The organism is Rhodococcus baikonurensis, assembly GCF_040489275.1.
In the GTDB taxonomy this organism is placed as follows: domain Bacteria; phylum Actinomycetota; class Actinomycetes; order Mycobacteriales; family Mycobacteriaceae; genus Rhodococcus_F; species Rhodococcus_F baikonurensis.
This window is the reverse complement of the sequence record NZ_JBEUOQ010000026.1, coordinates 1-42,314: the sequence shown is the minus strand read 5'-3', so window position 1 is coordinate 42,314 and position 42,314 is coordinate 1. Positions and strand designations below refer to the sequence as shown.

Sequence of the window (42,314 nt, the reverse complement as noted above, 5' to 3'; positions counted from 1 at the left end):
GGGCGCCAGCGCCGCCCGCCTGGGTCCGCTCCGCCACGTGCTGCGTCCAACCCCACCGAAAACTCGACACCTCAGAACCCGGCACCTGATCAGTAATAGCTATTCGAACGTCCCCCGCCAACTCGTCGGTTAGCTTTGTCCACATGGATTCCGTTGCGCTCGTCCTCGGCTCACCGCGTGGTCGTCGGTTCTGCGCGAACGTCGGGCATGCGTGCCATGCCGATGCACGCTCGTCCGGTAGTCACTGGCCACAATCGACGGAACACGCCCTCGAAGTTCTCGACGCTGTTGATGTCCGCGCGATCGCAGAAATGTCGGAACTCGAGATATTGCACTGTCTCGCATATGCCGTGGATTTCGCGCGCTACTGGGAGCCACCCGACGAGGAAGACCTGATCTTCGTCCGTCCTGAGGTGATCGCGGCATTGCGCCCGATCACCCGAGCCGTTCTCGACTCGCCGCACACTGCCTGGTGGACCGAACCGGTTGACCTCCTGAACCAGCACCTGGTTGAGAAGCGAAACCCCATCTACGGCTGGTCGGACCTGCCCTTACGGATTTACCGTACCGAAGACGGCCTCGAACAGTGGCGCGCCGAGGCCCTCGACTACGAACGTCAGTTTCTGGAGTATCAGATCGAAGATCCGGACCGTCATATCGGAGGCGAATGGTGGTCCACCCCTTTTGCCAACGGCACCACCGAAACAACCAGAGCCCGCGACGGTATCGGGGCTCTCGGGGTATTTCTCGAAGAAGACAGCTCCTCGAACGAAGCTCGGGTGCAGCCGGTAAGGACCTACGGCGCGCCCCGCATCTACGAGATTACGGGTCCACGGGACTGGGCGAACCTGGTCGATACCTATCCCCTGCCAGTGCCGGCATCACGTCGCTCCGTTTGGTACGACACGACCGGTGAATACCGTGACTGGTTCATTCCGGACTGGGTTTCGATGGCCGCAGATTACGACGCAGTCCACCTGACAATGATGGCGTACCTGACCACGCCGGGCATCGCGATCCCGTTGTCGCGCAACGCGGGTGCCACCGTACTCGCCGGGTGGAATCCGGACGCCACAGTCTGGCTACGAAGCAACAACATCACCGTTGACGGCGACCCGACGGGCTGACGTTCGGCTACACCGAATTCAGCAGGTGCGGCCGCACGGCCAGCCACCGTGCGGTGTCCTCGATCCCCTGTTCCAGGGTGAACGTCGGCACCCACCCGAGTAGTCGCAACGCACGATCGTTCGACGCGTAGGCGCCGGCAGTGTCACCGGTGCGTCGGCCTGCAACGACCACGTCGATGTTTTTGCCGAGCACGTTCTCGAAGGTGCGAATGAGTTCCCATACCGTGGTTCCCCGCCCACTGCCCACATTGACCACAGTCAGGCGTGATGAATCAGCGGTGATCCGGTCGAAGCTTTCCAATGCGCGAACATGAGCGTCCGCAAGGTCCCACACGTGAACGTAGTCGCGCACGCCGGACCCGTCGCGCGTCGGCCAATCTGTCCCCGCGACTCTGAAAGGTGTTCGTGTCGAATATGATTCGAACAGCTTTCCGAGTGCGTGTGTGGGGCGTGCCGATGCTGTTCCGCTTCGCAGTTCGGGATCTGCCCCCACAGGGTTGAAGTATCGGAGAGACATCGCCGACAAACCTGTGGCCGCCACGATGTCGTCGAGCATCGTTTCGAACTGCGCTTTGCTGTGCGCGTAGGGACTCTGCGGTTCGATCCGCCAATGTTCGTCGACACATCCACCGTCGCTCGGCGCGTACACCGCCGCAGAGGAACTGAATACGAAACGCTTGCACCCGTTCCGAAGGACACTCAAGACCAGCGTCAGTGACTTGGAGACATTGTTCTCGTAGTACCGCGCCGGGCTGCTCACGGAATCTCCGACCACGATCAGAGCCGCACAGTGAACTGTGGCATCGATATCGGGATGATCCGCGAATATCCTGTCGAGCAATTTCTCGTCCGCGATGTCACCGCAGTAGAACGGGAATCGGTGTGCAAACTCGGCACGGCCGGTCAGCAGGCTGTCGAGGACAATGACATCCATCCCGGCGTCGACGCACTTCGACGCCACGGTGCTTCCGATGAATCCCGCTCCGCCGGTGATGAGGACTTTCATGCTGCTCCCCCGGCATCCTCGACGGCAGTCCTCGCACGACGGAGGAAGTGAGACACGCGTGCGCGCGCCAAGTCCCATCCGCGTAGGTCGCGCCCGTCCCGGATGGAGAGCCGATCACGGTCGAGAAAGAGCGGCACCATAACCAGATCGCGGTACAGCGAGTGCAGCCGCGGGCGATCCGCCAACCACAGCGTCCATTGCCACCACCAACGCGCCGAGATGGTCGTCACTCCGGTACTGACGCCGAAGATCGATTCCACCGCCGCCCAGTGGACGTTCACCGCCCGGCGGACATCGCGTGGCAACTGGCGTCTGGAGAGCGTCACAGCGAGTCCCGGTTCGGAGGCGAGCAGGTACCCCACGTCGAAGACGCTGTTCAACGACAAATCGGCGCGAATCAAGGCCCGATCGGCGAGTCGCGCGTGAGCGATGACATGCAGCGTGACATCGGCAATCTCGAGTCTGGATCCTTCGGTCCCCGCGCTGATTCCTCGTATCGCAGATTCTCGGGTCAACGCATGACGAGCGAACCGCGGAAGCAAGTGCGAATGAATTTCGACGGAGCCGTGACGGTCGTCGCGCAGGAGCGCAGGTTCCTGGTGATCGTCGCGATCGATGGAATCCCCCACCACCTCGTCCGGGCGGACCATTCGATAGCCGAAGTCGAGGATCGCGTCGTTGGCCGGAACGGCGTGTGCGGGATCGACGACCAAGAGGTCGATGTCCGTCATCCGTCGCGCTGCCGGATTCGGCCAGATTCTTCGCTCGAGAAGGGCAGCACCTTTCAGTGCGACCGTTGGAAATCCGCTGCTGTGTAACAACTCTTGCACTTCTACGCGCTGCGCGTCGAGGTCCGCGATACGACGCGCGTTTCGGTGATGGACAAGGCTCAGCGTCAATTCCGGACTCGACGCGGTAGCTCCGGACTCCGACAGCATTTCCGCGAAACTCGCAGGCAGGACCGAGGCGAAGCCGGCGTCGACTGCGCGGGCGGCCAGCAGCGGCAACACCTTGTGCCTGGCAGCGGTGTCGATGACTCTCGGCCAATCCTGCGGCGAACACGAACGGATGAGGTCGGCCCCGTGCTCGGAGTCCAGCATGGAAATCAGGTACCGGGTGTCACGCATGACGCCACCAGTTTCTCCACGGCGTCGGCGCCGGTATCGCCGTGATGCCGAATCATTCTGTAGCACGGGGCATTCGAGAGTAGAGCAGCGGTATTTCTCAGAGTCAATCCGTGATTGTCGGACCACAGGGCTGATTGCTCGGCCAGTGACTGTATCGCCTGGGCTGCAGGCATCGGTGCGATGCGTGTCGTCCCCTCGTCCCAACCGTCGAGAATCAGCACCAGATCGATTCCGCGAACCGCCGAGTCAGCGTCTGGCGGTATCGACAGAGTTGACGGGTCCAGCGCCCACACCGGCGGGGCATACGGGAGATACAGCGAATCGTGTGCCTTGACCTCGGGGAGAACATCGAACGTACCCGCTTTGAGGTGAACTCGACGCGGTAAGCCCACCGATTCGGTGCCACGAATGAAGACGCCTTCGTCAGCGCGCAATTGTGCGCCCCGTAAAGCGAGGGCGAGAGCCAAGGTGGTCTTGCCGGCGCCGGAGTGTCCGGCGATTGCCACTCGCACACCGTCGCAGTCGACCAGAGCAGCGTGCAGGCGAGTCCACTTTTCGCCATGGGCGGCTTTCATGACATCCCGGTGCACGCTGCGGTACACGTTCTCTGCGAGGTGGAGGGCGTCGAGACCGGTCAGCGTGTCACTGCTGCCGTCGATGGTCGATTCGATGGTGGCGTCCCAGAGCCCGAACGTCGATCGGTTTCGCTCGATCCTGACCCCGACGTCGTATCCCGCAGGCCAGGGGCTCGCAATTCGATGCTCGACGACACCGAGTTCAGGGATGGCGGGGCCGCGCACAATCGCATCAACCCACAGGTAGTGCGCCCGGAATTGCGGTACGTGGTTGCCTGTCACTGGATTCTCACACCAGCAGACGCGAGGCGCTCAGCTGTCCATAGGTCTCGTTCACTACCGACTCCGCATCATGGACGGGGATCTCGAGTACCTCAACGACCGCCTGGACGATGTCACTGACGGTCCGGCCGTCACACAGTTCCCACACCAAAGTTGCGACGGGATTGAGATGATGGGCAACTTCGCTGGAGCTGTCGTACAGCACGACACCGTCGGTGAGATCGTTGCTCTCCACCGCCTGTGAGCGTTGGGGCCTCGCGTCTTCGAGTAGTTCGGTCAAGATAGCTCCTTGTTGCGGCGAATCCGATGTTCGTGTCGGTGGTGAGGTCAGAGCGAGAAGCGTCGTGAGTATTCGGATTCGATTGCGCCCGAACGAAGCAGGCTGCGGGTGGAGGCGATGCCGGGGGCGAGTGTCAGACAGGTGAGCATTCCCCCGGCATTCGCCTCCACCAGGTAGTCACCCAGAGTTCGGTGGTGACCCGCCCACTTTCCGAATGCTTCGGGATCTGCCTCCGGATCCGCAATCGCGTCGAGAATTCGCTCGAAGGCGCGCGAGTGAACGAGAACAGCGTGAACTCCACGGTTCTCGGGACTGGTGCGTAGCATCGCCGAACCGTCGAGCAGCGCTCCGTCCCTCGATTTCGCGTCGTGTCCGAGTTGGACGACATCCCAGGGGCGGAGGTCGAGCTCTCGACGTGCATGCTCCAGAATCGACGCCGATGCGTCCAGCACATTCACGTCGTCGGCAGTGATGAGGACCGAATCCCAGCCCTTCTCGGTAGCGCGAGCAACCGCACGACGCCACGAGACGGCAAAGGCGGCATCCTGATTCGTGGCGTCCTCGAAAGCCGCCACTCTTTCCACCGCTGCCACGCGCGGTAAGCGAATGAATCGATGCCAGGACGCCTTCCACCTGTCGATGTCGAGATCGAGATTCACGACGACAACACCGAGGTCCGGCTTCGAATCCTCGATAACCGGGTCGGGCTCTCCCAGTACTCGGACCGGCGACAGAGAGCGATCGAGCACGACGTCGACTGCGCCCCGCTCGAGCAGATAGGTTGCCAGTGATAAATCTGATGGCAGGGATCCGCTGATGCTTCGTGAGAGTTCGTCTCGCAAAGTTCGGTATGCCGCCGCACGAACAACCAGTGCAGCCCCGACCGGGTCTTCGCCGTGCGCGTGGACGACAGCCGAATCGGCCTCAGCGGGGAGGTCGTCGGCAATGTTTCGCAGTTTGTACGCAAGGGCGGGTTCGATCACGCGCGCCTCGTCCAGAAAAACCACAGACTTCCAGCCCAGCAGAATTGCCTTGTCGAGTCCGGCGACGAACGCAGACGCCGTCCTCCACCCGTCCAGACCGTCGTCCTGCGACGGAATGGCACGGTGAACGGTCAGTTCGATCGACTCGGCCTCCGCCAGGCATGAACGCCAGGGAGCGACTCGGCGGTCGTCGCTGAGAACGATCACCCCACCCAAGGCCAACTCGGGTCGCTGGACGCTCAACTCGGCACGGCGACGAATCTCGGGATATGAATCACCGAGGTATTTGGAGAACTGACGATGGAGCGAATCGATGTCCCAACCGACCTCGTTCCACCCGAGCAGGTAATTGTGAACGCGGTCTTCCCAATTTATGCGGTACGGAACACCCGCGGGACGCTCGAATCGATGGTGCCAACCGAATTCCGGAAGGCAGACGACCTTGCCGCCGTTGATCCGGAACTTCTCGTGGATGTATCCCTCTTCACCGCCGAATCCGGTGAAGTGCGAGTTCAATCCCGGCCAAGCCTCACGCCTGCAGGCGAAAGCGCCGAGGCCTTGCATGACAATCTCGAAAGGCATGTCGGGGTGCTGCTTCGCGCGCGGATCGACTCCCCACGAGCCGAACATTCCGTTGCGCCACTTGGGGTCCATGTGGGTAGCCGCGATGTGTGAGGAATCCTGGGAGAGCATCGGTCCCTGGATCAAATCGGCGGTTTCCGGATTTGCGTCGAAATACGCCAGCAGCGCCGACAACGATCCCGGTGCCAGGATCACATGCGAGTCGAGGACCAGGACATACTTTCCGGTTGCCTTGCGGAACAGCACGTCCCGCACCGCAGTCGATCGAACGTCGGTGAACGGAATGTAGCGGAACCGATCGATGTACTCCGCAAACGATTCGAGCATCGGCGCCGGCAATCCCTCGGGATTGTTGTCCAGCAAGACGAACTCGACTCTGTCCAGAATCTCGCGATGATGGACCAAGATCGAGTGGATCGTGAAGTATGCGCCGTCGAAATCGTCGTAGGTCGCGATTGCAATGGTGAGATCGGCCGGTTTTCCGTGCGGCGGAGTCTCCTTCACCTGGACTGAACCCGCGCTCTGAAGGTTCTTCAGAGCGCGGTGCAAGGCGACGTCGAACTCGGTCATCGGTGTGCTCCCTGGGAACCGGTGGCGTCGTATCGGTTATGCAGGCTCCGTGGGTTCTGTCGGCTGGGTCGGGACAGTCGGAAAGGTCGGCTCGGTGCGCGTGGTCGGCACCGTGGGCACAGTGGGGACAGTCGGCTCCGTCGGCGCAGTGGGGCCGGTTGGCTTGGCTGTAGTAGTTCCACCCGAACCTGTGGAACTTCCCGACGATCCCGAACTCCCGGAACTACCCGAACTACCCGACGACCCTGAACTTCCCGACGACCCTGAACTTCCCGACGACCCTGGATTGCCCGGCTCGTTCCCTCCGGGAGTATTGCCACCGGGCTGCTCACCGCCTGGTTGACTCGGATTCTGCTGGCCACGACCAGGCGCTCCGGAAAGATTGGGCGTGTCACCGGCTGCGAAGGCCGGTGCCGCACCACCGAGGCTGATGGACGTCACGACGGGCACAGTTACCGCCGAGGCCGCCAGAACTGTCTTGACGAACTTGCGTCGATCAACCGGAACATTCTGAAAAGCGTCGCCGCCCATAGCGTTTCTCCCCTGCCTGCGAGACGAGGTCATCCTCACTCGATGTCGGAGCAAACGCTAGCATCCATCTGGCAACTTTACAGACTGAACGCGCCGATATTTGACGGTTATGCGAATTTGAGACCGGACTGGACCGACAGTTCGGGCAGGAGTACGGCGAACTCTTCCCGGCCGTACTGCGCGTTTGTCCTGGTCGACAACCGTCAACCGACCGGCATCTCCCACGGTGCCACGGGAAGAGTGTTTCCGGTCTCGAGGTAAGACTTCAGGTTCGACAACACGGCAGACCATCCGCCGGCAACCTCCATCCGGGCCGATTCGTCGGCGAGATCGGTGTGTTTGACGGTCAGGCGCACTATCGCGTCGAATGCTTCGATGTCGAAGCTCACCCGCGAGATGTCGACGCCCGGTTCACCGTTCGGGTCGGCCCAGGTGGTGACCAACCTCGACGGGGGGTTGCTCTCGACTACGGTGCCGACCACATCGGCGATGTTCGAACCGTCGATTCGGCGGTGCTCCCACGTCGATCCGGGCTGCCAGTCGGAGACGTTGCTGTGTCCCCAGTATTCCGCTGTGGCCTGGGCGTCCGTCAGTGCTTTCCACACGTTTTCGGGCGTGCTGGCGATGTAGGTGACGTACACGAAACTGGGCTTGTCGGCCATGGCTTCCTCCGCGAGTCTTTTGACGGCACTGAGCGCGTTCAGGCGCGGTACCTCGAATTTGTTGATCCACCGCTCTCGAATTTCTTCGAGCGCAACGGGATTGAGATAGTGGAGCTTGGATCTCCCCTGCCTGACCGTGCTGATCAGATTTGCATCCTCCAGCGCGTCAAGGTGCTGGGTGACTGCCTGCCGACTCATGTCGAGGCTGTCGCACAACTCGCCGAGTGACTGTCCGTTGACTACGAACAAGCGGTCCAGAAGAAGCCTCCGTGTCGGATCGGCAAGCGCTTTGAACACTGCATTCATCCGGTCGTCCACCACTTCACAATATGCAAGCATTTACTTGCATGTCAATGGTTGGGCGTGCCGGGTTTCGGAAGTAGGGGTCGATGAGGTGTGATGACACCAGGCAAATGTGATCTGACCCCCAGATTGCAATACACGAGAGGTTGAGCACATGGACTGGGCAGCAATTGGAGTGGGTGTCGGGTATGCGTCGGTGGCACTGTCGATCCTGGTTTTCGTCGGCGGGTGCATCGCGCTGTTCATTTTGTCGGTCCGCCAGTAGCCGCACCTCGACGAAGGTGGTGATCACCCCCGGTTCGGCGAAGCGGATCGCATCGGGAGTGATCACACTCGAGGCTGCTTGATCGATTCGGACACGGCTGCGCTTGCCGGGGTGCTCACAGAGAAGCTCGCGCGCGGTGGGACTACCGTAGGACTGTCGCCTAGAACTCGAGGAGTACGGAATGAGCATCCAGTCGGTTGAACCGCACCGCCACCGCGTAGTGGTGATCGGTTCCGGCTTCGGAGGACTGTTCGGCACTCAGGCTCTCAAAAAAGCCGATGCCGACATCACGATGATCGCGCGTACAACCCACCATCTGTTTCAGCCGCTCCTCTATCAGGTTGCCACCGGCATCCTCTCGGTCGGCGACATCGCTCCCGCCACGAGACTGGTGCTGCGCAAGCAGAAGAACGCCCAGGTCCTGCTCGGCGAGGTCGAGACCATCGATCTCGAGAACCAGACGGTGACCTCGCGTCTTCTCGAACGCGTCACCGTGACGCCGTTCGACAGCCTGATCGTGGCAGCAGGTGCCGGTCAGTCGTACTTCGGCAACGATCAGTTCGCAGAGTTCGCACCCGGCATGAAAACGATCGACGACGCCCTCGAACTGCGCGGACGAATCCTCGGCGCGTTCGAACAGGCCGAGCTGTCGGACGATCCTGCGGAGCGCGCGCGTTTGCTCACCTTCGTCGTGGTCGGTGCCGGCCCCACCGGGGTGGAGTTGGCCGGACAGATCGCCGAGCTTTCCCGTCGCACGCTCGACGGCGCTTTCCGGAAGATCGATCCACGTGAAGCCCGCGTCGTGCTCCTGGACGGTGCCCCTGCAGTGTTGCCCGTGTACGGCGGGAAGCTCAGCCGCAAGGCGGCCGAGACGCTCGAGAAGCTCGGCGTCGAGATCCAGCTCGACGCGATGGTCACCGACGTCGACAACGACGGTCTGATCATCAAGGAGAAGGACGGCACGCTGCGCCGTATCGAGTCACAGTGCAAGGTGTGGTCCGCCGGAGTTCAGGCGAGCCCGCTCGGCAAGCAACTCGCAGAGCAGAGCGGCGGGGAAACCGACCGTGCCGGCCGCGTCATGGTCAATCCTGACCTGTCGCTTCCAGGACACCCCAACGTCTTCGTCATCGGCGACATGATGTCGCTCGACAAGCTCCCCGGATTGGCGCAGGTCGCCATGCAAGGCGGCAAGTATGCGGCCAAGCAGATCAAAGCCTCACTGGACGGTAAGTCCCCGTCGGAACGAGTTCCGTTCAAGTACTTCGACAAGGGCAGCATGGCAACCATCTCGCGCTTCAGTGCGGTGGCGAAAGTCGGCAAGCTCGAGATCAGCGGCTTCATCGGGTGGGTCGCCTGGCTGGCAATTCACCTCCTGTACCTCGTCGGATTCCGTTCACGCGCCTCGACGCTCTTGTCGTGGGCAGTGACGTTCTTCGGGCGTGGCCGTGCTCAGATGGCGTCCACCGAGCAGCAGGTCTTCGCGCGAAACGCAATGGGCGAGTTGGAGAAGAAGAACAAGGAAGCGACGGGGTCCGGCGGCGCTTCCAACGGCGAAACCAAGAAGACGGCAGGCAAGCAACAGAAGGCTGCCGGCTGATCGATCAGTATCTGAGCGAATGACGAAGGGCGGCAGCGGAGTTGAACTCCACTGCCGCCCTTCGTCATTTGATCGACTGTCGTGTCGTCAGTTGCCGATCTTCGCCACCTCGGTGATGTTGGCGAGGCGAACCTGCCCCTTGGAAACGAGTCGGTCGTTCTCGTCGGTGATGCGAACCTCCCAGAGTTGCTGGGTACGTCCGCGATGAATCGGTGTGGCTTCTGCGGTGAGAGTCCCTTCCCGCGTTGCGCGCAGGAAGTCGGTGTTGTTGTTGACTCCGACCACGTGGCCTCGCTCGCCCAGCCACACGGTGCCGCCGACGCTGGCGAGAGACTCCACCACCGAGCAGTACACGCCGCCGTGCTGGATCCCTGCCGGCTGATGCAGCGTGGGCTTGACGGTCCACTGTGCCCGCACACGGTCCGGGCTCAGTTCGGTGTATTCCAGGCCGATGGTGGCGTCGAAGCCCGTTCCGAGGCGTTTCATCATCTCTGCGGTCTCAGCAGTGTCGACCATGCCATCTCCATCTGTGATTCTCTGGCGCCGGTGTGGCTGCCACTCCCTACCTGATTACACGAGAGGTAACTCGAGCTTGGAATCAGGTAGGGATAAAGAACCGGCGGGTTTCACATCATTCGATGTGAAACCCGCCGTGGGAAGGACCGGGAGTCTCTGCAGCCCTCAGGACTCCGGCGCGGTCCGGCAGTTTCGTCACTCTCGCAGTGTGCAACTCTCCGCGAGGTGTTCCACAATCATAGGCAAGGCTGACCTAATTTAGCAAGCCCTTCATCGAATTGGTTCCAACGAGGACGCAGCGAGACCTTGCGGCGCGCGCGGACCGGCAACCCGGCTGCGACAAAGGCGTCGAGAAGACCCTGCCCCCGGCGCTGTGCTGCGGATTCGCCTTCACCGGCCAGGATGGGAACATAAGCGGCTGCGCCCAGGATCGACTCCCCCACCAGGCCCCAGAATCGGAACTGGTCGACGGGTGCGCATCGGGAGACGGCGTCGTAGATGGCACGCAGCGATGTCAGGCAGCGGTGCGCAGTCCAAATAAGGAGAGCCTCTTCACAGGGCATGTCGACGACGCCGTCGCTTCCGGCCTCTCGCCCGTTCGGAGCCACCCGCAGCGTCTCGTCGACCACGCCGGCCCAGTCGATTCCACCGTCGCTGTCCATGTGTATGAACAGGTTCTCCAGCCCCGGGTCCCATGCGGACCCTTCGGAGACGATCGACGCGGCCACCCTGCCGACCACGGCATGAATGAGTGACGTCGCGACCTGGATCGCGGCAGCTTCAGCACTGTCGAGGTCTTGAAGTGAACGGGCGAACATCTGATGCACCCGATCCCCGCGCAGACCCTCACTCAGTTGCCACCAGCGCCGTTTGCCCTCTCCTGCCATGGCAGCAACCGCATAGACGCGTGGATAGTCGGGGTTGAGTGCTCGTAGGCGAACGCTGGTGCGGCTCAATGCGTTCGACCGGAGTTCGAATTCACGAACATCCGCATGCTGGGTGGTCAAGGTGACGGTCACCGTGCACTCCAATCGGCCGAAGTTGTCTTGTGGTTCCTAATGTAGGTTAGCCTCACCATAATTCAAGAGTAAAGAACTGTGACGCTGGGCACCGCATATTCACAGGAACTTGCCCCGCGGGGAGCGCACCCACATAGGGTTCCGTAACCTAAGATGCGAATTCCCTGCGCACAAAGACCAGGAGCTCGAACCGCCAGTGACCATGACCAAACCACTCGGGAACGGACATCCCCGAGGACCCAGCGAGACGTACGGACGGCGCATCGTGCCGCGCGGCCCGGCTCCTGTCCGAATGCGTGTCCTAGCTGGGTTTTTCGACGCGGGAGTGTTCCTGCTTCCGTTGCTCGTCGGCTGGTACATCGTTCAGTCGCTCCGTGACGACAACGGTGGCGGCGAGGCTGACCGCGCCGTGTTCGGTGGGACGGCGATAGCCATCGCCGTCGGTCTCCTCGTCTGGAACCTCGGATTCCGTGAAGGTGCCACGGGTCGGACATCGGGAAAGGGATGGGTCGGACTGGTCACGCGTGACGCGAAGACCAAACAGCCCATCGGTGTTCGCCGGGCTCTACGCAGACCCTTCGATCGAAGCGGAATCGAGGTGGTCCGTGAGAGCACGGCACGCGACGAAGGTTTCGAGGAACTCGCGCGCGACAACAGCGTCGGGGCAACTCGTCGGCGCCGCCTGATCGGTCTCGCGGTCCTGACGGTTCTTCTCGCACTCGTCATGCTCGCGAGCATCGCGGTGGGCGCTCGGCCGTTGACGTTTGCCGAAATCTTCCATGCCATCTTCAGTTCTGACGGCACCCAGACCGACATCATCGTGCGGACCCTGCGCGCTCCGCGAACAATCCTGGGTCTCGTTGTCGGCATCGCACTCGGTATCGCCGGCGCGCTGATTCAGGGACACACGCGTAACCCGTTGGCGGATGCCGGTCTACTCGGCCTCAACGCAGGCGCAGCGTTCTTCGTCGTCATGGCGATCTACCTCTTCGGCTTCACCGCACCGAGTCAGTACCTCTGGTTCGCGTTCGCAGGATCTTTCGTGGCCAGCATCGTCGTCTTCGGCTTGTCCTCGATCGGAAACGGCGGCGCAAGTCCTCTGAGTCTGGCTCTGGCGGGCGCGGCCGTCGCGTTCTTCCTGCAAGCCATGACCAACGCCGTGATCATCCTCGACCAGACCAGCTTGGACGCCTACCGGTTCTGGGTCGTCGGTTCGGTATCCGGGCGCGGGTTCGACGTCCTGTGGCAGGTCCTGCCTTTCCTGATACTCGGTTTGGTCATCGCCTTGGCAAGTACGCCGGGGCTCAATGTCCTCAGCCTGGGTGAAGACGTCGCCAAAGCCTTGGGAACCAACATCGCGTTCAGTCGCACACTCGGCATCGTCGCGATCACCCTGCTGACCGGCGCCGCCACCGCGGCGTGTGGTCCAATCGCGTTCATCGGTTTGGTGGTCCCCCACGTGGCCCGGGCCATCACCGGACCCGACTACCGCTGGCTGGTCCCGTACGCGGGCTTGCTCGGTGCAGTCATGTTGATCACCGCGGACATCATCGGTCGTGTGGTCGTGCGCCCCGGTGAGTTGCAGGTCGGCATCATCCTGGCCCTCTTCGGCGCTCCGTTCTTCATCGCTCTCGTACGCCGCAGGAAGTTGGCAAGTCTGTGACGCTCAAGCAGGAACTTCGGGTACTCCCCCGGACCGTCCCCTCTCGTAAGTCGATCCGCCTCGGTGGATTCTCGCTGGTCTATCGCCCGCTTGCGGTGTCGGTGAGCATTGCCCTCGCAGTTGCGCTGTTCCTTCTGCTCTGCATCAACATCGGACGTGGCGACTACCCGATCTCGATCCCCGACGTCATTTCCGTACTGCTCGGCAATGGAAGCAAGACGCAGAACCTGATCGTCTTCGACCTTCGACTTCCGCGGTCGCTCACCGCCCTCTTCATCGGTATGGCACTGGGCATTGCCGGTGCAGTCACCCAGACGATTGCCCGCAATGCCCTCGCCAGCCCGGACATCCTCGGAATCACGGCCGGATCGAGTGCTGCCGCGGTTGCTCTCATCGTCCTCGGTGGCGGTGGCTCGTTCGTGGGAATACTTGCCACACTGGGCATTCCGTTGGCTGCGCTCTGTGGCGGTCTGCTGACAGCTGTGGTGATCTACGCCTTGGCGTGGCGCAAAGGTGTAGAGGGTTTCCGCCTCATCCTGATCGGTATCGGCATCAACGCCATGCTGGTTGCAGCGACGGGATGGCTGCTCATCTCGGCGGACATCAACGACGCCTCCCGCGCACAGGTGTGGCTCAACGGCTCGCTCAACGGTGCCACCTGGAATCAGATGTGGCCCGTCGCGATCGCCGTCGCAGTAGTCGGCGGCTACGCGGTGATCGCCTCGTTCACCATGGGAGCGCTGCGGTTGGGCGACGACAACGCCACCTCACTCGGTGTTCGCTTGCAATCATCGCAGGCCAAACTGTTGCTTTCCGCCGTGGCACTGGCCGCCATCGCGACCGCAGCAGCAGGTCCGGTCGGCTTTGTCGCTTTGGCGGCGCCACAGGTTGCCATGCGCCTGGTGCGCTCGGCCGGCCCGCCCATCGTGGCTTCCGCACTGACCGGTGCTGTACTGGTAGTCGGCAGTGACGTCATCGCTCGAACAATTCTGCCTGTGGAACTCCCTGTCGGAATCGTGACTTCCGCTCTGGGCGGCCCGTTCTTGCTCTACCTGTTGGTTCGTAACAATCGGAAGGTCACAGCATGACCACCATCGCCCAGTCCACCGACGCTCCTTCGCGTCTCGTCGCGCAGAATCTGACGCTCGGGTACGGGGATCGCATCATCGTCGACGGACTCGATCTCGAGATCCCCACCGGCGTGATCACGACGGTCATCGGACCCAACGGTTGCGGCAAGTCGACACTTCTCCGTGCGCTCGGTCGTCTCCTCAAGCCCAAGGGTGGATCGGTCATCCTCGACGGCAAGGCGATCAGTTCGATGAAGACCAAGGAAGTCGCCCGGGTGCTCGGCATGCTCCCCCAGACTCCGGTTGCGCCCGAAGGACTCACTGTCGCCGATCTGGTCTCGCGTGGACGCCACCCGCACCAGTCGTGGATTCGGCAGTGGTCCGCGGACGACGAGGGCGAGGTCGCGGAAGCACTGGAGCTGACCGGTGTCTCCGACCTCGCTGATCGGCCGGTCGATCAATTGTCCGGCGGCCAGCGTCAGCGAGCCTGGATCTCGATGGCTCTCGCCCAGGGAACCGACATCCTGCTCCTCGACGAGCCCACCACGTACCTCGACCTTGCGCATTCGATGGAAGTCCTCGACCTGGTGGATCAACTCCACGAGGAAATGGGACGCACCGTGGTGATGGTTCTGCACGACCTCAATCTCGCGGTCCGATACAGCGATCATCTGATCGTGATGCGCGACGGCGCCGTCGTCGCTTCAGGTGTCCCCAAAGACATCATTTCCGCGGAACTTCTGCTCGAGGTGTTCGGTCTCGAAGCTGCCGTTATCGACGATCCCGTTTCGGATCGGCCGCTGATCGTCCCGATCGGCACCCGGCACGTGTTCGGCGCCGTCGGCGGGCCGGCAAAGCCTGCGTGACGATCGCGAATCAGCGACCCAGAATCGTCCGAACGAGTTTGAAACCTTGACCGATCGTCACGGTCGGCAGGTATGCCCGTCCGACCGCGTTGCCGATGCTCGGCAACGCGGCTGGATCGGCGAAAGTCATGTGCATCGGCACGTACCGAGGCTGGAACTTCGATTTGAAGGCCAACAGCGATCGAAATCCGTACACCGGCTCCAGGGTGCGACCGAGCAGGTCGAGCACGCTGTCCATCATTGCCGAGAAGGTCGTGGCCTCAGGTTCGTCTGCGTTGGTCGCGGCTGAGTCCGTACCGGAGTCGCCGGCAATGGTCGCCAACGGCGCGCCGGACAGACTGAGGAACTCGACGCCCTCCTCCTCCAATTTCAGTGCAGCGGAAGCGATGAGGAACTCCATCGCGGGACGGAACCCTTCGGAGCGTCGCCTCATGAAGTCGAGGGTCCAGCCGACGACTTTGCCGTCGCGGTACACCGGTAGCCATGACGTGACACCGTGCACGGTGCGATCCTCGTCGACGGCAATCAGGCACCGCACTTGTTCGTCGTCGACCTCGTCGAGTCCCCCGAGGGTGAATCCCATCTCGGGCATCCCCTTGTCCGCTACCCATTCTTCCGAGATCGCGACGATCTGATCCTTGATCGCGAGAGGTGCATGAGGGAAGGAAATCCACTCGGCGGAGATACCGGACTTCTTCGCCCGGTTCAGTGCGGTGCGCACGTCCTGGAACCGCTTGCCAGTGAACGCGATTCCGCCCAGATCGAGGACCGTTTCCTCGGCGACCTGTAGACCGCTCCAGCCCATGGAATCGGTGATGGTGCGCGCCTCGTCCGTCACCGAATAGAAGCACGGTATCCACCCGTTCGACGACGCGAACTCGGCGAAATCCTCGATCGCTGCGCGCATGCGATCGGGAGGACCGACCGGATCACCGGTGGTGAGAGCAACGCCGGCGATGACGCGATACGCGACGTAACTCGAACCGTCCGCGCTGAACCAGTAGGTGTTCCCCTTCCACGTCGTCATCCACGACAACGGGCTGCCGGTACCGGCGATCAACATAGATCGCGCTTGTTCGGCGGCTTCGGGATCGGCGGTCTTGACCGGCTTGAGGAAACTCACGAAAACCAACACGGCGGCAACGCCCCAGAACACGACGCCGGTCCATTCGAAGAGCAACGTCGACTCGATGTCCACGGGAAGCAGGCGCGGGTCGATCAACTGTAGGTACACCGGCGGTACAAGGCGCTGAGGGAAGTCCGCGAGCAACATCGCGACCGTCGGCTCGCGGTCGAACCCGTGCCTGGCGAGCATTCCGCCGCCCGCGTAGATCAGGGCGAGGACCCCGAGCAACGCCACGATCGCAACGCCCAGACGCCGGTACGTCTTGGCCGGTGCCGCCACGTCGAAGTATCGACGTGTGGAGATCAACAGGATCAGCACGAACAGCGGCGTCAGGAACGGCACCAGAGTGCGGTACACGTTCGGATCACTGATTCCGTAGAACAGGCTGTCGCTGTCCACGGCGTCGACGAACCTGATGACGAAGTTCCCGATCGAGAGGACCAGTAGGACGACCTGAGCGCAGACAGTCGCAATCCAGGCGAATCTTCGGCCTCGACGGAGCCCGTCACTCAATACCAGAACGAAAATCGACGGCATCAACGAGAGCAGAGTCGGCCCGATGCCCGAAAGTCTCAGCTCGAGTAGGCCGCGTCGGCAGTCCGGATCCGACGCCGACTCGGCGCACAGCTCGCGAACTTCTGCGACCGTCCAGGGAACGCCGCGGAAGAGATCTCGCAGCACGGCGAGTGGGCCCACCGCTTGCGGGGACAGCGCGGCGATCATCGGTCCGATCGCACTGGCCGCCACGACGATGGCGACGAGAACGCGACCTTCCCGCTGGGTCCCGGCGATGCGCTCGCCGCGAGCCGACCGTCCCACGATCCACTGCCCGATCACCAGCCCTACGACGGCGGCGAAGAACCTGATGACGTCTTGCAGCTGGCCGCTGAACAACGCCAGGGTGATGGTCAAGGCCAGGGTGCCGACGCGGATGCGTCGACGCCACAAAGTGCCCATGTTCGAACTGGCGGCCATCGCGGCGCCGACGATCCACGCACTCGCGCCGACAGCAGAGCCGACGTGTAGGCGGAATCCCCAGTTGGAGTCGAACACCTTCACGAACGAAGCCCAGCCGAGTCCGAGGAGAACACCGAGAATCTGGGTGCTCGCTCCGGCAATTGCGAGCTTGACCGTTCCCATCCGCCGCTCGAGGGGTGCCGCGACCGCGATCAGGAGCACACTCGCACCGATGTACCCGAGCAGGTTTCCTGCCCACAGAGCAGAGGTGAGCGGAGTCCAGATACGTCCGTGCTGGATCGAACCCATTCCCGCACCGATCGTGTGCTCGAGATCGCGGGACGGTCCGTGTACGAGGCTGCCGGTGGCAGCACCCAGGATCCACATGGTGAGAAGGAGGACGACCGTCAACGGTGCATCGCGGATGCCGAAACGAACGATGTCGGCAGCCTTCTGCGCAAGTGCCCGTATCCGTGATGTCGATTCCGTGGTGCCCGGCGAACTGTCGATCGTCATCTACGTGCGGCTACTTTCTGCGGATCGACTGTGGGCTTGCCCAGTATCGGCATTTCTGTCTACTCACACCACCGTAACCGTCATGCAGATCACTATGGCCAATACCACACCCCTGCGGAGACGGTTACTACTACCAGTAGTACGTATTTCGTCGTGGAAGTCCGTAGAATCGAAGAATGGCAGGTCTAGGTGAACTCGAACGCGCGGTGATGGATCATTTGTGGTCCACATCGGAACCGCAAACTGTGCGACAGGTGCATGAGGCACTCGCGACGCATCGCGAATTGGCGTACACGACGGTGATGACCGTTCTGCAGCGCCTGGCGAAGAAGCATCTGGTGATTCAGCAGCGTGACGATCGCGCGCATCGCTATCTTCCCGTCAACAAGCGCGAAGAACTGGTCGCGAGCCTGATGGTCGACGCACTGGCTCAGGCTCCCGAGTCCGGCGGACGCGCTGCGGCTCTTGTCCACTTCGTGGGACAGGTCAATGCAGACGAAGCCGATGCTCTCCGCGAAGCTCTTGCTGCCCTCGAGGTGCGCGAGTCCGCGAAAAAGGCTGCGCAGCCCGGAATTTCTAGGCCGAACTGATTTCGTCGTGCATGATGTGTAGGACATGAACGCCACTACTGCACTGGTTTTCGGACTGCTTGCCTTGTTGCTGGCCGGTCCGGTTCCCGCACTCCTGAGCCGCTCCACGTGGCCTTACCGCGCTCCACGCGCGGCTTTGGTTCTGTGGCAAGCCGTCGCAATTGCTGCGGTGTTGTCGGCATTCAGCTCGGGCCTGGCCATTGCCAGCCAGCTGCTCGTTCCCGGCGCCGACGGTAGGCCGACGACGGCTCCGACTGCCGAGATCGATGCACTCGGGTTGCCACTGTGGATTCTGTACGTGGTTGTTTTTGCTCTGACGCTCTTGATCGGCGCCAAGCTGATCTTCTCGATCATCCAGGTCGCGGTCAGGACCCGACGACGCCGTGCACGGCACCGCGTCTTGGTAGACCTTCTCGACGACTGTGCCATGCCCGCCTCGGTGGAACGCACACCCGACCTGCGAGTGTTGGACGTGGACGAACCGATCGCCTACTGCCTACCGGGCCTGCGCCAACGCGTGGTTCTCAGTCAAGGCACTTTGCAGAACCTCGATCATGCCGAGGTCAAGGCCATCCTGACGCACGAACGCTCACATTTGCGGGCGCGTCACGACCTGGTACTCGAGGCGTTCACCGCTGTCAATCACGCGTTCCCCCGTTTCGTCCGTAGCAAGTCGGCTCTGGGATCGGTACAGCTCCTGGTGGAGTTGCTCGCCGACGATTCAGCTGTGCGCGCCACCGGCCCTACTCCCCTGGCGCGAGCCCTGGTCGCGTGTGCCGGATCGACAGCACCCCGCGGAGCGATGGCAGCAGGTGGTCCGTCGACGCTCATTCGAGTGCAGCGCCTCTCCGCCGACGATGCCGATCCTCGGATCGCAGTTTTTGCGTATCTGGGGGCGGTTGCAATTCTTGTGGTGCCCACCGTGGCGGTAGCAGTGCCCTGGCTCACCGAACTTCGCCTGCTTTTCAACGCATACTGAGTCTTGACCAGCGCAACCACGTGTAGTAGTGCAGGTCACAGGCGGGGTTACCTGACTTCGGTGTCGCCGGTGGCGTAGAGTGGACCACGGCCACCATCGTGGTCCGTCAACATATAACGGCACACAGCCCAATTCCCCGCAGTATGCGTTCGGATTGCCAGGTGACATGTGCCCTGGCTCGTCCCTTTGCGAACTGTGTCGTGTATTTCAGCATGGCTTCTTCCGCTCCGCGACGTGCCCGTAGTCCGGAGAGGTTTCCGCGTGACCAACGCTGTCCAAATGTCGTCTTCCGAGAACATCGAAGACCCCACCGTCAACACCCCCGCTGCCGAAGAAGCAGTCGCCACCGAGCCGGGTATCACCTTCGCCGAGATCGGCCTGCCCGAGCAGCTTGTTGCCGCATTGGCGCGCAACTCCATCACCGTTCCGTCTCCCATTCAGGCGCAGTCCATCCCGGACGCGCTCGCCGGAACCAACGTTCTCGGCCGCGCACAGACCGGATCGGGCAAGACTCTCGCCTTCGGCCTGCCGATGCTGACCCGCCTCTCGCGCCACGAAGATCGCCCGGCCGCCAAGCGTCCCCGCGCTCTCGTGCTCGTCCCCACCCGTGAGCTTGCTTTCCAGGTGGTCGACTCCCTGAACTCGTATGCCGGTGCACTCGGACTGACGGTTCGTCCCGCTGTCGGTGGAACGCCCTTCGCCAAGCAGGTCGATCAGCTTCGCCGCGGCGTCGACGTCCTCGTCGCAACGCCGGGTCGTCTCGGCGACCACCTGCGTCAGGGCACCTGCATCCTCGACTCGGTGGAAATCACCGCACTCGACGAAGCCGACCAGATGGCGGACATGGGCTTCCTGCCCGAGGTTCGCTCGATCCTCGGTGAGACCCCCGCAGACGGACAGCGCCTGCTGTTCTCGGCGACCCTCGACCGTGAGGTCCAGTCGCTGGTTCGTCAGTTCCTGGCCAACCACGTCACCCACTCCACCGAAGACGGCCGCGCGAGCGTCGACACGATGGAGCACTACGTCCTCCTCGTCGACCGTGGACAGAAGGATTCCGTCCTCGCCGAGATCGGTGCCCGCGACGGACGCACGATCATGTTCGCCCGCACCAAGCTCGGTTGCGAGGGAATCACCGACCGCCTCCGTGCAGTCGGTATCGCTGCCGAGTCGCTTCACGGCGGCAAGGCCCAGAACCAGCGCACCCGCGTCCTCGAGCGTTTCAAGAACGGCCGCACCCCGGTCCTCGTCGCGACGGACGTCGCAGCGCGCGGTATCCACGTCGACGGCATCGACCTCGTCGTTCACGTCGATCCCCCGGCCGATCACAAGGACTACCTGCACCGCGCAGGTCGTACCGCGCGCGCCGGCGAGAAGGGCACCGTTGTCGCCATCGTGCTGCCCAACCAGAAGCGTCAGTTCAAGCGTTTGACCGGAATGGCCGGCGTCAACGCCGCAGCCGTTGCCGTCACCCCGGGTTCTGCTGAACTGGCACGCATCACCGGCGCCAAGAAGCCGACCGGAGAACCGTTGCGCGAGAGCTCTTCTCGTGGCGAGCGCTCCTTCGGTGATCGTGGCGGAAGCCGCGGCGGCTACCAGGGCAACCGCTCCTCCGGTGGATACCAGGGCAACCGCTCTTCGGGTGGATACCAGGGCAACCGTGACGGCGAGAGCCGCGGCGGATACCAGGGTGACCGCTCCAGCGGTGGTTACCAGGGCAACCGCGACAGCCGCCCCTCGACCGGATACCAGGGCAACCGCTCTTCGGGTGGATACCAGGGAAGCCGTGACGGCGAGAGCCGCGGCGGCTACCAGGGCAACCGTTCTTCCGGCGGATACCAGGGTGACCGCTCCAGCGGTGGTTACCAGGGCAACCGCGACAGCCGCCCGTCCTACGGAGACCGCGACAGTCGCCCGTCGACGGGCTACCAGGGCAACCGCTCTTCCGGTGGTGGCTACCAGGGAAGCCGCGACGGCGAGAGCCGCGGCGGGTACCAGGGCAACCGCTCTTCCGGTGGTGGCTACCAGGGCAACCGCGACAACAACCGCTCGTACGGTGATCGCGACAGCCGCCCCTCGACCGGTTACCAGGGCAACCGCTCCTCCGGTGGATACCAGGGCAACCGCGACGGTGGCGACAACCGCGCGGCCTCGACCAGCGGTGGTGGCTTCCGCAGCCGCACCGACCGTCGTAGCTATGACGGATTCGACGGCCCGAAGCGCGATCAGCGGTAATACCTACGCTGAGCTGCGGCTCGACAACTGAACACTGAGAACCTTCCGGCTGCGCCGGAAGCTGTATCGAGACGGATGCAGGTCACTGCAATTAAAGTGATCTGCATCCGTGTTTTGTATGCACGGTTTGATGTTCACGCGCGTCGCGGCCGCACAGTTTCCGGCTGCGCACAGCGCAGGATTTCACAGCCGCGGACCGAGAGGGAAAGCTGTAAGCATGTCAACCACTAGCACCGAATCACCCCGAGCTCAGATCGGCGTCACCGGCCTGGCCGTCATGGGTTCGAATATTGCCCGCAATTTCGCCCGCCACGGTCACACCGTTGCCCTGCACAACCGCAGCATCGCGAAGACCGATGCTTTGATCGCCGAGCATGGTTCCGAGGGCGATTTCGTGCGCACCGAGACCGTCGAAGAGTTTGTTGCCGCACTGCAGAAGCCGCGACGCGTTCTGATCATGGTCAAGGCAGGCGCCCCGACCGATGCTGTCATCGAAGAGCTCGCGAACGCCATGGAGCCCGGCGACATCATCATCGACGGCGGCAACTCGCTGTACACCGACACGATCCGTCGTGAAGCAGCGATCCGCGCCCGCGGGCTGCACTTCGTCGGCGCTGGTATCTCCGGTGGCGAGGAAGGCGCACTCAACGGCCCGTCGATCATGCCCGGCGGCCCGAAGGAGTCGTACGAGGCTCTCGGCCCGCTTCTCGAGTCCATCTCCGCTCACGTCGACGGCACCCCGTGCTGCACGCATATCGGCCCCGACGGCAGCGGTCACTTCGTCAAGATGGTGCACAACGGCATCGAGTACGCCGACATGCAGCTCATCGGCGAGGCGTACAACCTCTTCCGTGACGCGCTGGGCTACGACGCCGGTCAGGTCGCGGACGTCTTCACCGAGTGGAACAAGGGCACGCTCGAGTCCTACCTGATCGAGATCACCGCCGAGGTGCTCCGCCAGGTCGACGCCGAGACGGGCAAGCCGTTGGTCGACGTCATCGTCGACGCTGCCGAGCAGAAGGGCACCGGCCGCTGGACGGTCAAGTCCGCTCTCGATCTGGGTGTACCGGTCACCGGTATCGCCGAGGCCGTGTTTGCTCGCGCACTGTCCGGTAGCCGCAACCAGCGCGCCGCAGCTCAGGCGCAGGGTCTGGCTGCCGGTTCTCTCGGCGACAAGCCTGCTGACGCCGAGCAGTTCGCCGCCGACATCCAGGCAGCGCTGTACGCGTCGAAGATCGTGGCATACGCGCAGGGCTTCGATCAGATCGCTGCCGGCAGCGCCGAGTACGACTGGAACCTCAAGCCTGCCGACCTGGCAACGATCTGGCGCGGTGGCTGCATCATCCGTGCGCAGTTCCTCAACCGCATCAAGGATGCGTTCGACGCAGATCCGAGCCTGCCGAGCTTGATCCTGGCGCCGTACTTCCGCGAGGCCATCGAGGCAGGCATCGACAGTTGGCGCCGCGTGGTCGCAACCGCGACGATGCTCGGCATTCCGGTACCGGCGTTCGCGTCCTCGCTCTCGTACTACGACGGTCTGCGTGCGGAGCGTCTGCCGGCTGCCCTGACTCAGGGTCAGCGCGACTTCTTCGGCGCGCACACCTACGAGCGCATCGACAAGCCGGGCAAGTTCCACACGCTGTGGAGCGGTGACCGCAGCGAAATCGAGGCCTGATTCACAGCGGGTATCGGTAGTTGCGGTCATCTGCCTCTACCGATACCCGGTAGCCTGGACAAATGCAGGAATCGACGATCGACTCGCCCACCTCGACCGAAGGGCGTTCGTTCGTCGACCTCGGAATCCCCGCCGTGATGGTGCACGCGTTGCGCCGAAACGGCATCGACGCTCCCTTCCCCATTCAGTCGGCCACCATCCCTGACGTCCTTGCCGGCCGGGATGTTCTCGGGCGCGGCGCGACGGGTTCCGGAAAGACCTTGGCCTTCGGGCTTCCGATGTTGGTGCGCCTCAAGGGCGGGGCCAGCAAGCGGAATCGTCCGCGCGGTTTGGTGCTCGCTCCCACCCGCGAACTGGCGATCCAGATTCACAAAGCACTCGACGACGCCGCTACCGAGATCGGTTTGCGTGTGGCCAATGCGGTCGGTGGCGTTCCGATCAAGCGCCAGGCAGACATCCTGACCAGAGGTGTCGATCTACTCATCGCGACCCCAGGCCGTCTACTCGACCTACTCGAGCAGAAGTCGGTGATTCTCGACGACGTGGTGATCACGACCATCGACGAAGCCGACCACATGGCAGACATGGGTTTCATCGACGAGGTCGCGAAGATTCTCGACACGACACCGAAAGATGGTCAGCGTCTTCTCTTCTCGGCAACCCTCGACGGCAAGGTCGACGATCTGGTCGCGGGTTACCTGCGCAATCCGGCATCGCACTCGACGGCTCCCCCGGTTGCCACCGTCTCGACCATGGAGCATCACCTGCTCTTCGTCGATCGTGACGACAAGAGATCCGTTGTCGCACATATCGCTTCACGGGCGGGGCGGACCATCATGTTCGTCAAGACCAAGCACGGCGTGGATCGTCTTGCGCAGCAACTGCATTTGATCGGTGTCTCGGCCGGGGCTCTGCACGGCGGCAAGACACAGAACAACCGGACCAAGACTCTCGCGTCGTTCTCCGACGGGACAACTCCCGTCCTGGTCGCCACCGATGTGGCAGCCCGCGGAATCCATGTGGACGACGTGACGCTCGTGGTTCACGTCGATCCCCCGGCCGAGGCGAAGGACTACCTGCACCGGGCCGGCCGGACGGCACGCGCCGGCGAATCGGGCGTCGTCGTCACCATCGTCACCGACGAAGAACGTGATGCGGTCGAGAAGTTGACCAAGCAGGCAGGCATCAAGGTTCACGGTGTGCGGGTTCGTCCGGACGATCTGGAACTCACGCGCATCACCGGAGCGATGGAACCGACGGGAATTCCGGTCGAGGCTCCCGATACGACGGTCGCCGTCAAGCACACCGCCAAGCGTGGCCGTCAGGAACACGACACTGCAGGCCGGACCGCTGCCGGAGGCCGGATGAAGAAGGACGGCGACAAACGAGCCGCCTCCTCGCGTCGGGTCACCGATCCCAAGAGTGTGAAGAAGATCCGTGCGGACGGCACCCCGGTCCCGACTCGTTCGGAGCGTCTGGCGTCCAAGGGTTTGACCCCGCGTCGCGGCGCACCCGGCGCAGGAAAGCCGTCTGCCGGAAATCGGGCGGGCAAGCGCGCACACTGAGGACATGGGTGATCTTCCACTGATCTCGGTTCTCTGCGCACTTCTCGCTGCACTGCTCTTCGCGTGCGCTTCGGTCGCTCAGCAGCGGGCAGCGTCGGCGGTTCCCGAAGGCGAGGCGTTGGTGGCGTCGCTGATCCGGAGTCCTCGGTGGTGGGCCGGATTGATCGGTGACGGCGGCGGTTACGTCATGCAGGCCGTTGCACTGTCGTTGGGTTCGGTGTTGGTGGTGCAGCCGCTGATCGTCACCTCGCTCCTGTTTGCTCTGCCGCTCTCGGCCAAGTTCTCGGGAATCCGCATCACCCGTTCGGCGTGGTCACTGGCGATCATGCTCGCGATTTCGTTGGCGATCTTCCTCGTGGTCGGCGATCCCACCGAGGGCGACAGCAATGCACCGTGGTCGGATTGGGCTGTACCCCTGACGATCACGGTCGCAGTCGCCGTGATTGCGACCATCGGCGGCCTGTCGAAACTCGACGGCGGTTGGCGCGCACTGCTTCTCGGCTCCGCGGCCGGCATCTTCTACGGTGTGGCGGTCGCATTCACCAAGTACGTCACCGACCTACTCGGACACGGCGTCGTCGGAGTGATTTCGGCGTGGCAGACCTGGGCGCTGATCGCCTCGGGAGCCATCGGGGTCTACCTCCAGCAACGCGCCTTCCAGGTCGGACCGCTGTCGGCGTCGCTACCCGCCCTGACGATCGGCGAGCCGATCGCAGCCATCTTCCTGGGGATGACGGTGCTGGACGAACGCCTCCGCGTGGACGGTCCCGGAATTGCTCTCATCGGGTGCGCCGTCGCCGTCATGATCATGACCACGATCGCCCTCTCCCGCTCGCAAGCGCGCGATACCGAGGGCGCCACGGCGGAATCGACGGTAGGCTCGTGAAACGTGCAGTTCCTCGAAGGGCAACGCCCCCCATACGACCTGACCTACGACGACGTTTTTCTCGTCCCTAACCGGACAGAGGTCACCTCCCGGTTCGACGTCGATCTCACTTCTTCCGACGGATCCGGAACCACCATTCCTGTCGTCGTCGCCAATATGACGGCAGTCGCCGGCCGCCGCATGGCCGAGACAGTTGCCCGCCGCGGCGGACTGGTCATCATTCCGCAGGACGTCCCCACCGAAGCTGTCGCCGAGACCGTGGCGTTCGTCAAGAGCCGCCACCTCGTCGCCGACACGCCGGTCACGTTGAGTCCGGACGACGCCGTCTCCGACGCGCTGGCGCTGCTTCCCAAGCGTGCACACGGCGCCGTCGTGGTGGTCGAAGAGGGCAAGCCACTCGGCGTGGTCACCGAGGCCGCGTGCGCTGACGTCGACCGGTTCACGCGTCTGCGCTCGGTCGCCATCACCGACTTCGTCACAGCCCCGGTCACCGCGACGCCGCGCGAGGTGTTCGAACTCCTCGAAGCCAAGCACGATCCGCTCGCGGTCATCGTCAACGAAGACGGCACTCTAGCCGGCGTCCTCACCCGCACCGGCGCGATTCGTGCCGGCATCTACGACCCTGCAGTCGACGAGCGCGGCGCACTCCGGGTCGCTGCGGCGGTCGGTGTGAACGGCGACGTGGGCGCCAAGGCCAAGGCACTCGTCGACGCCGGTGCCGACGTGATCGTCGTCGACACGGCGCACGGTCACCAGCAGAGAATGATCGATGCGCTGACCACGCTCAAGGCGCTCGACCTCGGCGTTCCGTTGGTCGCAGGCAACGTGGTCTCGGCACAGGGCACCCGTGATCTGATCGCTGCCGGCGCCGACATCGTCAAGGTCGGAGTCGGGCCGGGCGCCATGTGCACGACCCGCATGATGACCGGCGTCGGACGCCCACAGTTCTCGGCCGTCGCGGAATGTGCGTCTGCGGCGCGCGAGCTCGGCAAGCACGTCTGGGCCGACGGCGGCGTTCGCCACCCTCGCGACGTTGCCCTCGCCCTCGCGGCGGGCGCGTCGAACGTCATGATCGGCTCGTGGTTCGCCGGCACGTACGAGTCCCCCGGCGACCTCAAAGTCGATCAGGCGGGCAACGCGTACAAGGAGAGCTTCGGTATGGCTTCCAAGCGCGCTGTTGCCGCTCGCACAGCCACCGAAACTGCTTTCGATCGCGCCCGTAAGGGATTGTTCGAGGAAGGCATCTCGAGTTCGCGGATGCGTCTCGATCCCGAGCGCCCCGGAGTCGAGGACCTGATCGATCAGATTTGTTCCGGCGTGCGCAGTACCTGCACGTACGCGGGTGCACGCTCACTCGAAGAGCTGCACGAGAAGGCGGTTCTCGGTGTTCAGTCCGCCGCCGGATTCGCCGAAGGACGGCCACTCCCGTCGGGTTGGTGAACCACGTTCTGTGACAGTCGGCGGGTGCTCGGGTCCCTACTCCCGGGCACCCGCCGGTATCATTGGATCCGTAAACAAGAAATAAAACTCGGTCGGGTGCCCTTCGGCGACCCGACCGAGCCCGCTACAGCCGAGAAATCCTCGGCTCTGACGAGAGGAACCCGGTGCCCGAGGCACCCACACACTTACCCGGCGCTACACCCGTCGTTTTATCCGAGGAATCGTCTGATTCCGCCGGTTCGGAGGGCTCCTCTAGCGAGCCGGGAGACAAACCCGGCGGCCCCCGTGCACACCTCAGGTGGCGATGACACATGGACATCGTTTTCACCATTCTCAGCCTCTTCGGCTTCATCGCGCTGACTGCAGGCACCGCCCTCTTCGTGGCGGCCGAATTCTCGCTGACTGCTCTCGAGCGCAGCACCGTCGACGAAGCCGCTCGCGACGGCGACCGACGCTCGCGTCAGGTTCAACACGCGCACAAGACGCTCTCGTTCCAGCTCTCCGGTGCCCAACTCGGCATCACGATCACCACCCTGATCACCGGTTACCTGGCCGAGCCCGTTCTGGCGCGGTTCATCACGCCGGTCGCGAAGGCCGTCGGACTCGGTGAATCCGCCGCTTCCACAACGTCTTTGATCTTGGCGCTGGTGCTTGCGACCTCGTTCTCCATGATCTTCGGTGAGCTCGTACCGAAGAACCTCGCAATCTCCAAGCCGATGCCCACGGCTCGCGCGACTGCGGGTCTGCAGGCAGGCTTCTCGCTGATCTTCCGGTGGGCCATCAACGGCCTCAACGGAACCGCCAACTGGATCGTGCGACGCCTGGGCATCGAACCCGCGGAAGAGTTGCGCTCCGCGCGATCACCGCAGGAACTCGGGTCACTCGTGCGTACGTCCGCGCAGCGCGGGTCCATCGACAAGGGCACGGCGATGCTCGTCGACCGTTCACTGCAGTTCGGTGACCGCACCGCAGAAGAGCTGATGACTCCGCGAGTGAAGATCGAATCGCTGGAACTCTCGGACACCGTCGCAGACCTCATCGTGACGGCGTCGCGGACCGGCTACTCGCGCTTCCCCGTCGTTCGCGGCGATCTGGACGACACGGTCGGCGTCGTACACATCAAGCACGCGTTCACCGTTCCCGCGGAACGCAGGCGCACGACGCGCGTCGACAGTCTGGCGCAACGTGTTCCGGTCGTGCCGTCGAGCTTGGACGGAGACACCGTCATGGAGCGGATCCGCTCCGACGGCATGCAGGTCGCTCTGGTCGTCGACGAATACGGCGGAACAGCCGGCATCGTCACGATGGAAGACCTCATCGAGGAAATCGTCGGCGATGTGCGCGACGAACACGACGAACCCGAACTCGACGTACAACGCGTCGGCGACGGATGGTCGTGCTCCGGCCTCTTGCGCATCGACGAGGTCACGTCGGCGACGGGATACACCGCCCCCGAAGGCGACTACGACACCCTCGGTGGGTTGGTGCTCACCGAACTGGGGCGCATCCCCGACGAAGGTGACGAAGTGGAGTTGCCCGATGTCGACTCGTCCGGCGATTCCCGTGGCAAGTGGATCGCACGAGTGACCAGCATGGACGGCCGTCGTATCGACCGGGTGACCATCACGCCTGTCCCTGCTTACGTCGAACCCGAATCCGCAGACGACGACAAGAAGGAGTCCGACGATGAATAACCTCTTCGGTGTACTCCTCACCGTCGTGCTGCTTGCCGGCAACGCATTCTTCGTCGGTGCGGAGTTCGCGCTGATCTCCGCACGACGTGACCGCCTCGAGGCACTGGTCGCTCAAGGCAAGAAGCGAGCGCTCACGGTCATCAAGGCCGGTGAGAACCTGTCGCTGATGCTTGCTGCGGCTCAGCTGGGCATCACGATCTGCTCGATCCTCCTCGGTAAGGTCGCCGAGCCTGCCATTGCGCATCTCCTCGAGGTGCCGATGGAAGCCGTGGGCCTTCCCGATGGATTGCTGCACCCGATTTCGTTTGCGATCGCGCTGTCGCTGGTCGTCGTGCTGCACATCCTGCTCGGCGAGATGGTGCCCAAGAACATCGCGTTGGCGGGCCCCGAGAAGACGGCCATGCTGCTCGTTCCCGTGCATCTGGCCTTCATCAAGATCGCTCGCCCGATCATCGCGTTCTACAACCTCTGCGCAAACGGAGTGCTGAAGCTCCTGCGCGTCGAGCCGAAGGACGAACTCGACGTCACGGTCTCTGCCGTGGAGTTGTCGGCGATGATCGGTGAATCGCGATCCGAAGGTCTGATCGACGCCGAAGAACACCGGCGATTGAAGCAGGCACTCGAATCGACCGATCGCACCGTCTCCGAGGTCCTGATCACTCTCGACAAGGTGCGGACCATTCCCCTCACGCCGTCGGGAACAACACTGGGTGAGATCGAGCGCGCGGTCATCGAGACCGGATACTCCCGTTACCCGGTGCGAGCGAGCGACGGATCTCTGGCCGGGTACGTGCACCTCAAGGACGTGCTCGACGAGGTGCTCGACGAAGCCGCCGGGCCGGACACCGTCGTTCCGACGTCGGATATACGCCCGCTGCCCATCGTTCCGCTCAGCACGCCGCTGGCCGAAGCGTTGGCCGGCCTTCGTCGGGCGAGCTCTCATCTCGGTGCAGTCGCGGACGCCGACGGAGTCGTGATCGGTATCGTCGCGCTCGAGGATCTGCTCGAGGAGTACGTCGGAACGGTCCGCGACGGCACGCATCGCGGCACGGATGCTGTTCCCGGACAAAGAAACAGCTGATCGATGACACGTTCGGTGCATTCACTCGCACTCGCGCAGAGCGAGTGGACGGCTCGGCGGGCACTTCACCTCGAGGAGGTGGAGAAGCTCGTCGAGCCGCACCGAGCGCGTCGGAGCGCCGGTATCTCCCACCCGGTGCACGACTTCCTCTTCACGTACTACAACTTCAAGCCCGCCCAACTGCGCCGCTGGCACCCCGGTTACGGAGTCGCACTCGAGAACGCCGGCGAATACGCAGCCTTCTCCGGCTACCGCGTCGACGATTCGGGTACCGCGACGGTCGACGACTCAGTGCTGGAGCGTCGGCGTCACACTGTCGAATTCGTGTGGAATCTGTTGAATCAGACGTCTGCGCGGCCCGCCGTGCTGGGCTGCTTCGGCCTCCACGAATGGGCGATGGTCTATCGCGGCGGCGAGGACGCGATTCGTCACCAGTCAGTGCCGCTGCGGTTGGGGTTCGCCGGCACCGACGCGGTCGTCGAATCCCTGCCACTCAAATGCACGCACTACGACGCGTTCCGGTTCTTCACGCCGGCCGCGGCGCCCAAGAACGCGCTCCCTCTTGCCCGGGAAACCCAGGTCGATCACGAACAGCCGGGCTGCCTGCACGCAGGGATGGACCTGTACAAGTGGAGCTTCAAGCTGTTGCCGCTCGTCGATTCGGATCTGGTGATGCAGTGCTTCGAACACGCCCTCCTGGCACGTGAACTCGACATGCGCGCGAGCCCTTACGACCTCGCCGAGTACGGGTACTCCCCCATTCGTATCGAAACTCCCGCGGGCCGCGCCGAATACGTGCGTCAGCAACAAAACCTGGCGGATCGAGCTGCGCCGCTCCGCGATACGCTGGCAGAGAAGTGCCGGGAGCTTCTCGGCCACTGAACTGCCGAAAGGCGTCACATGGATCACGGGTACGGGTTCTATCTCGACGAATACCAACGTGACGTCGGGGTGCACGCCGACGACCGACGCGGGCACATCGAATGCCCGGACTCTGCGGGCTTCCTTGCGGCACACCTGCCGGTGTTCGACCTGGCCGTGGGCTCGGTCGCGGCGTTCGCCTCGGCAATTGACCGATCAGACGGCCAGGTCGACAGGCACTGGAGCCTCGATCCCGAGCGCATCGCCGCGTCCTTCTCGAGCGATCGACTGTTCCGCATCGGCGGCGAACCGATAAGCGGGTTCTCCGAATACTCGGGGTTCTTCGCCGCACGCGACGGTTGGGTCCGCACGCACGGCAACTATCCGCACCATCGCGACCGTCTGCTCAGCATTCTGGAACTCGATCCGACTGCAACCAAGGATGATGTAGCGCAACGGATATCCGAACTCAGCGCCATCGAGATCGAGCAGCAGGCCGCCGAGATCGGAGCCATCGCGGTCCGTGTTCGTACCGAGACCGAATGGCGCATGAGTGAGCAGTGTGCAGCCGCGAGATCTGCGCCTTTGGTGTCCGCCCGAGCACGCGGCGAAGGAAAAGCCCTCCCGAACTCGGAGCGGTTGCGTGTCCTCGATCTGACTCGGGTCATCGCCGGCCCGGTCGCGACCCGTGCCCTCGCTTTGGTCGGTGCTGACGTTCTGCGGATCGATCCCCCGGCGATCCCCGAGATCGGATGGCAGCACCTCGACAGTGGACAGGGCAAGCGGTCGGCGCTTCTCGACCTGAAATCCTCGGCGGGAGCGGCAGCGTTCCGAGAACTCCTCGAAACCGCAGACGTGCTGGTCACCGGCTACCGGCCCGGCGCCCTCGAAGCGCTCATCGGGCAGGATCTTCCCGCGCACCTGATTCACGGGCGCGTCAGTGCCTGGGGATGGGAAGGTCCGTGGGCGAATCGGCGCGGCTTCGACAGCATCGTGCAGGCCGCGTCCGGTATCTCGCTCCTGGAGGGCGGTGAGAATCCGGGCGCCTTGCCCGCGCAGGCCCTCGACCACTCGACCGGGTACTTCCTGGCAGCGGGGATCCTCGACGCGTTGACGCTGCGCTCGCACGACGGCCGTGGCCGCGATGTCGACGTGTCCCTGGCAAGCACAGGCGCTCGTCTTCTCGACGCACCCGGCCGAACCGTCCATCCCGGTCTACCGACCGCTCCCGGCCTGAATGTTGTTGTCAACCATGGCGACATGACCACCGCACGACCCGCGCTGGCAGAGTTCGAGGACTACCCCGAACCGGCCCGTCCGTGGGGAACGGATCGGGCGGAGTGGGCACACTGAGGGACCGGCACATTCAGGGCAAGATGGACCTGTGAAGTCACATACCTACACACTCGACCTTCAGTGGACGGGCGACCTGGGATCCGGAACGTCCAGCACGCAGGCATATTCGCGCAATCATGCAATATCCGCGGTCGGAAAGCCCGAGCTTCTCGGGAGCTCGGATCCCTCGTTCCGCGGCGACGCGCAGCGATGGAACCCCGAGGAACTGCTCGTAGCCTCCCTCGCCCAGTGCCACATGCTCTGGTACCTCGGTCTGGCAGCGGCTTCGGGTGTGGTCGTTCTCGACTACAGCGATCAGCCGGTCGGCAGCATGATCGAGGAATCCGATGGCGGCGGCCAGTTCATCGAAGTGACGTTGAATCCGACGGTGTTGGTAGCCGAAGCGGAGATGGTCGAGACGGCGAAAGAGCTTCACGGCCCCGCACACACGAAATGTTTCATCGCTCGATCGGTGAACTTCCCCGTCCTGCATTCCCCGACGATCCTGGTGGCCACCGATGAGTGACATGCACAAGCTCATCGTCGACGTCGACACCGGTATCGACGACTCGTTGGCGCTTCTCTATCTCCTTGCCAGCCCCGAGGCCGAGATTCTGGGGATAGCGAGCACCGCCGGCAATGTTCCGGTGGAGCAGGTCGCGGCCAACAACCTCAATTGGCTTGCTCTCTGCGGCGCCCCGGACATCGAGGTTGCACTCGGCGCCCGCGAGCCACTGGTGATCCCGCTGCGCACCACCGAGGAGACTCACGGTCCGCAAGGGATCGGGCATGCCGTCCTCCCCGATTCGGGTCGCAAGCTCTCGGTCCGAACAGCCACCGACCTCTGGGTTGATCTCGTCCGTGAGTACCCCGGACAACTCACCGGGCTGGTCACGGGGCCGCTCACCAACCTTGCGCTGGCGATCAGGCGTGAACCCGATCTTCCGTCTCTGTTGAAGCGACTGGTCGTGATGGGTGGGTCGTTCAACTATCCGGGCAACACGACGCCGACCGCCGAGTGGAACGTCTCGGTGGATCCGCACGCCGCCAAGGAGGTGTTCGACGCGTTCTCCGTCGTACCCGCGCACCGGCGCCCGATCATCTGCGGCCTCAACGTCACCGAATCCATCGAGATGTTCCCGGAACATGTGCGTCGGCTCGCGGAAGCTGCCGGGAGCACTCCGGACGAGGTCATCTCGCCCGACGACGGCCCCGACGTCCGCAGTTCCGCGTCCAACAGCGTGATCAGGCATATGTCCGACGCGATCCGGTTCTACATGGAGTTCCATCGAGAGTACGACCAGGGATTTCTTGCTCACATGCATGATCCCTTTGCTGCTGCTGTCGCGCTCGACCCGAGGTTGGCGACGCTGAAACCGGCAACGGTGGATGTCGAAACCGAGAGTCCGCTGCTGATCGGAACGACGGTTGCTGACTGGGTCGGGCACTGGAAGCGTGAGCCCAACGCGGACGTCGCTGTCAGCACCGATCCGGCGGAATTCTTCGATCGACTTGTCCACCGAGTGGGAAAGTTCGCCCGCGCCGTGGGTTGATCGAGCTCGGGACCGGTTATGCTCGCATGGACAGAACACCAACGAACGAGAACAGAAGGACCCTGACGTGCAGATTTCCAGCCACGATGCCTCCCCGGCATTTGCGCTTGGATTGATGGCGTTCTGGCCCACTCGTCGTAGCGCATGCTTCGATCAGGCGTGTTGCTGAGCGGCGATTCTCGCTGCCTGCACCCCTGACTTTGTCGCTTCTTCGCTCGGAGTCTGTCTTCTCATGTTCAACCTTCTTTTGTTCACCCTTGTCGGCGTCGGCGCCCAGCTCGTCGACGGTGCCCTCGGCATGGCCTTCGGTGTCACCGCAACCACTCTGCTGATGATCGGTGGCCTCGGTCCGGCTCAGGCCAGCGCCGCTGTTCACCTGGCCGAGGTCGGCACCACCCTCGCTTCGGGTGTGTCGCATTGGAAGTTCAAGAACATCGACTGGAAGCTGGTCGCCAAGCTCGGTGTGCCCGGCGCCGTCGGTGCATTCATCGGCGCCACCGTGCTCTCGGGTCTGTCCACCGAAGCAGCGGTCCCCATCACGGCGACGATTCTGCTGGCAATCGGTGTCTATGTGGCACTTCGCTTTTCGGTCCGCCCACCGGCCGTGGCCGATGCTCGCACCACCCCGCACACTGCACGTTTCCTGTCCCCGCTCGGCCTGTTCGGTGGTTTCATCGATGCATCCGGCGGTGGTGGTTGGGGCCCGATCACCACCAGCACGCTGCTCTCGCGGGGCAAGACCGCGCCACGCACCGTGATCGGTTCGGTCAGCGCCTCGGAGTTTCTGGTCGCGTCAGCCGCTTCGCTGGGATTTCTTGTCGGATTGGGTCGTGAGTCGGCGGGAAACCTTCTCGTTGTCGCCGGTCTCGCGCTCGGCGGTGTCATCGCAGCACCGTTTGCGGCGTGGCTCGTCAGCCGGGTGCCTGCAACCTTGCTCGGAACAGCGGTGGGTGGCGTGATCGTGTTGACCAACGCGCAGAAGCTGTTCAAATCCTTCGATATCGCCGGGGCGGTGACGGTGGCCGGTTACCTGGCCATTCTCGGCGCGTGGGCGGCGTTGCTGTTCTACGCGTGGAAGCGGTCCACGCTCACCCCGGCCGAGGCCGAAGGCGATTTCACGGGAGTCGAACTCGCTGTCGAGACCGAACTCACCGAGCCTGCGGTCAAGCGCGAACGATAGCTCGTCACAGAAGAAATCCCGGGTATCCGCTGTCGGATACCCGGGATTTCGTTCTTTCCGCTCTAGTTGCTTCCGTCGAACGCGTCGAGAATTCTTCCCGCCGCCAACGCCGCTGTCAGCGAACCGTCACGCACGCTCTGCTCGACGTCGGCCCGGATCGCACGCACCCGATCGTTGCTCGAGAGCCTGCGCAGTAGCTGATCGTTGACCATCGTCCAGGTCCAATCGACCTGTTGCTTGCGACGCTTCTCCTCGAACTGACCTGCTTCGGTGAGCACCTCACGGTGCTTGGTGACAGTTCCCCAGAACTCGTCCAGCCCGATACCTTCGAGACCGCTCATCGTGATGACGGGCGGCTTCCAGATGGCGTCGTGCGGGTAGATCAGGCGAAGCGCTCCCGCAAGTTCGCGGGCAGCACCCTTTGCCTCGCGCTCATGCTTGCCATCGGCCTTGTTGACCGCCACCAGATCTGCGAGCTCGAGGACACCCTTCTTGATGCCCTGGAGCTGATCACCGGTACGAGCGAGGGTCAGGAAGGTGAAGCAGTCCACCATGTTGGCAACAGTGACCTCGGACTGCCCGACACCCACCGTCTCCACCAGGATGACGTCGAAACCGGCGGCTTCGAGAAGCACGATGGTCTCGCGAGTCGCCTTGGCAACTCCGCCGAGTGTGCCGGACGTCGGTGACGGCCGGATGTACGCGTTCTTCTCGACCGTGAGCCGAGCCATGCGCGTCTTGTCACCGAGAATCGAGCCACCGGTGCGGGTGGAGGACGGATCGACCGCCAACACCGCAACCCGATGTCCCTTGCCCAGCAAGTACATTCCGAGCGCGTCGATGAACGTCGACTTGCCGACGCCGGGAACGCCGGTGATGCCGATCCGGTGCGCTCCCCCGGCCTCGGGCAGCAACTTCAGTAGAAGCTGCTGCGCGAGCGCTCGGTGGTCGTCACGAGTGGATTCGACGAGGGTGATCGCCCGAGCGAGGCCGGCACGCTCATTTCCGCGCACCGCCTCGGCGAGAGAATCAATGTCGATGGGCTGACGTGCCATCTTCAGTGACCCCCTTCTCAGCTGTGGTCGTGACCCAGTTGGGCGGAGAGCTTCTCCAACAATCCGCTGGCAGCGTCGGCGATGACGGTGCCGGGCGGGAAGATGGCAGCAGCGCCGGCCTCGTAGAGTTCGTCGAAGTCACCGGGCGGAATGACGCCGCCGACGACGATCATGATGTCGGGACGACCGGCTGCAGCCAGAGCTTCCCGCAGAGCCGGCACCAAGGTGAGGTGGCCGGCTGCCAACGACGACACACCGACTACGTGGACGTCGTTGTCGGCCGCCTGGTTGGCGACCTCTTCGGGGGTCTGGAACAGCGGTCCGACGTCGACGTCGAATCCGATGTCCGCGAAGGCCGTGGAGATGACCTTCTGGCCACGGTCGTGACCGTCCTGGCCCATCTTCGCGACGAGGATGCGGGGACGACGTCCTTCGTCCTCGGCGAACTTCTCGACCAGTTCCATCGCCTTGCTGATGTTGCTCACCGTTCCTGCCTCGTCGCGGTACACACCACTGATGGTGCGGATCTCGGCCTGGTGGCGTCCGTACACCTTTTCGAGGGCGTCGGAAATCTCGCCGACGGTAGCCATGGCGCGGGCGGCGACGACAGCGAGGGCGAGGAGATTGTTCTCCATGCCGCCTTCGGTGGACGCGGCAGCACGGGTGAGGTTCGCGAGTGCGGCCTCGACGGCTTCCGGATCACGTTCCGCGCGTAGACGAACGAGCTTCTCGAGCTGTTCCTTGCGCACCTTGGAGTTCTCGACCTTGAGAACCTCGATGGTGTCGACCTCGTCGGGAACGTACTTGTTGACGCCGACGAGCGGCTGCCGGCCGGAGTCGATGCGTGCCTGGGTGCGAGCGGCGGCTTCCTCGATACGCAGCTTCGGGATGCCTTCGTTGATGGCCTGAGCCATACCGCCGGCTTCCTCGACCTCTTCGATGTGCTTACGAGCCCGGTTGGCGAGTTCGTTGGTCAGCCACTCGACGTAGTACGAGCCACCCCACGGGTCGATGGGACGCACGGTGCCGGACTCCTGCTGCAGCAGCAACTGGGTGTTACGGGCGATGCGGGCGGAGAAGTCCGTCGGCAGCGCAATGGCCTCGTCGAGTGCGTTGGTGTGCAGCGACTGAGTGTGGCCCTGGGTGGCAGCCATGGCTTCGACGCAGGTACGCGGAACGTTGTTGAAGACGTCCTGCGCGGTCAGGGACCAGCCGGAGGTCTGCGAGTGGGTACGCAGCGAGAGCGACTTCGCGCTCTTGGGGTCGAACTTGGCCACCAACTCGGCCCAGAGGAGGCGTCCGGCCCGCAGCTTGGCGACCTCCATGAAGAAGTTCATGCCGATGGCCCAGAAGAAGGACAGGCGAGGTGCGAACTTGTCGATGTCCATACCCGCGTCGAGGCCGGCGCGGATGTACTCGACGCCGTCCGCGAGGGTGTACGCCAGTTCCAGATCGGCCGTCGCTCCGGCTTCCTGGATGTGGTAACCCGAGATCGAGATGGAGTTGTACTTCGGCATTTCGGCACTGGAGTACGCGAAGATGTCCGAGATGATCCGCATGGAGGGCTTGGGCGGATAGATGTAGGTGTTACGAACCATGAACTCTTTGAGGATGTCGTTCTGGATCGTTCCGGCCAGCTTGTCCGGAGTGACACCCTGCTCACCTGCCGCTGCGACGTACAGCGCGAGGATCGGCAGAACAGCGCCGTTCATGGTCATCGAGACCGACACCTGCGAGAGGTCGATTCCGTCGAAGAGCTGGCGCATGTCGAGGATGGAATCGATTGCGACACCGGCCATTCCGACGTCGCCGGCGACGCGTGGGTGGTCGGAGTCGTAGCCGCGGTGCGTGGCGAGGTCGAAGGCGACCGACAGGCCTTTCTGGCCGGCTGCGAGGTTGCGACGGTAGAACGCATTCGACTCCGCGGCAGTGGAGAAGCCGGCGTACTGACGAATGGTCCACGGCTGGTTCACGTACATGGTCGGGTACGGACCACGCAGGAATGGTGCCGCGCCCGGGAAGCTGTCGAGCGGGTAACCGGACTCGGCGGCGGCTGCGCGGTCGGCTGCGGTGTATACCGGCTTGACGTCGATGCCTTCCGGGGTCGACCAGACAACCTGCTCGGCGGCGTAGTTGTTGGCGTTTGCACCCTCTTCGATGAGCGCCTGGGCCTGCTCGACCGACGGCGGTGTGGGTGCCGGAGACTGCGGGTCCTCGAGTGGGACCTCGGCGAAACTGCCGATCACGTGCTTGACCTCTCGTGTCGTCACTTGGAGCTTCCCGTCTCGATGAAGTCGAGCAGTTCGGTCAGAGCCGACACTGCGTCGATGCGGGCGGTGAGGAATCCGTCCGGGCGAGAATCGCCGGTCGCGTCTGCGACTGCCTTTTCCGGTCCGGCCAGCAGCACCTTGGTGATACCGGCGGCGCGAAGTTCGGCGACAGCTGCTGCGGCACTCTCGCCGTAGCGCTTGTCCGTGCCACACAGCACGGCGACGGTGGCACCGGAAGCCTTGACAGCTGCGGAGATCGCCTCGGCGCCCACCTCGAGCGGGCCCGGGTTGACTGCGTCGATACCACCCGAAGCAAGCAGGTTGGACGCAAACGTGGTGCGCACATTGTGTTCTGCGACCGAGCCCAGCGGCACGAGAAGCGCAGTGGGACGTGCGCCGCCGGAGGCGAGGAACGCGTCCGAACGGTCACGAAGTGCTTCGAATGCAGCTGCATAGCGGGCGACGGTCTGACCGGGCTCGACCGCTTCGGCGGACAGCGGTGTTTCGCCGAGGTTCGGGAACTCGTTGACTCCGGTGACCGTGGTCTTGCGATGTGCGATGTCGGAGTCACGCTTTGCTTTGGTGGCAGCGATGCGACCGGAGACGATTCCCGCTTCGAGGGCCGCCAGGTATCCGCCGGCTGCTTCGATCTCCTGGAAGAACTCCCACGCGGTGGCGGCGATCTGCTGTGTCAGGTCCTCGACGTACCAGGATCCGGCAGACGGGTCGAGGACACGGCCCAGGTGTGACTCTTCGAGCAGCAGCAACTGGGTGTTGCGGGCGATGCGTGAAGAGAAGGACTTGCTGACGCCGAGGGTGCCGTCGGCAAGAGCGACGTCGAACGGAAGGACCGTCACCGCGTCTGCTCCACCGACACCGGCGCCGAATGCGGCGAGGGTGGTGCGCAGCATGTTCACCCAGGGATCACGCTGAGCCATCATCGCGGCGGAGGTGACCGCATGCTGAGGTGCTCCGCCGAAATCGGAAGCACCGCAGACCTGCGCGATGCGTGCCCACACGAGCCGTGCGGCACGGAACTTCGCGATGGTCTGGAACTGATCGTCGGTTGCCGAGTAGCGGAAAGCCAACTGCGACAAGGCGGCACCGATGGTCAGGCCACTCTCGGCGGTGAGTGCACGCAGATACTCGAGGCCGGCGGCAATCGCAGCACCGAGTTCTTCGGCATCGCCGGCACCGGCGTTGTGGAACGCCGTGCCGTCGACGGTGATCGCGTGCACGGTTTCCGTACGCGCTGCAGCGAGTGCGGCCAACTCGACGGCGTCGGCAAGTTCGACGTCGGCTGCGCCGGAGAACGAACTGGTCAACGGTGCGGCACCGAGGTGGATGCGGATGCCGGCGCGATCGCTGACGCCGTCACCGGCTTCGGCGCGTGCGTCGAGGAGAGAGAGGAGTGCACGGGCAGCATCGCCTGCCTCCGCGCCTGCGTCGAGCGTCAGCGGCGCGAGATCGAGAAGCACACCCTCGAGCGCAGCGGCGATGTCGGTGACCGGGAGGCCCTTGGCACCGACCTTCAACCACAGTGCACTGACACCATTTTCGAGAGCGTCGAGGACGCTGCGGTTCGTCTCCGCCGCGGAGGCCGTTCCGAATACAGCGGAGACCAACCAACCGGCATTGACGTCACGGTGAGCATCGACGCCTCGCACGTACGGGAACGTGCCCGGCAGGCTCTGCTCGGGACGCTCGTCGCGTGGGCTGTAGAGCGGTGCGACAGTGACGCCGTCGTAGGTGACGGTTTCGAGCAGTTTCTGTGGCTCGGGGCCCAGTTCTGCCGCATCGACTCTGCGGGACTTGGCGAGCACTCCGGCTACGGAGCGCTGCCACTCCGCATATGCCTGCTCGACAGCCTCGGCTTCTGAAGCTAATGACACTGTGTCCGCTCCCTCTCATTTTTTGCGTGAGCGCTTTACCGATAATCGGAATTGTTCGTTAGTTCTGTGATGCTAACCCGCCTCTGAGCTCAGATATCGTGAGGATCACGTCAGGTTCTTCACAGTGCCGTTCACGACGGCGTTCACGACCATTTTCCGACCGGTCCGCAGACTCGGGTTTCAGTCGTTCGGGCACCTGCGACTGGTCCTTACCTAGCGATTGTTCAGCATGTATGTGAGTTACCCGCGAGTTCGTTTCACTGGCCGGGACTGCACGTGCGCACCGCCTCAAAACCCTAGTGGTTTTCGTCACACCACCGGTTTCATTGTCGCCTGGAGCACGCTGCTTTCCCATCTCCGTGGCGATGTTCAACGTGCGTTTGCGGGTCTGTAGTCGGCTCGGTTCACCGTTCACAGGTAGCCTTGTGACCTGTGATGGGACGCCTGCTGGACCGAAGATTGATCGCAATAGTCCTGGTAGTGCTCGCTTTGTTCCTCGCTGCCCTCCTCACCCCACATCCCACGGTGTCTCAGGTGCGCGAGTGGGCGGACTCGGTTGGCCCGGCGTTTCCCCTCGTGTTCTTCCTGGTTCATTCGATAGTCACCGTCGCGCCGTTTCCGCGGACCGTCTTCACTCTCAGCGCGGGGGTTCTCTTCGGCTCGGTGACCGGCATCGCCCTTACTGTGGCGGCAACGACTGTGAGTGCCGTACTGGCCCTCTACCTGGTCCGCGCCATCGGCCGCGACGTTGTTTGGCAACGGATTTCGAGTCCGACGATCCGGCGGGTGGACGAGCGGATCGAAAAGCGGGGGTGGCTGGCCGTCGGGTCTCTGCGCTTGATCGCGTTTGTCCCCTTCTCGGTGGTGAACTACTGCTGTGGCATTTCGTCGATCCGGATCGTGCCCTACATCCTTGCCACCGTCGTCGGCATTTTGCCCGGCACTGTCGGGATTGTCGTTCTGGGCGATGCGCTGTCCGGCGAAGCCGATCCTCGTCTCCTGATCCTGTCCGGGATCTGCATTGCAATCGGGATCTCCGGTCTGGTGTTCGACGCTCGCCGTCAGCCTCCACTGAGTGAAACCACCGTCGACAGCAGTCAACCTCAAGAGGTTGATTTGATTGAGTCAACCCAAAACGATTGACTATTGAAAGTCAACTACATAACATTGACTGATGTTCGTACTGACAGTGGATCAGCGAGGTAGTCGACGGGACGTCGATCGCGTCGGGGACATCATCGACGACATGGCCGATCTCGAACTCCTTCGACCGTTCGAGCGCACTGCGGGCGACGAGATTCAAGCAGTGACCGACGATCCGGCACTGCTCGTCCTCGTCGCACTGGAGCTGATTCGGCGCGAGTACTGGAGTGTCGGGATCGGGATCGGCCCAGTCGAGCACCCTCTCCCGCGGCAGACCCGAGCCGGGCGCGGACCCGCGTTCGAAGCTGCAAGAATCGCCGTCGAACGCGCCAAGAGAGCCCCGGCGAAAATTGCCGTCGAACAGGCGCCGGACGACAGATCACGCAACGAACTTGCCGCCGACGTCGATGCCGCGTTCACCTTGCTCGGCACGATCGTCGCGAGACAGACGAAGGACGGGCGCGAGGCCATAGCTCTGATGGACAGCGGACTCACTCAGGTCACCGCGGCCACCCGGCTCGGAATCACCAAGCAGGCCATGTCGAAGAGACTCCTGACCGCTGGGTGGCACGCAGAACTCGCCGGGCGTCGCCTCGCAGAACGACTTTTGGTCAGACTCCAGCCCTAGACTGCTCACGCTCGCATCAGTACACAAACTCGTCGACACAGCAGGGGGCTCGGATACATGGTCGTTCTGGCGTTGATCGCACTCGCCGTCGCCGCCGCGGCGCCAGCAGTTGCAGCGGCACTGGGACCGCTCAGTCGTGGTCGACTGGAGGTGCCCGAATGGGCGTCGTCCGTGGTCGCGCTGCCGGCGCTGGGTGTTGCCGCGCTCGCATCGACCCGAACGAGCCCGGTCACCGGTTTTGCGCTCGGGGCGACGCTGGTCCTGTGCGTACTTGCCGCCGCCACGGCCGGTGCACCGTTGGTGCTTGCCACCTTCAAGATCGCCCGTCGCCAACCGGACGGGAGCCCGGCACCGGACGCCGGACCTCTTCGCGGCGGACGTGTGATCGGCATACTCGAACGGCTCGCGGTGGCGGCGTCAATTCTCGCGACCTGGCCGGAAGGCATCGCGATCGTCTTGGCGGTCAAGGGACTCGCACGGTACCCGGAACTTCGCGAACCTCACGCGTCCGAGCAGTTCATCATGGGAACCTTCGTCAGCGTCCTCTGGGCGATTGCCGTCTGTGGAACGGGACGGGGGGGGTGACAGCAAGTCTGTTTTGCCGCACGAAATAAAACCAAACATGTGACAAA

35 protein-coding genes are annotated in these 42,314 nt (G+C 63.4%); 23 read left to right on the top strand and 12 right to left on the bottom strand.

Annotated elements, in window-relative coordinates; translation table 11 throughout:
• Nucleotides 1-143: 143 nt before the first annotated feature.
• Nucleotides 144-1,127 (top strand): hypothetical protein, encoded by a 984-nt coding sequence (locus ABWI03_RS31690; RefSeq protein WP_298773725.1) that lies wholly within the window; start codon nucleotides 144-146, stop codon nucleotides 1,125-1,127.
• 7 nt (nucleotides 1,128-1,134) lie between these two features.
• Here the strand turns inward: ABWI03_RS31690 and galE are convergent, their stop codons facing one another.
• The 5 genes from galE to ABWI03_RS31665 are packed head-to-tail and all read right to left on the bottom strand — an operon-like array spanning nucleotide 1,135 to nucleotide 6,532.
• Nucleotides 1,135-2,133 carry a UDP-glucose 4-epimerase GalE gene (gene galE, locus ABWI03_RS31685; protein WP_298773727.1) on the bottom strand — a complete coding sequence of 333 codons (999 nt, stop codon included), beginning with the start codon at nucleotides 2,131-2,133 and terminating at the stop codon, nucleotides 1,135-1,137.
• Nucleotides 2,130-3,260, bottom strand: a complete 1,131-nt coding sequence (locus ABWI03_RS31680; RefSeq protein WP_298773729.1) for a nucleotidyltransferase family protein — start codon at nucleotides 3,258-3,260, stop codon at nucleotides 2,130-2,132. The genes galE and ABWI03_RS31680 overlap by 4 nt, the downstream gene beginning before the upstream one ends.
• Nucleotides 3,239-4,117: a phosphoenolpyruvate carboxykinase (ATP) gene (locus ABWI03_RS31675; protein WP_298773731.1), complete on the bottom strand. Its 879-nt coding sequence runs from the start codon at nucleotides 4,115-4,117 to the stop codon at nucleotides 3,239-3,241. The genes ABWI03_RS31680 and ABWI03_RS31675 overlap by 22 nt, the downstream gene beginning before the upstream one ends.
• 7 nt (nucleotides 4,118-4,124) lie before the next feature.
• On the bottom strand, nucleotides 4,125-4,397 hold the full coding sequence (locus ABWI03_RS31670) for a PqqD family protein (RefSeq protein WP_095970129.1): 273 nt from the start codon (nucleotides 4,395-4,397) through the stop codon (nucleotides 4,125-4,127).
• 47 nt (nucleotides 4,398-4,444) lie between these two features.
• The gene (locus tag ABWI03_RS31665; RefSeq protein ID WP_298773733.1) at nucleotides 4,445-6,532 is read right to left on the bottom strand and encodes a glycosyltransferase; all 2,088 of its coding nucleotides are present in this window, start codon (nucleotides 6,530-6,532) and stop codon (nucleotides 4,445-4,447) included.
• A 49-nt stretch (nucleotides 6,533-6,581) separates the two neighbouring features.
• Here ABWI03_RS31665 and ABWI03_RS31660 point away from each other — a divergent pair, with 49 nt between their 5' ends.
• Nucleotides 6,582-6,875, top strand: coding sequence for a hypothetical protein (locus ABWI03_RS31660; protein WP_298773735.1), 294 nt, complete (start codon nucleotides 6,582-6,584; stop codon nucleotides 6,873-6,875).
• 391 nt (nucleotides 6,876-7,266) lie between these two features.
• On the opposite strand, the gene ABWI03_RS31655 is transcribed toward ABWI03_RS31660, so the two are convergent.
• Entirely contained in the window at nucleotides 7,267-8,064 is a 798-nt protein-coding gene (locus tag ABWI03_RS31655; protein WP_095970132.1) for an ArsR/SmtB family transcription factor, read from the bottom strand.
• A gap of 410 nt (nucleotides 8,065-8,474) precedes the next feature.
• Here ABWI03_RS31655 and ABWI03_RS31650 point away from each other — a divergent pair, with 410 nt between their 5' ends.
• Nucleotides 8,475-9,890 (top strand): NAD(P)/FAD-dependent oxidoreductase, encoded by a 1,416-nt coding sequence (locus tag ABWI03_RS31650; protein ID WP_200314007.1) that lies wholly within the window; start codon nucleotides 8,475-8,477, stop codon nucleotides 9,888-9,890.
• Nucleotides 9,891-9,977: 87 nt separating this feature from the next.
• Here the strand turns inward: ABWI03_RS31650 and ABWI03_RS31645 are convergent, their stop codons facing one another.
• Together ABWI03_RS31645 and ABWI03_RS31640 are read right to left on the bottom strand one after the other, a co-directional pair.
• On the bottom strand, nucleotides 9,978-10,406 hold the full coding sequence (locus ABWI03_RS31645; RefSeq protein ID WP_003945020.1) for a PaaI family thioesterase: 429 nt from the start codon (nucleotides 10,404-10,406) through the stop codon (nucleotides 9,978-9,980).
• A gap of 236 nt (nucleotides 10,407-10,642) precedes the next feature.
• Complete coding sequence (locus ABWI03_RS31640; RefSeq protein WP_095970134.1) at nucleotides 10,643-11,425, bottom strand: hypothetical protein; 783 nt, start codon at nucleotides 11,423-11,425, stop codon at nucleotides 10,643-10,645.
• A 202-nt stretch (nucleotides 11,426-11,627) separates the two neighbouring features.
• On the opposite strand from ABWI03_RS31640, the gene ABWI03_RS31635 reads away from it, so the two are divergent.
• The 3 genes from ABWI03_RS31635 to ABWI03_RS31625 are packed head-to-tail and all read left to right on the top strand — an operon-like array spanning nucleotide 11,628 to nucleotide 15,024.
• Nucleotides 11,628-13,088, top strand: coding sequence for a FecCD family ABC transporter permease (locus ABWI03_RS31635; protein WP_378375604.1), 1,461 nt, complete (start codon nucleotides 11,628-11,630; stop codon nucleotides 13,086-13,088).
• Nucleotides 13,085-14,176, top strand: coding sequence for a FecCD family ABC transporter permease (locus ABWI03_RS31630; protein ID WP_095970136.1), 1,092 nt, complete (start codon nucleotides 13,085-13,087; stop codon nucleotides 14,174-14,176). Before ABWI03_RS31635 ends, ABWI03_RS31630 begins: the two co-directional genes overlap by 4 nt.
• Nucleotides 14,173-15,024: an ABC transporter ATP-binding protein gene (locus tag ABWI03_RS31625; RefSeq protein ID WP_020907760.1), complete on the top strand. Its 852-nt coding sequence runs from the start codon at nucleotides 14,173-14,175 to the stop codon at nucleotides 15,022-15,024. Before ABWI03_RS31630 ends, ABWI03_RS31625 begins: the two co-directional genes overlap by 4 nt.
• Before the next feature lie 10 nt (nucleotides 15,025-15,034).
• On the opposite strand, the gene ABWI03_RS31620 is transcribed toward ABWI03_RS31625, so the two are convergent.
• Nucleotides 15,035-17,623, bottom strand: coding sequence for a bifunctional lysylphosphatidylglycerol flippase/synthetase MprF (locus tag ABWI03_RS31620; RefSeq protein ID WP_298773739.1), 2,589 nt, complete (start codon nucleotides 17,621-17,623; stop codon nucleotides 15,035-15,037).
• Nucleotides 17,624-17,799: 176 nt separating this feature from the next.
• Between ABWI03_RS31620 and ABWI03_RS31615 the strand changes: the two genes are divergently transcribed.
• From ABWI03_RS31615 to ABWI03_RS31550, 14 genes are all read left to right on the top strand, one after another.
• On the top strand, nucleotides 17,800-18,213 hold the full coding sequence (locus ABWI03_RS31615; protein WP_003944876.1) for a BlaI/MecI/CopY family transcriptional regulator: 414 nt from the start codon (nucleotides 17,800-17,802) through the stop codon (nucleotides 18,211-18,213).
• A gap of 25 nt (nucleotides 18,214-18,238) precedes the next feature.
• A complete protein-coding gene (locus tag ABWI03_RS31610) occupies nucleotides 18,239-19,192 on the top strand; it encodes a M56 family metallopeptidase (protein WP_003944922.1) in 954 nt (317 codons plus the stop codon).
• A gap of 261 nt (nucleotides 19,193-19,453) precedes the next feature.
• Complete coding sequence (locus ABWI03_RS31605) at nucleotides 19,454-21,424, top strand: DEAD/DEAH box helicase (RefSeq protein ID WP_235172230.1); 1,971 nt, start codon at nucleotides 19,454-19,456, stop codon at nucleotides 21,422-21,424.
• Nucleotides 21,425-21,641: 217 nt separating this feature from the next.
• The gene (gnd, locus tag ABWI03_RS31600) at nucleotides 21,642-23,099 is read left to right on the top strand and encodes an NADP-dependent phosphogluconate dehydrogenase (protein WP_007730904.1); all 1,458 of its coding nucleotides are present in this window, start codon (nucleotides 21,642-21,644) and stop codon (nucleotides 23,097-23,099) included.
• A 62-nt stretch (nucleotides 23,100-23,161) separates the two neighbouring features.
• On the top strand, nucleotides 23,162-24,664 hold the full coding sequence (locus ABWI03_RS31595; RefSeq protein WP_095970140.1) for a DEAD/DEAH box helicase: 1,503 nt from the start codon (nucleotides 23,162-23,164) through the stop codon (nucleotides 24,662-24,664).
• 4 nt (nucleotides 24,665-24,668) lie between these two features.
• Nucleotides 24,669-25,550 (top strand): DMT family transporter, encoded by an 882-nt coding sequence (locus tag ABWI03_RS31590; protein WP_095970141.1) that lies wholly within the window; start codon nucleotides 24,669-24,671, stop codon nucleotides 25,548-25,550.
• Between the two features lie 3 nt (nucleotides 25,551-25,553).
• Nucleotides 25,554-26,990 (top strand): GuaB1 family IMP dehydrogenase-related protein, encoded by a 1,437-nt coding sequence (locus ABWI03_RS31585; RefSeq protein ID WP_124568593.1) that lies wholly within the window; start codon nucleotides 25,554-25,556, stop codon nucleotides 26,988-26,990.
• Nucleotides 26,991-27,301: 311 nt separating this feature from the next.
• A complete protein-coding gene (locus tag ABWI03_RS31580) occupies nucleotides 27,302-28,684 on the top strand; it encodes a hemolysin family protein (protein ID WP_095970143.1) in 1,383 nt (460 codons plus the stop codon).
• On the top strand, nucleotides 28,677-29,765 hold the full coding sequence (locus tag ABWI03_RS31575) for a hemolysin family protein (protein ID WP_095970144.1): 1,089 nt from the start codon (nucleotides 28,677-28,679) through the stop codon (nucleotides 29,763-29,765). The genes ABWI03_RS31580 and ABWI03_RS31575 overlap by 8 nt, the downstream gene beginning before the upstream one ends.
• Nucleotides 29,766-29,768: 3 nt before the next feature.
• Nucleotides 29,769-30,647, top strand: a complete 879-nt coding sequence (locus ABWI03_RS31570; protein WP_124568596.1) for a 3-methyladenine DNA glycosylase — start codon at nucleotides 29,769-29,771, stop codon at nucleotides 30,645-30,647.
• 18 nt (nucleotides 30,648-30,665) lie between these two features.
• The gene (locus ABWI03_RS31565; protein ID WP_298773747.1) at nucleotides 30,666-31,979 is read left to right on the top strand and encodes a CoA transferase; all 1,314 of its coding nucleotides are present in this window, start codon (nucleotides 30,666-30,668) and stop codon (nucleotides 31,977-31,979) included.
• Nucleotides 31,980-32,010: 31 nt separating this feature from the next.
• Nucleotides 32,011-32,487 carry an OsmC family protein gene (locus tag ABWI03_RS31560; protein ID WP_095970147.1) on the top strand — a complete coding sequence of 159 codons (477 nt, stop codon included), beginning with the start codon at nucleotides 32,011-32,013 and terminating at the stop codon, nucleotides 32,485-32,487.
• On the top strand, nucleotides 32,480-33,514 hold the full coding sequence (locus ABWI03_RS31555) for a nucleoside hydrolase (protein WP_298773750.1): 1,035 nt from the start codon (nucleotides 32,480-32,482) through the stop codon (nucleotides 33,512-33,514). The genes ABWI03_RS31560 and ABWI03_RS31555 overlap by 8 nt, the downstream gene beginning before the upstream one ends.
• 232 nt (nucleotides 33,515-33,746) lie before the next feature.
• On the top strand, nucleotides 33,747-34,694 hold the full coding sequence (locus ABWI03_RS31550) for a sulfite exporter TauE/SafE family protein (RefSeq protein ID WP_298773752.1): 948 nt from the start codon (nucleotides 33,747-33,749) through the stop codon (nucleotides 34,692-34,694).
• A 62-nt stretch (nucleotides 34,695-34,756) separates the two neighbouring features.
• Here ABWI03_RS31550 and meaB read toward each other — a convergent pair whose 3' ends face one another.
• From meaB to mutA, 3 genes are read right to left on the bottom strand one after another with little or no spacing between them, the layout of a single operon-like run.
• Nucleotides 34,757-35,749 carry a methylmalonyl Co-A mutase-associated GTPase MeaB gene (gene meaB, locus ABWI03_RS31545; protein ID WP_095970150.1) on the bottom strand — a complete coding sequence of 331 codons (993 nt, stop codon included), beginning with the start codon at nucleotides 35,747-35,749 and terminating at the stop codon, nucleotides 34,757-34,759.
• A gap of 17 nt (nucleotides 35,750-35,766) precedes the next feature.
• Nucleotides 35,767-38,019: a methylmalonyl-CoA mutase gene (gene scpA / locus ABWI03_RS31540; protein WP_095970151.1), complete on the bottom strand. Its 2,253-nt coding sequence runs from the start codon at nucleotides 38,017-38,019 to the stop codon at nucleotides 35,767-35,769.
• Nucleotides 38,016-39,911 (bottom strand): methylmalonyl-CoA mutase small subunit, encoded by a 1,896-nt coding sequence (gene mutA, locus ABWI03_RS31535; protein WP_298773755.1) that lies wholly within the window; start codon nucleotides 39,909-39,911, stop codon nucleotides 38,016-38,018. Before mutA ends, scpA begins: the two co-directional genes overlap by 4 nt.
• Before the next feature lie 435 nt (nucleotides 39,912-40,346).
• Here mutA and ABWI03_RS31530 point away from each other — a divergent pair, with 435 nt between their 5' ends.
• Genes ABWI03_RS31530 through ABWI03_RS31520 form a run of 3 tightly spaced genes read left to right on the top strand, consistent with a single transcriptional unit; the run spans nucleotide 40,347 to nucleotide 42,267 of the window.
• Nucleotides 40,347-41,054, top strand: coding sequence for a TVP38/TMEM64 family protein (locus tag ABWI03_RS31530; RefSeq protein WP_298773923.1), 708 nt, complete (start codon nucleotides 40,347-40,349; stop codon nucleotides 41,052-41,054).
• A 31-nt stretch (nucleotides 41,055-41,085) separates the two neighbouring features.
• Nucleotides 41,086-41,682, top strand: coding sequence for a hypothetical protein (locus ABWI03_RS31525; RefSeq protein WP_095970154.1), 597 nt, complete (start codon nucleotides 41,086-41,088; stop codon nucleotides 41,680-41,682).
• 57 nt (nucleotides 41,683-41,739) lie between these two features.
• Nucleotides 41,740-42,267 (top strand): hypothetical protein, encoded by a 528-nt coding sequence (locus ABWI03_RS31520; RefSeq protein ID WP_353804548.1) that lies wholly within the window; start codon nucleotides 41,740-41,742, stop codon nucleotides 42,265-42,267.
• The last annotated feature ends 47 nt before the right edge of the window (nucleotides 42,268-42,314 follow it).

What these genes read in the sequence shown, in the direction of transcription:
- ABWI03_RS31690 (WP_298773725.1), top strand. Translation starts at nt 144, where the DNA reads ATGGATTCCGTTGCGCTCGTCCTCGGCTCACCGCGTGGTCGTCGGTTC.
- galE (WP_298773727.1), bottom strand. Translation starts at nt 2,133, where the DNA reads ATGAAAGTCCTCATCACCGGCGGAGCGGGATTCATCGGAAGCACCGTG.
- ABWI03_RS31680 (WP_298773729.1), bottom strand. Translation starts at nt 3,260, where the DNA reads ATGCGTGACACCCGGTACCTGATTTCCATGCTGGACTCCGAGCACGGG.
- ABWI03_RS31665 (WP_298773733.1), bottom strand. Translation starts at nt 6,532, where the DNA reads ATGACCGAGTTCGACGTCGCCTTGCACCGCGCTCTGAAGAACCTTCAG.
- ABWI03_RS31655 (WP_095970132.1), bottom strand. Translation starts at nt 8,064, where the DNA reads ATGCTTGCATATTGTGAAGTGGTGGACGACCGGATGAATGCAGTGTTC.
- ABWI03_RS31650 (WP_200314007.1), top strand. Translation starts at nt 8,475, where the DNA reads ATGAGCATCCAGTCGGTTGAACCGCACCGCCACCGCGTAGTGGTGATC.
- ABWI03_RS31645 (WP_003945020.1), bottom strand. Translation starts at nt 10,406, where the DNA reads ATGGTCGACACTGCTGAGACCGCAGAGATGATGAAACGCCTCGGAACG.
- ABWI03_RS31635 (WP_378375604.1), top strand. Translation starts at nt 11,628, where the DNA reads ATGACCAAACCACTCGGGAACGGACATCCCCGAGGACCCAGCGAGACG.
- ABWI03_RS31625 (WP_020907760.1), top strand. Translation starts at nt 14,173, where the DNA reads ATGACCACCATCGCCCAGTCCACCGACGCTCCTTCGCGTCTCGTCGCG.
- ABWI03_RS31620 (WP_298773739.1), bottom strand. Translation starts at nt 17,623, where the DNA reads ATGACGATCGACAGTTCGCCGGGCACCACGGAATCGACATCACGGATA.
- ABWI03_RS31615 (WP_003944876.1), top strand. Translation starts at nt 17,800, where the DNA reads ATGGCAGGTCTAGGTGAACTCGAACGCGCGGTGATGGATCATTTGTGG.
- ABWI03_RS31610 (WP_003944922.1), top strand. Translation starts at nt 18,239, where the DNA reads ATGAACGCCACTACTGCACTGGTTTTCGGACTGCTTGCCTTGTTGCTG.
- gnd (WP_007730904.1), top strand. Translation starts at nt 21,642, where the DNA reads ATGTCAACCACTAGCACCGAATCACCCCGAGCTCAGATCGGCGTCACC.
- ABWI03_RS31595 (WP_095970140.1), top strand. Translation starts at nt 23,162, where the DNA reads ATGCAGGAATCGACGATCGACTCGCCCACCTCGACCGAAGGGCGTTCG.
- ABWI03_RS31590 (WP_095970141.1), top strand. Translation starts at nt 24,669, where the DNA reads ATGGGTGATCTTCCACTGATCTCGGTTCTCTGCGCACTTCTCGCTGCA.
- ABWI03_RS31580 (WP_095970143.1), top strand. Translation starts at nt 27,302, where the DNA reads ATGGACATCGTTTTCACCATTCTCAGCCTCTTCGGCTTCATCGCGCTG.
- ABWI03_RS31575 (WP_095970144.1), top strand. Translation starts at nt 28,677, where the DNA reads ATGAATAACCTCTTCGGTGTACTCCTCACCGTCGTGCTGCTTGCCGGC.
- ABWI03_RS31570 (WP_124568596.1), top strand. Translation starts at nt 29,769, where the DNA reads ATGACACGTTCGGTGCATTCACTCGCACTCGCGCAGAGCGAGTGGACG.
- ABWI03_RS31565 (WP_298773747.1), top strand. Translation starts at nt 30,666, where the DNA reads ATGGATCACGGGTACGGGTTCTATCTCGACGAATACCAACGTGACGTC.
- ABWI03_RS31555 (WP_298773750.1), top strand. Translation starts at nt 32,480, where the DNA reads ATGAGTGACATGCACAAGCTCATCGTCGACGTCGACACCGGTATCGAC.
- ABWI03_RS31550 (WP_298773752.1), top strand. Translation starts at nt 33,747, where the DNA reads ATGTTCAACCTTCTTTTGTTCACCCTTGTCGGCGTCGGCGCCCAGCTC.
- meaB (WP_095970150.1), bottom strand. Translation starts at nt 35,749, where the DNA reads ATGGCACGTCAGCCCATCGACATTGATTCTCTCGCCGAGGCGGTGCGC.
- ABWI03_RS31530 (WP_298773923.1), top strand. Translation starts at nt 40,347, where the DNA reads ATGGGACGCCTGCTGGACCGAAGATTGATCGCAATAGTCCTGGTAGTG.
- ABWI03_RS31525 (WP_095970154.1), top strand. Translation starts at nt 41,086, where the DNA reads ATGTTCGTACTGACAGTGGATCAGCGAGGTAGTCGACGGGACGTCGAT.
- ABWI03_RS31520 (WP_353804548.1), top strand. Translation starts at nt 41,740, where the DNA reads ATGGTCGTTCTGGCGTTGATCGCACTCGCCGTCGCCGCCGCGGCGCCA.